The 57,671-nt window shown below is 72.7% G+C and carries 45 protein-coding genes and 1 pseudogene (1 of these 46 cut by a window edge); 17 read left to right on the top strand and 29 right to left on the bottom strand.

Annotated features, from left to right (window positions below; genetic code table 11):
- From ACFWVV_RS14335 to ACFWVV_RS14345, 3 genes are all read right to left on the bottom strand, one after another.
- A protein-coding gene (locus tag ACFWVV_RS14335) for a UvrD-helicase domain-containing protein (RefSeq protein ID WP_384346147.1) crosses the window boundary here: on the bottom strand, positions 1–3,366 show its 5' portion. 576 nt of this gene lie to the left of the window's left edge; 3,366 of the gene's 3,942 nt are visible here — the first part of the coding sequence; its start codon is at positions 3,364–3,366; its stop codon lies beyond the left edge, outside the window.
- 144 nt (positions 3,367–3,510) lie between these two features.
- Positions 3,511–7,023, bottom strand: a complete 3,513-nt coding sequence (locus tag ACFWVV_RS14340; RefSeq protein ID WP_384346462.1) for an ATP-dependent helicase — start codon at positions 7,021–7,023, stop codon at positions 3,511–3,513.
- 545 nt (positions 7,024–7,568) lie between these two features.
- Entirely contained in the window at positions 7,569–8,012 is a 444-nt protein-coding gene (locus ACFWVV_RS14345) for an MGMT family protein (RefSeq protein ID WP_384346150.1), read from the bottom strand.
- 173 nt (positions 8,013–8,185) lie between these two features.
- Between ACFWVV_RS14345 and ACFWVV_RS14350 the strand changes: the two genes are divergently transcribed.
- The 3 genes from ACFWVV_RS14350 (at position 8,186) to ACFWVV_RS14360 (ending at position 14,406) form a co-directional block, all read left to right on the top strand.
- Positions 8,186–10,996, top strand: coding sequence for a flippase-like domain-containing protein (locus ACFWVV_RS14350; RefSeq protein WP_384346153.1), 2,811 nt, complete (start codon positions 8,186–8,188; stop codon positions 10,994–10,996).
- Positions 10,997–11,112: 116 nt separating this feature from the next.
- On the top strand, positions 11,113–12,678 hold the full coding sequence (locus ACFWVV_RS14355; RefSeq protein WP_384346155.1) for an alpha/beta hydrolase: 1,566 nt from the start codon (positions 11,113–11,115) through the stop codon (positions 12,676–12,678).
- Between the two features lie 111 nt (positions 12,679–12,789).
- Positions 12,790–14,406: an alpha/beta hydrolase gene (locus ACFWVV_RS14360; protein WP_384346158.1), complete on the top strand. Its 1,617-nt coding sequence runs from the start codon at positions 12,790–12,792 to the stop codon at positions 14,404–14,406.
- 85 nt (positions 14,407–14,491) lie between these two features.
- On the opposite strand, the gene moeZ is transcribed toward ACFWVV_RS14360, so the two are convergent.
- From moeZ to ACFWVV_RS14420, 12 genes and pseudogenes are all read right to left on the bottom strand, one after another.
- Positions 14,492–15,670: an adenylyltransferase/sulfurtransferase MoeZ gene (gene moeZ, locus ACFWVV_RS14365; RefSeq protein ID WP_384346161.1), complete on the bottom strand. Its 1,179-nt coding sequence runs from the start codon at positions 15,668–15,670 to the stop codon at positions 14,492–14,494.
- A gap of 78 nt (positions 15,671–15,748) precedes the next feature.
- Positions 15,749–16,561: a spherulation-specific family 4 protein gene (locus tag ACFWVV_RS14370; protein WP_384346164.1), complete on the bottom strand. Its 813-nt coding sequence runs from the start codon at positions 16,559–16,561 to the stop codon at positions 15,749–15,751.
- Positions 16,549–17,556, bottom strand: a complete 1,008-nt coding sequence (locus ACFWVV_RS14375; protein ID WP_384346167.1) for an NAD-dependent epimerase/dehydratase family protein — start codon at positions 17,554–17,556, stop codon at positions 16,549–16,551. Before ACFWVV_RS14375 ends, ACFWVV_RS14370 begins: the two co-directional genes overlap by 13 nt.
- Positions 17,557–17,780: 224 nt before the next feature.
- The gene (locus ACFWVV_RS14380; protein WP_384346170.1) at positions 17,781–19,067 is read right to left on the bottom strand and encodes a hypothetical protein; all 1,287 of its coding nucleotides are present in this window, start codon (positions 19,065–19,067) and stop codon (positions 17,781–17,783) included.
- A gap of 494 nt (positions 19,068–19,561) precedes the next feature.
- Positions 19,562–21,277: pseudogene (locus ACFWVV_RS14385) on the bottom strand (DUF3492 domain-containing protein); the annotation flags it as partial.
- Positions 21,278–21,501: 224 nt separating this feature from the next.
- Positions 21,502–23,235 (bottom strand): dipeptide ABC transporter ATP-binding protein, encoded by a 1,734-nt coding sequence (locus tag ACFWVV_RS14390; RefSeq protein WP_384346173.1) that lies wholly within the window; start codon positions 23,233–23,235, stop codon positions 21,502–21,504.
- Complete coding sequence (locus ACFWVV_RS14395) at positions 23,232–24,221, bottom strand: ABC transporter permease (protein WP_384346175.1); 990 nt, start codon at positions 24,219–24,221, stop codon at positions 23,232–23,234. Before ACFWVV_RS14395 ends, ACFWVV_RS14390 begins: the two co-directional genes overlap by 4 nt.
- On the bottom strand, positions 24,218–25,225 hold the full coding sequence (locus ACFWVV_RS14400; protein ID WP_384346178.1) for an ABC transporter permease: 1,008 nt from the start codon (positions 25,223–25,225) through the stop codon (positions 24,218–24,220). Before ACFWVV_RS14400 ends, ACFWVV_RS14395 begins: the two co-directional genes overlap by 4 nt.
- 2 nt (positions 25,226–25,227) lie before the next feature.
- Complete coding sequence (locus tag ACFWVV_RS14405) at positions 25,228–26,940, bottom strand: ABC transporter substrate-binding protein (RefSeq protein ID WP_384346181.1); 1,713 nt, start codon at positions 26,938–26,940, stop codon at positions 25,228–25,230.
- Positions 26,941–27,132: 192 nt separating this feature from the next.
- Positions 27,133–27,231 (bottom strand): Ms4533A family Cys-rich leader peptide, encoded by a 99-nt coding sequence (locus ACFWVV_RS14410; RefSeq protein ID WP_384346184.1) that lies wholly within the window; start codon positions 27,229–27,231, stop codon positions 27,133–27,135.
- A gap of 89 nt (positions 27,232–27,320) precedes the next feature.
- A complete protein-coding gene (locus ACFWVV_RS14415; protein ID WP_384346187.1) occupies positions 27,321–28,340 on the bottom strand; it encodes a DUF3152 domain-containing protein in 1,020 nt (339 codons plus the stop codon).
- Between the two features lie 560 nt (positions 28,341–28,900).
- The gene (locus ACFWVV_RS14420; RefSeq protein WP_384346190.1) at positions 28,901–29,977 is read right to left on the bottom strand and encodes an alpha/beta fold hydrolase; all 1,077 of its coding nucleotides are present in this window, start codon (positions 29,975–29,977) and stop codon (positions 28,901–28,903) included.
- Between the two features lie 293 nt (positions 29,978–30,270).
- On the opposite strand from ACFWVV_RS14420, the gene ACFWVV_RS14425 reads away from it, so the two are divergent.
- From ACFWVV_RS14425 to ACFWVV_RS14440, 4 genes are all read left to right on the top strand, one after another.
- Positions 30,271–30,498, top strand: a complete 228-nt coding sequence (locus ACFWVV_RS14425) for a hypothetical protein (protein WP_384346193.1) — start codon at positions 30,271–30,273, stop codon at positions 30,496–30,498.
- Positions 30,499–30,682: 184 nt separating this feature from the next.
- Positions 30,683–31,324 (top strand): TetR/AcrR family transcriptional regulator, encoded by a 642-nt coding sequence (locus ACFWVV_RS14430; protein WP_384346196.1) that lies wholly within the window; start codon positions 30,683–30,685, stop codon positions 31,322–31,324.
- Positions 31,325–31,521: 197 nt separating this feature from the next.
- Positions 31,522–31,749, top strand: coding sequence for a DUF3107 domain-containing protein (locus tag ACFWVV_RS14435; RefSeq protein WP_384346198.1), 228 nt, complete (start codon positions 31,522–31,524; stop codon positions 31,747–31,749).
- A gap of 400 nt (positions 31,750–32,149) precedes the next feature.
- Complete coding sequence (locus ACFWVV_RS14440; RefSeq protein WP_384346201.1) at positions 32,150–32,419, top strand: hypothetical protein; 270 nt, start codon at positions 32,150–32,152, stop codon at positions 32,417–32,419.
- A 31-nt stretch (positions 32,420–32,450) separates the two neighbouring features.
- Here ACFWVV_RS14440 and ACFWVV_RS14445 read toward each other — a convergent pair whose 3' ends face one another.
- The gene (locus tag ACFWVV_RS14445; protein ID WP_384346204.1) at positions 32,451–33,209 is read right to left on the bottom strand and encodes a ferritin-like fold-containing protein; all 759 of its coding nucleotides are present in this window, start codon (positions 33,207–33,209) and stop codon (positions 32,451–32,453) included.
- 516 nt (positions 33,210–33,725) lie between these two features.
- On the opposite strand from ACFWVV_RS14445, the gene ACFWVV_RS14450 reads away from it, so the two are divergent.
- Both ACFWVV_RS14450 and ACFWVV_RS14455 read left to right on the top strand, forming a co-directional pair.
- Positions 33,726–35,789 carry a DEAD/DEAH box helicase gene (locus tag ACFWVV_RS14450; RefSeq protein WP_384346207.1) on the top strand — a complete coding sequence of 688 codons (2,064 nt, stop codon included), beginning with the start codon at positions 33,726–33,728 and terminating at the stop codon, positions 35,787–35,789.
- A gap of 219 nt (positions 35,790–36,008) precedes the next feature.
- Positions 36,009–36,890, top strand: coding sequence for an alpha/beta fold hydrolase (locus ACFWVV_RS14455; protein WP_384346210.1), 882 nt, complete (start codon positions 36,009–36,011; stop codon positions 36,888–36,890).
- Positions 36,891–36,947: 57 nt separating this feature from the next.
- Here the strand turns inward: ACFWVV_RS14455 and ACFWVV_RS14460 are convergent, their stop codons facing one another.
- Positions 36,948–37,907, bottom strand: coding sequence for an NYN domain-containing protein (locus ACFWVV_RS14460; RefSeq protein WP_384346212.1), 960 nt, complete (start codon positions 37,905–37,907; stop codon positions 36,948–36,950).
- 210 nt (positions 37,908–38,117) lie between these two features.
- On the opposite strand from ACFWVV_RS14460, the gene ACFWVV_RS14465 reads away from it, so the two are divergent.
- Positions 38,118–38,270 (top strand): hypothetical protein, encoded by a 153-nt coding sequence (locus ACFWVV_RS14465; protein WP_344270335.1) that lies wholly within the window; start codon positions 38,118–38,120, stop codon positions 38,268–38,270.
- Positions 38,271–38,467: 197 nt separating this feature from the next.
- On the opposite strand, the gene ACFWVV_RS14470 is transcribed toward ACFWVV_RS14465, so the two are convergent.
- From ACFWVV_RS14470 to ACFWVV_RS14485, 4 genes are all read right to left on the bottom strand, one after another.
- Positions 38,468–39,073, bottom strand: a complete 606-nt coding sequence (locus tag ACFWVV_RS14470) for a MarC family protein (protein ID WP_384346215.1) — start codon at positions 39,071–39,073, stop codon at positions 38,468–38,470.
- Positions 39,074–39,317: 244 nt separating this feature from the next.
- Complete coding sequence (locus ACFWVV_RS14475; protein ID WP_384346218.1) at positions 39,318–40,184, bottom strand: PHP domain-containing protein; 867 nt, start codon at positions 40,182–40,184, stop codon at positions 39,318–39,320.
- A 248-nt stretch (positions 40,185–40,432) separates the two neighbouring features.
- Entirely contained in the window at positions 40,433–41,071 is a 639-nt protein-coding gene (locus tag ACFWVV_RS14480) for a DUF6758 family protein (RefSeq protein WP_384346221.1), read from the bottom strand.
- 326 nt (positions 41,072–41,397) lie between these two features.
- Positions 41,398–41,982 (bottom strand): suppressor of fused domain protein, encoded by a 585-nt coding sequence (locus ACFWVV_RS14485; protein ID WP_384346224.1) that lies wholly within the window; start codon positions 41,980–41,982, stop codon positions 41,398–41,400.
- 495 nt (positions 41,983–42,477) lie between these two features.
- Here ACFWVV_RS14485 and ACFWVV_RS14490 point away from each other — a divergent pair, with 495 nt between their 5' ends.
- On the top strand, positions 42,478–43,587 hold the full coding sequence (locus ACFWVV_RS14490; protein ID WP_384346227.1) for a magnesium and cobalt transport protein CorA: 1,110 nt from the start codon (positions 42,478–42,480) through the stop codon (positions 43,585–43,587).
- A gap of 178 nt (positions 43,588–43,765) precedes the next feature.
- Entirely contained in the window at positions 43,766–44,284 is a 519-nt protein-coding gene (locus tag ACFWVV_RS14495; protein ID WP_384346230.1) for a hypothetical protein, read from the top strand.
- Between the two features lie 19 nt (positions 44,285–44,303).
- On the opposite strand, the gene ACFWVV_RS14500 is transcribed toward ACFWVV_RS14495, so the two are convergent.
- On the bottom strand, positions 44,304–45,071 hold the full coding sequence (locus tag ACFWVV_RS14500; protein WP_384346232.1) for a hypothetical protein: 768 nt from the start codon (positions 45,069–45,071) through the stop codon (positions 44,304–44,306).
- 219 nt (positions 45,072–45,290) lie between these two features.
- Here ACFWVV_RS14500 and ACFWVV_RS14505 point away from each other — a divergent pair, with 219 nt between their 5' ends.
- Genes ACFWVV_RS14505 through ACFWVV_RS14515 form a run of 3 tightly spaced genes read left to right on the top strand, consistent with a single transcriptional unit; the run spans position 45,291 to position 48,317 of the window.
- Positions 45,291–46,562 (top strand): magnesium transporter MgtE N-terminal domain-containing protein, encoded by a 1,272-nt coding sequence (locus ACFWVV_RS14505; RefSeq protein ID WP_384346235.1) that lies wholly within the window; start codon positions 45,291–45,293, stop codon positions 46,560–46,562.
- Positions 46,552–47,139: a DUF1003 domain-containing protein gene (locus tag ACFWVV_RS14510; RefSeq protein ID WP_384346238.1), complete on the top strand. Its 588-nt coding sequence runs from the start codon at positions 46,552–46,554 to the stop codon at positions 47,137–47,139. Before ACFWVV_RS14505 ends, ACFWVV_RS14510 begins: the two co-directional genes overlap by 11 nt.
- 44 nt (positions 47,140–47,183) lie before the next feature.
- On the top strand, positions 47,184–48,317 hold the full coding sequence (locus ACFWVV_RS14515) for an Mrp/NBP35 family ATP-binding protein (protein WP_384346240.1): 1,134 nt from the start codon (positions 47,184–47,186) through the stop codon (positions 48,315–48,317).
- A 115-nt stretch (positions 48,318–48,432) separates the two neighbouring features.
- Here ACFWVV_RS14515 and ACFWVV_RS14520 read toward each other — a convergent pair whose 3' ends face one another.
- The 5 genes from ACFWVV_RS14520 to sigE all read right to left on the bottom strand — a co-directional run bounded on the left by ACFWVV_RS14520 (position 48,433) and on the right by sigE (position 54,122).
- Entirely contained in the window at positions 48,433–49,107 is a 675-nt protein-coding gene (locus ACFWVV_RS14520; RefSeq protein ID WP_384346243.1) for a hypothetical protein, read from the bottom strand.
- A gap of 173 nt (positions 49,108–49,280) precedes the next feature.
- Positions 49,281–49,781 (bottom strand): sec-independent translocase, encoded by a 501-nt coding sequence (locus ACFWVV_RS14525; RefSeq protein ID WP_384346245.1) that lies wholly within the window; start codon positions 49,779–49,781, stop codon positions 49,281–49,283.
- Positions 49,782–50,060: 279 nt separating this feature from the next.
- Entirely contained in the window at positions 50,061–52,238 is a 2,178-nt protein-coding gene (locus ACFWVV_RS14530; protein ID WP_384346248.1) for a trypsin-like peptidase domain-containing protein, read from the bottom strand.
- 79 nt (positions 52,239–52,317) lie between these two features.
- Positions 52,318–53,343 (bottom strand): zf-HC2 domain-containing protein, encoded by a 1,026-nt coding sequence (locus tag ACFWVV_RS14535; protein WP_384346251.1) that lies wholly within the window; start codon positions 53,341–53,343, stop codon positions 52,318–52,320.
- Positions 53,340–54,122 (bottom strand): RNA polymerase sigma factor SigE, encoded by a 783-nt coding sequence (sigE, locus tag ACFWVV_RS14540; RefSeq protein ID WP_384346254.1) that lies wholly within the window; start codon positions 54,120–54,122, stop codon positions 53,340–53,342. Before sigE ends, ACFWVV_RS14535 begins: the two co-directional genes overlap by 4 nt.
- Before the next feature lie 152 nt (positions 54,123–54,274).
- Here sigE and ACFWVV_RS14545 point away from each other — a divergent pair, with 152 nt between their 5' ends.
- Positions 54,275–54,940, top strand: coding sequence for an O-methyltransferase (locus ACFWVV_RS14545; protein WP_384346257.1), 666 nt, complete (start codon positions 54,275–54,277; stop codon positions 54,938–54,940).
- A 186-nt stretch (positions 54,941–55,126) separates the two neighbouring features.
- On the opposite strand, the gene ACFWVV_RS14550 is transcribed toward ACFWVV_RS14545, so the two are convergent.
- Positions 55,127–55,294, bottom strand: a complete 168-nt coding sequence (locus ACFWVV_RS14550; protein WP_003966491.1) for a DUF3117 domain-containing protein — start codon at positions 55,292–55,294, stop codon at positions 55,127–55,129.
- Positions 55,295–55,608: 314 nt separating this feature from the next.
- On the opposite strand from ACFWVV_RS14550, the gene ACFWVV_RS14555 reads away from it, so the two are divergent.
- Positions 55,609–56,409 carry an enoyl-CoA hydratase/isomerase family protein gene (locus ACFWVV_RS14555; RefSeq protein WP_384346260.1) on the top strand — a complete coding sequence of 267 codons (801 nt, stop codon included), beginning with the start codon at positions 55,609–55,611 and terminating at the stop codon, positions 56,407–56,409.
- Positions 56,410–56,630: 221 nt separating this feature from the next.
- Here ACFWVV_RS14555 and ACFWVV_RS14560 read toward each other — a convergent pair whose 3' ends face one another.
- Positions 56,631–57,230 (bottom strand): DNA-3-methyladenine glycosylase I, encoded by a 600-nt coding sequence (locus tag ACFWVV_RS14560; RefSeq protein WP_384346263.1) that lies wholly within the window; start codon positions 57,228–57,230, stop codon positions 56,631–56,633.
- Between the last annotated feature and the right edge of the window lie 441 nt (positions 57,231–57,671).

Consider the following 57,671-nt stretch of genomic DNA (forward strand, 5'->3'; position numbering starts at 1 on the left):
GGGCTGCGGCGGCCTGGGCATGGGACGGGCCAGTTCCTGGGCGAAACCGTCGGGGTCTGCGGCCAGCCGCATGAGCTGGGTGGCGGACAGCGCGGGCGGCACGGGTACGTCCCGGGTGCCGGCCCTGGCCCTGCGGAGCTCGCCGGCGAGGGCGTCGAAGTCCCGGTCCCAGGAGTCGACGGCGCGGGCCTCCTCGGGGGTGAGCGCCATGGAGGCCCGCCCTTGGGACGCGGGGTCACCGGACGCACCGCCCTGCGCGGGGACGAAGTCCGCGAGGTGCGGAACCTCTTCCAGGAGACTCAGGGCTTCGTTCCGGTGGGGTGCTGGCTCGTTCCGGTGGGGTGCGTGCTCGTCGTGGTGGGGTGCTGGCTCGTTCCGGTGGGGGCCGTGCTCGTCGTGGTGGGGTGCGGGCTCGGCCCGGTGGGGTGCGGGAGCGTCGGGGTGGGGTGCGGGCTCGGCCCGGTGGGGTGCGGGAGCGTCGGGGTGGGGTGCGGGCTCGGCCCGGTGGGGTGCGGGAGCGTCGGGGTGGGGCGGGGCCTCTTCCGGGTGCGGTCGGGCGGCTGCGGGGCCGTGGCCAGTCGCGTCGGGGACAGCCGTGTGGGGTGGCGGTGGCACGTCCCTCCCGGCCTCCTCCCACGAGGGCTCGGCCCCCGCGCCCTGCCCCTTCGCGGCTGTGGCGCCCGCGGGGCGCGGGCGTTCCGTCAGCAGGGTGTCCCACTCGGCGGGGTCCGGGGCCTCGTCCTGGGCTGCCCACTGCGCCGGGTCCTCGTGGCCGGGGGCCTCGGGGTCCTCCTGCGGTTCCTCGTCGGGGGCCCACTCCTCCCAGGCCGCCGGTTCGGCTGCGGCCTCCGGCTCCGGAGGCGGCTGCGGTGTGCCGCGCAGCGAGTCGAGGTGCGTCAGCACCTGTGCGGCGGCGCGGCGGCGACGGCGCAGCGCCCGGTCGTCGAGCGGGAGCGGCCAGGCCCGGTCGGTGCCGGTCTCCGCAAGGGCGGGGTTGTCCTCGTCGGGTGCCGGCTCGTCCGCCCAGACCTCGATCTCGCCGTGCCCCGCCGCGCAGTGCTCGTAGAGCGCCGTGAGGAACTCGGACGGGCCGCGCGGCTTCTTCTGATTCGGCCCCCACCAGTGGCCGGAGCCGAGCAGCAGGTCGCGGGGGCGGGTGAAGGTGACGTACCCGAGGCGGAGTTCCTCCGTGTGCTGGTGGGCCTTCATCCGCTCCTTGAAGAGCTTGATGCCCTTGGCGTCCCACTCCTCGATCCGCGGCAGCGTGGATGCGTCGCCGCGCAGGGCGTGCGGCAGGACCTTGGCCTGGGAGGTCCAGGACTCGCGGGTGCGTTCGCTCGGGAAGGTGCCCTTGACCAGGCCGGGGGCGGCGACCACCTTCCACTCCAGGCCCTTGGACTTGTGCGCGGTGAGGACCTTGACGGTGTTCTCGCCGCCGGGCAGCGCGTTGTCCAGGCCCTTCTCGTACTGGGCGGCGGTGCGCAGGAAGCCGAGGAAGGCGAGCAGGGTGGCCTCGCCGTCGAGGGAGGCGAACCCGGCCGCGATGTCGAGGAAGTTGTTGAGGGTCTCGCGGCGCCGGGCGGCCAGCGCCTGCGGGGACGCGGACAGTTCGACTTCGAGCCCGGTGGTGTTCAGCACGCGGTGCAGGACGTCCATGAGCGGGTCGGCCAGCGAGCGGCGCAGCTCGCGCAGTTCCCGGGCCAGGCGGGCGAACCGTACCCGTGCCTCGGTTGAGAACGGCAGGCCGTCGTCCGCTCCCCCGGCCGATTCGAGGAAGGTGTCCAGGGCGTCCGCGAGCGATATCACCTCGGACGGGTCGACCCCCTCGACGGCCTCCGCCAGCCTGCGGTCGGGGTCCTCGTCCGTGCCGCTGCCCCGGTGGACCAGGAGCCGCGCCCTGCGGCCGAGCAGGGCCAGGTCACGGGGGCCGATGCGCCAGCGGGGGCCGGTGAGCAGCCGGACCAGGGAGGCGTTGGCGCCGGGGTCCTGGAGTACTTCGCAGACCGCGACCAGGTCGGCGACCTCGGGCAGGTGCAGCAGTCCGGCCAGGCCGACGACCTCGACGGGGATGTCGCGGGCCACCAGGGCCCCCTGGATCTCGGGGAAGTCGCCGGCGGTACGGCACAGGACGGCGATGTCGCCGGGCGCCGTGCCGGTGCGCACCAGGTGGGCGAGGGAGTCGGCGACCCACTCGATCTCCTCGGTGTACGTACGGAGCAGGGCGCAGCGGACGGTGCCCTCGCGCTCCGCGCCGGGGGCGGGGCGCAGTGCTTCGACGCCGCGGTGCATGGCGCGCAGCGGGGTGGCGAGGCCGTTGGCGAGGTCGAGGAGGCGTCCGCCGCTGCGGCGGTTCTCGCTGAGCGCGTAACGGTCGGCGGGGCGGCCGTCGGCGTGCGGGAAGTGTTCGGGGAAGTCGTCGAGGTTGGCGACGGAGGCGCCGCGCCAGCCGTAAATGGCCTGGCAGGGGTCGCCGACCGCGGTCACCGCGTGCCCCGTGCCGCCGCCGAACAGGCCGGAGAGCAGCAGCCGCTGGGCCACCGAGGTGTCCTGGTACTCGTCGAGCAGCACCACCTGGAACTCGCCGCGCAGTGCCTCGCTCACCTCGGGCAGGGCGGCGAGGCGTGCGGAGAGCGCGATCTGGTCGCCGAAGTCGAGGAGGTCCCGGGTCCGCTTCTGCTCCTGGTAGCGGACGGTCAGTTCCAGGAGTTCGCGGCGGGCTTCCGCTGCTTCGGGGACCTTGCGCAGGTCGGGGTTGGTGAGCTTGAGGCCCTCCAGGGTGCGCAGCAGTTCCGTGTCGTACGAGCGGAGGGTCTGCGGGCTCACCAGGTGTTCGGCGAGCTCCGCGTCGAGCGCGAGGAGGTCGCTGACCAGGGTGGCGAAGGACCGGGTGAGAGCGGGGTAGGGGCCGGGGGCCTCGCGCAGGACGCGGGCGGCGAGCTGGTGGCGGGTGGCGTCGGCGAGCAGCCGGGCGGAGGGCTCCAGGCCGATGCGCAGGCCGTGGTCGGTGAGGAGCTGGCCGGCGAAGGCGTGGTAAGTGGAGATGCGGGGTTCGCCGGGAGGGTTGTCGGGGTCGAGGGTGTCGGGGTCGGTGATGCCGGCGGCGACCAGCGCCTTGCGGACGCGCTCGGCGAGTTCGCCGGCCGCCTTGTTGGTGAACGTCAGGCCGAGCACCTGCTCGGGGGCGACCCTCCCGGTGCCCACCAGCCACACCACCCGTGCGGCCATCACCGTCGTCTTGCCCGATCCGGCTCCGGCCACGATGACCTGCGGGGCGGTGGGTGCGGTGATGCACGCCAGCTGCTCCGGGGTGAACGGGATGCCGAGGAGCCGCTTGAGCTGCTCGGGGTCGGTGATTCTGGTGGTCACCCCGAAAAGGCTAACGGCACCCACTGACAACGCCCGCCGCACGCCTTCGACCAGGCACTTTGTCCTTACGGGAGTCCGGCGGGGGCGGCCGTCAGCACACCGCCCGCACGGCGCCCCCTGCACCCCCGGCGCTCCGGCGCCCCGTCAGTCCACCACCTGCCGGCCCTCCGGCTGCGCACTGCACGAGGCGCGGAACGTGCAGTGCGTGCACTGCGTCCCCGTGCTCGGTGCGAACCGTTCGTCGAGCACCCGTCCGGCCGCCGTGGCCAGCAGGTCCCCGACCCATTCCCCGGCCAGCGGCTCCTGCGCCTGGATCTTGGGCAGGGTGTCCCCGCCGTCCTTCTTCGCCGCGCTCTGCCGCAGCTGGACGAGTTCGGCACCGCCGGGATCGGGGCGTCGGCCGAACACGTCGTCCACGGCCCCCTCCCGTACCGCCAGCTGGTAGACGGCCAGCTGCGGGTGCTGGGCCACCTCGTCCCTGGTCGGGGCCGACTTGCCGGTCTTGAAGTCGACGACGTACGCCCGCCCCTGCGCGTCCGTCTCGACCCGGTCCATCGATCCCCGGATGCGCACCTCGTACTCGCCGCCCGCCTCCAGCGTCACGTCGAAGTCGTGCTCGGTGGCGACGGCGGTCCGCCCGCCCCGGTCCGTCACGTGCCACTGCAGGAACCGCTCCAGCGCCACGCGCGCGTGCTCCTTCTCCTGCCGGGACTTCCAGGGCGCGTCGAAGGCCAGCGCGTCCCACACCGAGTCCAGCCGCTCCATGAGGACGGCCAGGTCGGCCGGGGTGCGCCCGGAGGCGACCTCGTCCGCCAGCACGTGCACCACGTTGCCGAAGCCCTGGGCCGCGGTGGCCGGGGCGTCCGCCTTGACCTCGCGGCCCAGGAACCACTGGAGCGAGCAGGTGTTCGCGAGCTGGGCGAGCGCGCTGCCGGAGAGGACGACGGGCTGGTCGCGGTCGCGCAGCGGCACCGCGCTGTGCGTCGGCTCGTTGAGGCCCCACCAGTGGTCGGGGTGGGCTGCCGGCACCATCGGCTGCCCGTTGTCGTCGCTGAGCGCCGCCAATCTGGCGAGACGGCGGGCCGCGGCGTCCCGCAGCGCCTCGGAGGCGTCCGGGTCGACGGTGGTGGCACGGAGTTCGGCGACCAGCGCGGAGACCGCGAGCGGGCGGCGGGGGCGCCCGGTCACGTCGCGCGGCTCGACACCGAGTTCGGTGAGGAAGCGGGACGGCTGGTCGCCGTCGTCGGCGGGGGCCCGCACGGCGGTGACGACGAGGCGCTCGCGCGCACGGGTGGCGGCCACGTAGAAGAGTCGGCGCTCCTCGGCGAGGAGGGCGCCGGGGGTGAGCGGTTCGGCGAGGCCGTCGCGGCCGATGCGGTCGGCCTCCAGGAGGGAGCCCCGGCGGCGCAGGTCGGGCCACAGGCCCTCCTGCACCCCGGTGACGACGACCAGCCGCCATTCCAGCCCCTTGGAGCGGTGCGCGGTCATCAGCCGTACCGCATCGGCGCGCACGGTGCGCCTGCTGAGGGTGTCGGCGGCGATGTCCTGGGCGTCCAGCTCCTCCAGGAAGTTGAGCGCGCCGCGCCCCCCGGAGCGCTCCTCCGCGCGCGCAGCGGTGTCGAACAGCGCGCACACCGCGTCCAGGTCGCGGTCGGCGTTGCGGCCGGCCGGGCCGCCTCGCAGCGCGGACCGCTCCAGCCGGTCCGGCCAGCCGGTGCCGTCCCACAGCGCCCACAGTGCGTCCTCGGCGGTACCGCCGCCGGCCAGGAGCTCGCGGGCCTTGCGCAGCAGGGTGCCCAGGATCTGCGCCCCGCGCGCGTACGCCGGGTCGTGCGCGGCGAGCCGCTCGGGTTCGGCGAGAGCCTGGGCGAGCAAAAGGTCGGAGGGCGGCGGCACCGGGTTGCCCGCGGCCCGCTCCTCGTCGCGCAGTGCCCGCCCGAGGCGGCGCAGGTCGGCGGCGTCCATGCCGCCGAGGGGCGAGGAGAGCAGCTCGACGGCCGTCTCGGTGCCGAGCCAGCCGGGCACCCGCACGGCGGACGCCGCCCCGGCCCCGGCCGCCTGCACGCGCGCGTGGGCGTGGTCGGCGTCTCCGTCCGCGCGCTCGGGGACGTGGTCGGCGTCTCCGTCCACACGCGCGTGGTCGGCGTCTCCGTCGCCCGCGCCCCGCGCGTGGCTCTCCTCCGCCGCGGCGCCCTCCGGCTCCGCCCGGAACGGCGTCCGCGGCGCCTGTTCCAGTGCCGCCGTGGCGACCGCCCGCAGCGCCGTCAGCAGTGGTGTCACCGCCGGCTCGTGGCGCAGCGGCAGGTCGTCGCCGTCGATCTCCAGCGGTACGCCGGCGGAGGTCAGCGCGCGGCGCACCGAGGGGATGGTGCGCCCGCCCGCCCTGACCAGGACCGCCATCTCGCTCCACGGGACGCCGTCCTCCAGGTGCGCCCTGCGCAGGATGTCCGCCACGTTGTCCAGTTCGGCGCCCGCCGTGGGGTAGGTGCAGACCTCGACCCGGCCGCCCTCGCGCACGGCGGACAGCTCCCGGTGGGCCCTTACGGCCGCGGCGGGCAGCCGGGTCAGCGGCATGCGGCGGGTGAGCAGGCGGGTGGCGGCGAGCAGGTCCGCGCCGGAGCGGCGGGAGGTGGTGAGGACTTCGACGCGGGCGGGTCCGCCGTCGGCGCGGCGGAAGGTCTGCGGGAAGTCGAGGATGCCGCCGACGTCGGCGCCCCGGAACGCGTAGATCGACTGGTCGGGGTCGCCGAAGGCCACCAGGGTGCGGCCCGCGCCGGCCAGCGCGTGCAGCAGCCGTACCTGGGCGGGGTCGGTGTCCTGGTACTCGTCGACGAACACCGCGTCGTAGGAGGCGGCGAGCCGCCCTGTCGCCGCCTCGCGCTCGGCGAGCAGCACCGCCCGGTGCACGAGTTCCGCGTAGTCGAGGACGCCCTGCATGTCGAGGACGTCGAGGTATTCGGCGAGGAAGGTCGCGGCGGCCTTCCAGTCGGGGCGCCCCAGCCGCTCGGCGAAGTCGCGCAGGGCGCCGGGGCCCAGGCCCAGCTCGCGGCTGCGGGCCAGCACCGCGCGCACCTCGTCGGCGAACCCGCGGGTGGTGAGGCAGGCACGCAGTTCGTCGGGCCAGCTGACGTGGGCGAGCCCGGCCTTCTCCAGGTCGATCTCACCGGCCAGCAGCTCCCGTACCGCCACGTCCTGTTCGGGGCCCGACAGCAGCCGCAGCGGTTCGCTGAACAGGTCGCTGTCCTGGTGGGCGCGGACCAGGGCGTAGCAGTACGAGTGGAAGGTGGTGGCCTGCGGGGCCTGCCGGGAGCCCAGGCGCAGGGCCATGCGGTCGCGGAGTTCGACGGCGGCCTTGCGGCTGAAGGTCAGGACGAGGAGCCGCTCGGGGCGGGCCCCGGCCGCGATCCTGGCGGCGACCGCCTCCACCAGGGTGGTCGTTTTCCCGGTGCCGGGTCCGGCGAGCACGAGCAGCGGTCCCCGGACGTGGTCAACCACCGCGCGCTGGTGTGCGTCCAGCAGAGGGGGGTCCGTCCTCCCCGGGGCCGTGCGGACCAGCCGGTACGCGCCCGGGGTCCCCTGCCGCTTCCGCCGGTGGGGCCGGGGGGAGACCCCCGGGGAACCCGTGGGGCCCGAGGAGATGGAGGTGCTCACGTGGATCGCCGGTCCTGGTGGGTGGTGTGCTGGTTGCCTTGCGGCCGTGGAGGATGACTGTGCTGTACGGGGTCCGGGGGGCCGCTGTGGGATGCGTGCCGGACGTACCGCGTGCGGTCGACGCTACGCCAGGAGACGTACTGGACGCAGCGGCTCCGCACGCGCGCCCGCCCCGCGGGTGCCCGCGGCAGTCTCTGCTCCCCCGGTGGCCGCGCCGCCGGACTCCGTCACGCCGGAGCAGGTCACGCACGTGCGTGGCCCCGCAGCCCTGCGACACCACGCCCTGTCCCCCGTACGGTCCTCGGACAGCCCCGGCAGGCCCGCGATGGCGGAAGCTGGACCGTGTGAGCCGTACCACTCGCCGTTTCCGCGCACACGCGCCCCGGGCACTGAGGACCGCACGCGTGCTTGGAGCGCGGAAAGCCGCAGGCGTGCTCGAGGCACGTAAAGCCGCAGGCGTGCTCGGGGCGCAGAAGGCCGCAGGTGTGCCCCCGGCGCGGAAAGCCGCACACGCGCCCCCGGCGCGTGGAGCCGCAGGCGCTCCCGGCGCCTCACGAGCCGCCCGTCCGGCCTCCGCCTCCGCCTCCGCCGGAGTCGGTGCCGCCGTCCCAACGTGCCCGCCGCATGTCCAGGCGCGGCAGATGCCCCTCGGTGCTGCGGCCCGCCGTGCGCAGCGGGGTGCCCTCGGCCCGGTACCGCTCCAGTGCGCGCAGCTCGTGGCCGGGCAGCAGATGGCCGTCCGAGCGGACCACCCGCCACCAGGGGACGGCGCCCCCGTACAGCGACATCGCCCGGCCGACCTGCCGGGGGCCGCCGCCCGCCGGGCGTTCACCGCTGCTCCCGTCGCCGGGGTCCGCCTCCTGGTTCAGCCACTCGGCCACGTCCCCGTACGTCATCACCCGGCCGGGCGGAATCAGTTCCGCGACGGCAAGGACCCGTTCCGCGTACTCCGGGAGCGTCTCGCTCACGGCAGGCGTCTCGCTCATCCGGCCCATCCTGCACCACCCCACCGACAGCGCGGCGACCGCTCTACGCGCGCGTGCGACGCGCGGGGCAATTGCGGGCACAGCACCCTGACAGCTCCCCCGGGCATCCGGTCATGCCACCATCATCCGGGCAATGACTGGTGAGACGAGACCCAGAAGAGACGACGACGAAGGAGCAGGACGTGCAGCCTCAACCGGCGGCAGGCGCTCCTGACGCCGTCCCACGCCCGGACCCGGACGCCCCGCGGGCGAACGAGACGCGGCAGGACCCGGACCCGGACGTCCCCCGCGAAGGGTCCTCCCCGGCGGGTTCCGCGCAGCCGGAAGCCCCTCGGACGGGCGCCACCCTGGTGGTCCCCGGAATGACGGCCGCCGATGCCGCCGAGCTGACCGGCGAGGGGCACGTGGAGCGCGTCTCGGGTGACGAGCCGCTGCTCGCCGCCCGGGTGCACCGCCCCGCCGACCTGGTGCGGCTGCTGTCCGGTGTACTCGGCATCATCTGTGTGATCGCGATGGCCGCGTTCGCCCACGGGACGGCGTCCGGCCTGGAGAAGGACATCCTGGAGGGCACGAAGCAGACTCCGGTCGTCATCGTCCGGCTGGCGGGGCTGATCTCCAGCATCGCCGTGCTGATCCTCCCCGTCGGTTTCGCGATCGAGCGGCTCATCAAGCGCGACGGGCTGCGGATCGCCGACGGCGTCCTGGCGGCCGTCCTCGCGCACGGGGTGGCCCTCGCCACCGACCTGTGGGTCTCCGGCCCCGCTCCGGAGAGCATCCGTGAGGCCCTCACCCGGATCTCCAGCGACGGCACCGGGCAGCTCACGGATCCGGTGCACGGCTACCTCGCCCCGGTCATCGCGTACATGACAGCCGTCGGGATGGCCCGGCGGCCGCGCTGGCGGGTGGCCCTGTGGGCGGTGCTGCTGCTGAACGCGTTCGCGGTGCTCGTCGGCGGCCAGACCACCCCGCTGTCGATCGTGGTGACGGTCCTGATCGGCTGGACGGTGGCGTACGCGACGCTCTACGCGGTGGGCTCCCCCAATGTGCGGCCCACCGGCCAGACCCTCCTCGCCGGACTGCGGCACGTGGGCTTCCGGCCGGTGACCGCGATGCGCGCCGAGGAGCCGATCGACCTGAGCGACCAGGGCGACCGGGGGCGGCGCTACATCGTCACCCTGGAGGACGGCCCACCGCTCGACATCACGGTCGTGGACCGGGAGCAGCAGGCACACGGCTTCTTCTACCGGGTGTGGCGCAGGCTGACCCTGCGTGGCATCACCCAGCGCCGCTCCATCCAGTCGCTGCGCCAGGCGCTGGAGCAGGAGGCGCTGCTGGCGTACGCGGCGATCGCGGCCGGTGCGAACGCCCCGAAGCTGATCGCCACCTCCGAGCTGGGCCCGGACGCGGTGATGCTCGTGTACGAGCACCTGGGCGGGCGCACCTTGGACTCGCTGCCGGACGAGGAGATCACCGACGAGTTGCTGCAGGACGCCTGGCGCCAGGTGAAGGCACTCCAGTCACGGCGCATCGCGCACCGCAGGCTGGCCGGTGACGCGATTCTGGTGGATCGTTCCGGCACGGTGATCCTGACCGACCTGCGCGGCGGTGAGATCGCCGCGGGCGATGTCGTCCTGCGGATGGACGTGGCTCAGCTGCTGACGACGCTGGGGCTGCGCACCGGGGCCGAACGGGCGGTGGCCGCCGCGCTGGAGGTACTGGGCCCGGACACGGTCGCCGACAGCCTTCCGCTGCTGCAGCCGATCGCGCTCTCCCGCTCCACGCGCGCGACGCTGCGCCGGCTGGGTCGCGAGCGCTCGCAGCGGGAGCGGGACGCCGTCATCGAGGCGTCGAAGGCATCGAAGGAGGCGCGGGCCCGCGAGAAGGGCGCGGAGGCCGCCGCTCCGGACGGACGCAAGGCCGTACGGGCGGAGAAGAAGGCCGAGAAGGAGGCCATCGACGAGGCGGTGGAGGGCGCCAGGGAGGAGGATCTGCTGACGCAGATCCGCCACCAGGTGCTGCTGATCCGCCCGCAGGCCCCGGTCGAGGCGGCCCGGCTGGAGCGCGTCAAGCCGCGCACTCTGATCAGCATGCTGGCGGGCGCCTTCGCCGCGTACATCCTGATCTCGTACCTGCTGAAGAACCCGATCACCGACGCGTTCGCCACGATGAAGTGGGGCTGGGTCGCCGTGGCGGCGCTGTTCTCCGCGCTCAGTTACGTGGCGGCGGCGATGAGCCTGCTGGGCTTCGTGCCCGAGAAGGTGTCGTTCTGGCAGACCGTCAAGGCGCAGGTCGCCGGGTCCTTCGTGAAACTGGTGGCGCCGGCCGCGATCGGCGGCGTGGCACTCAACACCCGCTTCCTGCAGAAGGCCGGCGTACGTCCGGGCCTGGCGGTGGCGAGCGTGGGCGCTTCACAGCTGTTCGGTCTGGCGAGCCACATCGGACTGCTGATGATCTTCGGTTATGTGACCGGAACCGAGCGGACCTCCTGGGAGAACCCGTCCCGGACGGTGATCGCCGGCCTGCTGACGGCGGCGGTGCTGGCGATGATCGTGACAGCCGTACCGTTCCTGCGGAAGTTCGTCGTCACACGCGTGCGTTCGCTGTTCGCCGGTGTGGTGCCGCGGCTGCTCGACGTGCTGCAGCGGCCGAAGAAGCTGGCGACCGGCATCGGCGGCATGGTGCTGCTGACGGTGGTGTTCGTGATGTGTCTGGACGCGTCGATCCGCGCGTTCGGACAGGGCGAAGGCGACCATCTCAGTTACGCCACCGTCGCCGTGGTGTTCCTGACGGCGAACGCGGTGGGCTCCGCGGTGCCGACGCCCGGTGGTGTCGGCGCGGTGGAGGGCGCGCTGATCGGCGCGCTGAGCGTCGCCGGGCTGCCGGCCTCCATCGCGACGCCCGCGGTGCTGCTGTACCGGCTGCTGACGTTCTGGCTGCCGGTGCTGCCGGGCTGGCTGTGCTTCAACCGGCTCACGCGCAAGGGGGCGCTGTAGGGCGCGGGTACCGGGCCACGAGCAGGGTGCGTCGCGCAGGGACGGGCCGCTGCCTGCGGCACCCGCTTGGCCCCCGGCGCGCGCGGCCCGGAGTGGTACCAAGCACGATGGGGGGCATGTCTACCCCTTCCGCACTGCGCGCCCCGGCACTGGCCGCCTCCGTCGCCGTACTGCTGTCCCTCGCCGGATGTTCCGACGGCGGCGGCAAGAACAGGAGCGACGGCGACAAGAAGCAGGACCTCGCCGCCCAGGAACTCGACTGGGCGGACTGTCCGGCGCCCAGCGCCGCGCAGGGGGAAGGTGCGAAGCCGTCACCGCTGCCCGGCGGCACGGCCTGGCAGTGCGCCACGATGAAGGTGCCGCGCGACTACGCCGAGCCGGACGGCGAGCGCATCGAACTGGCCCTGATCCGGGCCGAGGCCGCCGACCGGAAGAACCGCATCGGCTCGCTGATCTTCAACTTCGGCGGCCCCGGCGGCTCCGGGGTGACCGGTCTGCCGGGCTTCGGCAAGGACTACGAGAAGCTGCGCTCCCGGTACGACCTGGTGAGCTTCGACCCCCGGGGTGTGGGCGGCAGCGCGCCGGTGGAGTGCCAGGACGCCAAGGCCCTCGACGCGTACTACGCCGAGGACATGACGCCCGACGACGCGGCCGAGGAGCGGGCGTATGCCGAGGGCCTCAAGAGGTACTCCGACGCCTGCGAGAAGAACTCCGGGGCGGTGCTGCCGCACGTCGGCACCACCAACGCGGCCAAGGACCTCGACCTGATGCGCCAGGTGCTCGGCGACGACAAGCTGCACTACTTCGGCATCTCGTACGGCACCGAGCTGGGCGGTGTCTACGCCCATCTGTTCCCCAAGCGGGTCGGCCGGGCGGTCTTCGACGCGGTCGTGGACCCCACGCAGACCTCCGAACAGGGCTCGCTGGGCCAGGCCAAGGGCTTCCAGCTGGCCCTGACCAACTTCGCCAAGGACTGTGTGGCGCGCGGTGACGACTGCAAGCTGGAGGGCAGTTCGCCCGCCGAGATCGAGGCCGGCGTCGTCGCGCTCCTCCAGCGTCTCGACAAGAAGCCGGTCCCGGCCGGCGGCGGCCGGCAGCTGACTCAGAGCCAGGCCACCAACGGCATTGTCCAGACGCTCTACTCGAAGGACTTCTGGCCGTACCTGGAGCAGGGTCTCGACGAGGCGGACGGTGGCGACGGCTCCCTGCTGCTGGTCCTCGCCGACGCCATGAACGGCCGCAACCAGGACGGTACGTACAGCAACATCGGTGCCGCCAACGCCGCCATCAACTGCGTGGACTCCAAGGAGCGTTACGGCCTCGCCCACGCCAAGTCGAAGGTCACCGAGTTCCGCAGGGCGTCCCCCGTCTTCGGCGACTTCCTGGCCTGGGGCCTGTCCGGCTGCTCGTCGTGGCCGGTGCCCGGGCAGTGGGTGACGCCGGACGTGAGCGCCCCGGGCGCGGCGCCGATCGTGGTCATCGGCAACACCGGTGACCCCGCGACCCCTTACGAGGGGGCGCGGAAGATGGCGCAGAAGCTCGGCAAGGGCGTCGGCATCGAGCTGACGTACAAGGGCGAGGGTCACGGCGCGTACAACAGCGGAAGCGCGTGCGTGAAGACGGCCGTGGACGACTACCTGCTGGCCGGGAAGGTTCCGGCGGCGGGCCGGGTCTGCGAGTAGCGGCCGGGCCCCGCAAGGGATTTCGGTCACTGTCAGTGGTCGCCCCTAGGATATTGGTACTCGCTTTCGATCACGGGGCGGGTACGGGGAGCGGAGCGACGGGGGTCTGCCATGGCACGGCGCGGAAAACGGTACGTACGGGCGGGGTCGGTGCTGGCGGCGGTGGCGGCGACCGCGGTCGCCGCCGCGGCGTGCTCCCCGGGGCAGGGCGCCGCACCGGCCCCGACGCGCGAGGGCGGTCCGGCAGTTGGAGGGCGGGCGTCCTCCGAGCCGTCGGCCGCGCCGGACGCTGCGTCCGCCCTGCCGGCCTCGATCACCGGCCAGAAGCTGGCCTGGAAGGCCTGCGCGGCCCCGGTGAAGGCGAACGGCAGCGACGCGGTGGCGCCCGGCGCGGAGTGGCAGTGCGCCACCGCCAAGGTCCCCCTGGACTACGCGAAGCCGGCGGGCGAGACCCTGGGCATCGCCCTGATCCGCTCCCGCGCCAGGAACGGCGGCGACCGGATCGGTTCGCTCCTGTTCAACTTCGGTGGCCCCGGCGGCTCCGGAGTGGCCGCGCTCCCCGGCATGAGCGAGCTGTTCAGCACCCTGCACGGGCGGTACGACCTGGTCGGCTTTGACCCCCGGGGCGTGGCGGAGAGTTCCGAGGTGGTCTGCCGGGACGACCGGGCCACGGAGGCCTCCCTCGCCCTGGACTCCACCCCGGACACCCCCGCCGAGGAGAAGGCGTACTTCGCCGACGCCAAGGCCTTCGGAGCGGGCTGCGCACAGCGCTCCGGCAAGATCCTGCCGCACGTCGGCACCACCGGGGCGGCCCGCGACCTCGATGTGCTCCGCCAGGCGCTCGGCGACCCGAAGCTGCACTACTTCGGCTTCTCCTACGGCACCGAACTGGGCGGTGTCTACGCCCACTTGTTCCCCGGCAAAGTGGGGCGGCTCACCCTGGACGCGGTCGTGGACCCGGCCGCCGACGTCGTCGGCCACTCCCGCAACCAGGCCCTCGGCTTCCAGCGGGCCCTGGACAACTACTTCCGCGACGGGGGTACGCCGCCCAAGGACGGCACCGCGCGCGTGGTGCGGCTCCTCGACCGCCTGGACCGGGCGCCGCTGCCCACCGGTGCGGCGGGCGGCGGGCGCGAGCTCACCCAGAGCCTCGCGCTCACCGGCATCATCGCCCCGCTCTACAGCCGGCAGAGCTGGCCCACGCTCACCCGGGCGCTGTCGGCGGCGGAGCAGGGCGACGGAGCCCCCCTGCTGCGGCTCGCCGACTCGTACAACAACCGTGACGCACGCGGCCACTACAGCACCGCGAACCACTCGCAGCGTGCCATCTCCTGTGCCGACGCCAAGGGCCGGGTGACCGCCGACGAGGTCCGCGCGCGGCACCTGGCGGACTTCCGCAAGGTGTCCCCCGCCTTCGGCCCCTACCTGGCCTGGGACCTGGCGGGGTGGTGCGCCTCCTGGCCGGTGCCCGGCGCGCACGAGACGCCGGAGGTGTCGGCCCCCGGGGCCGCGCCGATCCTGGTCGTCGGCGGCACGGGGGACCCGGCGACACCGTTCGAGGGCTCGCTGAAGATGGCGCGGGAACTGGGCAAGGGGGTCGGTGTGCACCTGACGTTCAAGGGTGAGGGGCACGGCGCGTACCCGTCCGGCGACGCGTGCGTGGCGCGGGCGGTGAACGCGTACTTCCTGGACGGAAAAATACCGGCGTCGGGAACGGTCTGCGGATAGCCGGCCCGCGGCAGGAGGGGCGGAAAGCCGAAGGGGCCGGGCGGCCTCTTCGGCCGCCCGGCCCCCGGTCAGGAGCGCGTCGGGTCTAGTAGACCGGCTTCTCCGGCTCGATCTGGTGGACCCAGCCGATCACGCCGCCACCGACGTGCACCGCGTCGCTGAAGCCCGCGGACTTCAGGACCGCGAGGACTTCCGCACTGCGGACGCCCGTCTTGCAGTGCAGGACGATCTTCTTGTCCTGCGGCAGGCTCTCCAGAGCGGTGCCCATCAGGAACTCGTTCTTGGGGATCAGCTTGGCGCCCGGGATCGAGACGATCTCGTACTCGTTCGGCTCGCGGACGTCGATGATCTCGATCTTCTCGTCGGCGTCGATCCACTCCTTGAGCTGCTTGGGAGTGATCGTGGAACCGGCCGCCGCCTGCTGGGCCTCCTCGGAGACGACGCCGCAGAAGGCCTCGTAGTCGATGAGCTCGGTGACGGTCGGGTTCTCGCCGCAGACGGCGCAGTCGGGGTCCTTGCGGACCTTGACCTGGCGGTACTGCATCTCCAGGGCGTCGTAGATCATCAGGCGGCCGACCAGCGCGTCGCCCACACCGGTCAGGACCTTGATGGCCTCGGTGACCTGGATGGAGCCGATGGACGCGCAGAGCACACCGAGGACGCCGCCCTCGGCGCAGCTGGGAACCATGCCCGGCGGCGGGGGCTCCGGGTAGAGGCAGCGGTAGCAGGGGCCGTGCTCGGACCAGAAGACGGAGGCCTGGCCGTCGAAGCGGTAGATCGAGCCCCAGACGTACGGCTTGTTCAGCAGCACGCACGCGTCGTTCACCAGGTAGCGGGTGGCGAAGTTGTCGGTGCCGTCGACGATGAGGTCGTACTGGGAGAAGATCTCCATCACGTTCTCGGCTTCGAGCCGCTCTTCGTGCAGGACGACGTTCACATACGGGTTGATGCCGAGGACCGAGTCCTTGGCGGACTCGGCCTTGGAACGGCCGATGTCGGCCTGGCTGTGAATGATCTGGCGCTGCAGGTTCGATTCGTCGACCTCGTCGAACTCGACGATGCCGAGCGTGCCGACTCCGGCGGCGGCCAGGTACATCAGAGCGGGAGACCCGAGGCCGCCGGCGCCCACGGCGAGCACCTTGGCGTTCTTCAGGCGCTTCTGCCCGTCCATCCCGACGTCCGGGATGATCAGGTGGCGGGAGTACCGACGGACCTCGTCAACGGTGAGCTCGGCAGCCGGCTCGACCAGGGGTGGCAGCGACACGAAAACTCCAGGGTCATCCCCGCTCGTGCGGGGGCTTCAAGAGGCTGGTTATGTCTCGTAACACTGCCACGCCCCTTCTCATTCCGAGACACCAGGTCCGATCCGCGAGACGATTTCGTCCCAGTAGCCGGGCAGCCCCTCCCAGGGACTGCCTGCCTGGTCACCCGCCCTGTCCCGGTCCGTCCGGTCCGTGAACCAGATCGTCCCTGCGCCCTGCCAGCGGGCGGTCCGCAGCGCTTCCTCCAGGTGCGTGCGCGGCACCCCGTGCACCAGGTGGCAGAACCGCGAGGCCGGGTACGCGGCCGTCCACGGGGCCGCCTGGGACCAGCGGTAGTCCGTCCACGGTCCTGCGAAGGTCACCAGCTGGTCGGCGGTCTCCGCGTATCCGGCGTACGGATGGGTGCCGTGCCCCAGGACGAGCCGGCCGCCGTCGAGGGCGTCGGTGCCGTGGAGCATCGTCCGCAGGGTCTCGGTGAGCCGCCGGGTCTCCGGCAGCTCCGTCCGCTCGACGGGGCAGCGGTCCAGGTAGAAGCCGTCGACCCGGTACCAGTCCAGGAAGTGCCGGGCATCCGTGATCAGCTCGCCGAACTCCCGGAATCCGTAGGTGAGATCGAGATGCCCGAGCACCCTGAGTCCCGCGTTGCGCAGCCGTCCCACGGCTTCCAGGCAGTGCGGGTCGGGGCGCGCGCCGGGCCCGTCGGCGACGTTGAGCACGGTCCAGTGCAGCGGGGCGGCATGCCCCGGGCCCGTCGCGTACAGCCGGGAGAAGCGCAGCAGTTCGGCCCATTCCGCCGGTGCGAGCAGCGGGTGCGCGTAGCCGGGGGCACCGAGCCCGAGCCGGTCCGCCCCCAGGGCGGGGCGGACGGCGCCGGAGGTGGTCAGATGCGGCACGCCGCCTCCATCCAGATGTCGGCGAGGGATTCCTCCAGGTTGATCCGGGGCCGCCAGCCGAGCCGGTCGCGGGCGGTGCGCACATCGGCCTGCTGCCAGCTGCCGCACCCGTCCGGGTACGGGTAGGGGGTCGCCCCGAGGTGTTCGGTCAGGGAGTCCGGGGAGCGGGGGGCACCGATGGTCGGCACTCCGCCGTTGCGCATCGCCGCGCTGGCGGCGGCGGAGCCGGCGTAGCCGCTGGGGGCGTCCAGCTCGTGCAGTGCGCCGCCGTATCCGGCGACCCGGGCGAGGACGGCGGCCGCGTCGCGCAGCCGCACCGCGCGTCCGGTGCCGATGTTGACGACGCCCTGCGCGGCCGACAGCGAGGCGGCGTGCACGGCGCGGGCCACGTCCCGTACGTCCACGAAGTCGCGCTGCACTCCCAGACCGCTGAGCTTGAGCTCCCCGTCGCCGGACTGCATGGCGCGGCGCATCGCCTCGGCGAGCCGGCCGAGCGGGGAACCGGCGGGAGTGCCGGGCCCGACCGGTGAGAACACCCGCAGGACGACCGCGTCCAGGCCCGAGCCGAGGACGAGTTCGGTGGCCGCCAGCTTGCTGACGCCGTACGGGCCGCCGGGGCGCGGCACCGCGTCCTCGGCGGTCGAGGAGCCCGGCTGCGAGGGGCCGTACTCGGCGGCGCAGCCGAGCTGGACGAGCCTGGCTCCGCAGCCGCTGCGCCGGAGCGCCTCGCAGACGGTGGCGACGGCGACGGTGTTGTGCCGGGTGAGGTCGCGGGCGCCGCCCCGGGTGGCCCCGGCGCAGTTGACGACGACTCCGGGGTGCACGGCGTCCAGGAAGCGGGTCAGCGCTCCCGGGCTGCCGGTGGCCAGGTCGAACCGTACGTCCGCGTCGTCGCCCCTTCCGAGGGCGGTGAGCTGGACGGCGGGGTCGGCGAGGAGGCGGTCCGCGACGAAGCGGCCGAGGTATCCGTTGGCGCCGAGCAGCAGAACCCTCATCGTGCGTCCCCCCGGTACCGGCGGACGCGCGCGGACTGCACGGAGAGAGGGGGTTGGGGGGTCATGTGACGTTCTCCTTGGGGGTGTTGTACGGGTACTGCGTGCTGCGGGTACCGCGTGTGCCGCTGAGGGGTGGGCTGGGTGCGCAAGGACGGGGTGTGTCCGAGGAGCGGTGCGCCGGGGTGCGGGCGGGCCCGGTCCGCGCGGGCGCGGTTTCGGGCGGGTCAGTCGCGCCGCCCCGCGTGGGCGGAGGCCCGCGACAGGGCGACCGCCGCATGGCCGAGGAGCCCCAGTGCGGCGGCCCCGCAGGCGAGGGCGGGCACGGCGCCCGCGCCCCACTCCCGCACCAGGGTGCGCACCGGCCCTGCCAGTGCCTCGCAGCCCGGCAGCCGGGCTGCCAGCAGGGAGCCGAGTACGGTCACCTCGGCGGCGCAGGCGAAGGTGAGCCCGGTGGATCCCGCCCCGGGCAGGCCGTGCACGGCGAGCAGTCGGGCCAGGAAGAGCAGTGCCCCGACGGCGAGGGCGGACAGTGCGAAGTCCCCGCCGAAGCCGAGCCTGGCGGCCCCGTACAGCAGCACGGTCAGGGCCAGGGCGTAGAGCCCGAACACGCCGAAAAGCAGCGGCCTGACGGCTGCCCCGAAGTCCTCGGTGCCGCGGCTCACGGCGAGCCTGCGGTGCGCCTGTACGGTCAGCAGCCGCGCACACCACGCGGCGGGGGCCACTGCCGCGGTGAGCCCGACGAGCACGGCGGGTGCGGGCGCCCAGAGCGGGCCCTCGCCGAGCAGCCGGGTCACCACGCCGTCGCCGAGGACCGCGTACAGCAGCAGCCAGCCGGTGCGGGTCCACGGTGCGTACCCTTCGGCGCGCAGCGGCCCGTGGTGCAGGCACAGCAGGAGGGCCGCGGCGGTGGCGAGCGTGCCGAGGACGAGGACCGCCATCCGCATGCCGTCCGATGCGTGCCCGGCACCCAGCAGAGTGAGGGCGCACAGGGCGCCCGGCAGGAGCGCGTACGCCGCCCAGGCGGTCGGCAGTGCGCCGTCGTTGTCGGCGGGCTCCGGCGCGTGCGCCGGGGTGTCGTCCTCGTCCGCCCGGGGCACGCGCGCGTAGAGCTCCTCGGCGAGCGAGAAGACGTCCCGGTGCCGGAAGCGGGCGGCGGTGCGGTCGGTGACGCCGTGCGCCTCGAGGCCTGCGGCGATCTCCAGGGGGTCGACGGCCCGTTCGCACAGCTCGCGGTGGCGGTGCATGAGCACCCGGACGGGGTCGGCGGGACCGGTACGGACGGGCCCGGCGAGGGCGCCCCGGACGGAACCGCTGCCGGCCCACCCGGCCCCGGACTGCCCGGCCCCGGACTGCCCTGCCCCCGCGCCGGTCCGCCCCGCTCGGGCGGAGCCCGCTCCCACGGCCCCTGACCCGGAGGGGTCCGAGGTCCGGGTGCGGTCGGCGACCGTCGTCCGGGTGCCGTGGGCCGGGGTCTCCGCCATGCCCGTCGGGTCTGCTGTCTGCGTGGTCATGGACGTGCCTCCCGTACTGCATCCGTTTCGTCGGCGGGCGCCGAGCGGGGGGCGGCCGCGATCCCGGCCGCCGTGCGGTCCTCGAAACCGGACAGCCTCCTGTCCAGCCCGGACACCTGCGTGTCCAGCCCCGACACCCTCGTGTCCAGCCCGGCCATCCGCGTGTCCAGCCCCGACAGCCGCTCACCCAGGCCCGCGACCTGCCGCTCCAGGCCGGTCATCCGCTCTCCCGGGCCGGACAGGTGCTCCGGCCGCGGAAGTGGGGGCTCGCGGTCGACCAGCACCGTGAGGGTGCCGACCGCCTCGCTCCGGACGTGCGCCTCGTGCTCGTGATCGGCCGCGTACGCCGCCCAGGTCGGCACCCGCTCGACGGCGGGCGGCCCCACGACCTCGGGCAGCTCAGGCACCTCGGGCGCCTCCGACACCTCGGGCACCGCAGGCACCGCGAGCACCGCGAGCACCTCAGGCACCGCAGGCACCGCAGGCACCGCAGGTACCTCAGGAACCCCAGACACCGCGAGCGCCTCAGAAACGGCAGACACCGCAGGCACCTCCGCGGCCTCGCCCGCCACCGCCCCCCTCCAAGCCCCCGGCACACAGGCCTCCGCCGCCAGTTCGAACGGCAGCGGGTCCCCGTCCACCGCCTCGCGCCGCACGGGGCAGTGCGAAACCAGCTCCAGGTAGATGCCGCGGAATGCCGCGAGGTTCTGCTCCACCGTGAAGAGTTCGAGCGCCCGCGCACGCCCCGCGGCACCCAGCCGCGCCCTGCGCTCCGGGTCGCGCAGCAGCGACAGACAGGCGTCGGCGAGCGCGCGCGGATTGCGCGGCGGGACCACCAGGCCCGTACCGCCGATCACTTCGACCACCGCGCCCACATCGGTCGACACGGTCGCCCGCCCGCAGAACATCGCCTCGACCAGTCCGATCGGGAAGCCCTCGACGACGCTGGAGAGCACGACGATGGAGCCCGCCGCGTACGCGTCCGGCAGTGCGGGTGCACCGGGTCCGCCGATCTCCTCGAAGCCGACCGGGCACTCCCCCGTCCCGTACGCCCCGCGCGCCTCGTCCGGGAACAGCTGGGCGGCCAGGGCCCGGCAGTGCGCGAGGTAGCCGGCCGCCACCTCGTCCCCGTCGGCGACCGGCGCGGCGATGATCCGCAGCCGGGTGTCGGGCTCGGCCCTGTGCACTGCCGCGAAGGCGTGCAGCAGCGCGACCAGGTCCTTGGCGGGCTCCACCCGGCCGACCCACACCAGGGTGCCGTCCGCGCCCGCCCCGCCCCGCTCGCCGACCTCGGTGAACCGCGTGGACTCCATCCCCGGGTACACGGTGCGCAGCTTGGCCCGGTCGGCGCCGCAGCGCTCCTGCCAGCGGCGGGCGTGCCCGTTGCCGGGGGTGATCACGGCGGCCTGGGCGTACACCTCGGCGGCCAGCAGTCCCTGGAAGGCGGCCAGGAGCGTGCGCACGGGTGCGTTCAGCTCGGCTTCCTGGGCCGCGAGGTAGTGCGCCCGCAGCTGTACGCCGTACTCGGTGACCAGCAGGGGTACGCCGAAGAACCGCTTGGCCAGCAGGCCGGGCAGGGCGGCCGCGCCCCCGGACGCCGCGTGGCAGAGGTCGACGGCACCGAGGCCGCCCTCGCCCGCGTCGTACCAGTCGAGGGAGAGCGGACGCAGGGTGCGTTCCAGGAGGTCGGCGAAGACCAGGTAGTCGTTGACCTTCGCGGTCTGTACGACACGCGGGGCGCCGGGGGCGCGGCAGGCGCGCTCCAGGGCGCGCACGGCACACTCGGAGCGCAGGGCGGTGTGCAGTCCGCCCTTTTCGCGGGCGAGTTCGGCGAGCCCGTACAGGCCGGTGCAGAAACGCTCCGCCGCCGCCGCGCCGGGACGGCTTCCCTCGCTGCCGCAGACGGCGCCGGCCAGGTCCGCGAAGTGGGCGTCGAACCGGCGCCGGTCGCGCCGTCCGTAGCCCCGTCCGCCGAGCCGTCCGTGCGCGGTCCTGAACTCCGTCTCCGAGGACCACAGTGACGCCGTCCGCACCCGCTGGACCTGCGGGGGCAGCGCCAGCCAGCCCTGTTCCTCCTGGTCCGCGCTGCGGCTCAGGGCGTAGAGGTGGAAGTCGTGCCGCGCGAGGCCGCGCACGAGCCGGTCGCACCAGAATCTGGATTCACCGGTCGCATACGGGTAGCCACCCTCCGTGAGCAGTGCGATCCGCACGTGTGCACCCCCGATCTCCCTTGTGGACAGCCGCCGTTGAACCGGCGACTCGCAGCGGGACCGACCGTATGCGGACATGCCGGTGGTGCGACGGACGGTTGTCCATCGCACCACCGGAAGGGGTGAACAGTCGTAACTTTCGCGCGTGGCCCGCGTTCTCTCGCGCTAGAGAGGTACGCGCGCGTGCGCGGGCCCCGTACCGGACGGGCCCCGCGGCACGGACGTCAGGCGTGCGTCAACTCCTCGCGGGCCGTTCTGCGGGCCGCCGCCCGCACCGGGTCGAGCGTGGGCACGGCGGCCAGCAGCTGCTGGGTGTACGCCTCGGTGGGCGAGCCGTAGACCTGGCCGACGTCGCCCTGTTCGACGATCCTGCCGTCCTTCATGACGACGATCCGGTCGCTCACCTGCCGTACGACGGCGAGGTCGTGCGCGACGAAGACCAGCGAGAGCCCCAGGTCCCGCTGCAACTCCGCGAGCAGTGCGATCACTTGTGCCTGGGTGGTGACGTCCAGCGCGGAGACCGGTTCGTCGCAGACCACCAGCTGGGGCGAGGGGGCCAGCGCGCGGGCGATGCCGACGCGCTGACGCTGGCCGCCGCTGAACTCGTGCGGGTAGCGGTCGTAGCGGTCGGGGTCGAGTCCGACCCGCTCCAGCAGCTCCCGCACGCGCGCGTGGAGCACCCTCTCGTCGCGCTCGCCGGCCGCGCGCAGCGGGTCCGCGATGGACTCGCCGATGCTGCGGCGCGGGTTGAGGGACGCCACCGGGTCCTGGAACACCATCTGCACACCGAAACCGCCCGGAGCACCGCGCGAGCCCGGAGCACCCAGCGAGCCCGAGGCACCCCGCGAGCCCGGCGCACCCCGCGTGCCCCGCACACCGCGCATGCCCCGGGTGCCGGACGCCCGCCCCGGGCTGCTCTCCCTACCCCCGTAAAGGAGGCGGCCCGAGGTGGGCTCCAGCAGACGCACGAGCATCCGCCCGAGCGTGGTCTTTCCGCTGCCGCTCTCGCCGACGATGCCGAGGGTCTCGCCACGGTGCACGGTCAGCGACACGTCGTCGACGGCCGTCACGGCTCTCCCGCGCCGCCCGAACTCGCGCCGCAGTGCGACGGCTTCGAGCAGTGGTTCGCCGGCCGCCGGGCCCGTGGAGTCCTTCAGCGGGCCGTCCAGGCGCGGCACCGCCGCCAGGAGCGCCTTCGTGTACGTGTCCCGGGGCGCGGACAGCAGATCCCGTACGGGGCCGCGCTCGACCGCCCGCCCTTCGCGCATCACCAGGACGTCGTCTGCGCTCTCGGCCGCCACTCCCACGTCGTGGGTGACCAGCAGCAGCCCCATGCCCTCCTCGCGCCGCAGCCCGTGCAGCAGGTCCAGGATCTGGGCCTGCACGGTGACGTCGAGGGCGGTGGTGGGTTCGTCGGCGATGAGCAGTTCGGGTGCGCAGGCGAGCGCCATGGCGATCAGTGCGCGCTGCCGCATGCCGCCGCTGAATTCGTGCGGCCGCGCGCGGGACCTGCGTGCGGCGTCCGCGATGCCCACCCGCTCCAGTACTCGCACGGCACGCGCGCGTGCGTCCCGCCGGGACACCTTGCGGTGTACGCGCAGGACCTCGGCGATCTGGTCGCCGACGGCGTAGTTCGGGTCCAGTGAGGACAGCGGGTCCTGGAAGACCATGGCGGCCTTCGCCCCGCGCAGCGCCCGCAGTTCGGCCTCCGAGGCCGCTGTCACGTCCACGCCGGCGACCCGCACCAGGCCCTCGACCCGGGCGCCTGTCCCCCGGTGCAGCCCGAGCAGGGCGGAGGCGGTGGCGCTCTTGCCGGATCCGGACTCGCCGACCAGGGCGAGCGCGCCGCCCTTGGCCAGGGTGAAGGACAGGTCCCGTACGGCGGCGACCGGATCCGAGGCCCCGTCGCCGGGGAAGGTCACCGAGAGGTCCGACACCTCGACGAGGAACTCGCTCATGCCAGTACCACCCGTCGGTCGGCCACCACGTGCAGCACGTCCGCGAGGGCGCCTGCGAGCACCACGAAGAATCCCGTCACCAGTACCATCCCGACCACCACCGGCAGGTCGACGACCTTCACCGCTTCGACCAGTTCCCGCCCGATTCCGGGCAGTCCGAACAGCGACTCGGTGAGCACCGCGCCGCCGAACATCGTTCCGACGTCCATCGCGCTCAGTGTGATCACGGGTGCCAGCGCGCCGCGCAGCGCGTGCCGCCCGACGAGCGCGCGCTCGCTCACGCCGTAGGCGCGGAAGGTCCGCACATGGTCCTCGGCAAGTGTCTCCAGCATGGAACTCCTGGTCAGCCGCGCGTATTTGGCGGACTCGATGGCGGCCAGCGACACCCACGGCAGCAGCAGGTTCCAGGCCCACTGCTCGGGGTCCTCGGCGAAGGGGACGTAACTCGGGAAGGGCAGCCACTGGAGCGTCGAGCAGAACGCGATGATCAGCAGCAGTCCGATCACGAAGACCGGGGTGGCCGTCCCCGCGAGGGTGAGCCAGGTCAGCACCCGCTCGGTAGGCCGCCCGCGCCGCCACACCGACAGCACGCCGGTGCCGACGCCGAGCAGCAGCCACAGCACCAGGGCGCCCACGACCAGCGAACCGGTGACCGGGAGCCTGGTCAGGATGAGCTGGGTGACCTGCTGGTCGCTCTGGTACGAGAGCCCCAGGCACGGCGCGTCGCAGTGCAGCACGCCCGTTCCCGAGGAGAAGTCGCGGCCGGCGATCACGCCTTCCACGAAGTGGCCGTACTGCACCCACAGGGGGTCGCCGAGCCGCAGTTGGTCGTGCACCTGCGCCACCTGGACGGGTGAGCAGCGCGGACCACAGGCGATCTGTGCGACATCGCCGGGGGCGACGTAGAAGACCAGGTAGAGCAGCACGCTCAGCGCCCAGAGCACGAAGAACGCCCCGCCGAGCCTGCGCAGCAGGAAGCCGGTCATCGCACACCTGCCCCTCTGCGGCGGAACACTCCACGCGCGCGTGCGGCGGATCCCAGCCGGGACCGCGACCTCGGGTCGAGTGCCGTCCGTACGCCTTCGCCCAGCACCGTCATCGCGAGCACCGTCACGAACAGGAGCGCCGCCGGGACGAGCAGATAGGTGGGCGCCGCCTGGTACCAGATGTCGGCGTCCGTGAGCATCTGTCCCCAGGAGGGCGTCGGCGGCTTGATACCGATGCCGAGGAAGGACAGGGCGGCCTCCACGACGATGTTCTGCGGCAGCAGCAGGGCGGTGTACGTGAGGACGGGCGCGGCCAGCGCGGGCAGCAGCTCGCGCCGGGCGATCCGCCAGGTGCCCCAGCCGCTGAGGCGGGCGGCGGACACGTAGTCCAGCGTCTTGAGCATCAGTGTCTGCGCCCTGACGAGTTTGGAGGTGCCTGCCCAGCCGAGCACGCCGACGACCAGCGCGATCAGCACCGGCCGGGGGAAGCCGGCGGGGACGATCGCGAGCAGCGCGAGGGCGATCACCATCAGCGGCATGGCCACGTTGACGTCGGTGAGCCGGCTGAGCACCTGGTCGACGGTGCGGCTGCCGAGTCCCGCGGCGAGTCCGATGAGGACCCCGAGGAGCACCTGGAGCACGGTCGCGGCGAGGGCGACCCCGAGGGAGACCCGCGCCCCGTACACGACCCTGGCGAACAGGTCGCGGCCGGTCTGCGGCTCCACGCCGAGCCAGTGCTCGGCGCTGATCCCGCCGAACGGGCCGAGCGGTGCGCCGCCCGCCGCCGAGTCGACGAGCGCGGGGTGGAAGGTGTTCGGGTCCTGCCCCTCCAGCGCGGTGAGCAGCGGCGCGGCGAGCGCCACCAGCACGAGGAGTCCGACCACAACGGCTGCGGCCACGGCGGCCCGCTGCGCGCGCAGCCGCCGCCAGAACTGACGGGCCCCCGAGGCGGGGACGACGGCCGGCGCCGCCCCCACCTCCTGGGCCAACAATGCCTCGCTCATGATTACTTGACCGCGACCTGCGAGACGTCCAGCACACCGGTCCAGTCGCTGATGACGATGTTCTTGACGTCCTTGCCGAACAGCCGCTTGTAGACGGGGTGGAACAGCGGCACGGTGAGCGCCTGCTCGCCGATCTTCTTGTCGAGGGCGCCCCAGCGGGCGGCGGCGGCCGACAGGTCGGTCAGCTTGTTGATCTCGTCGATCTCCTTGTTGACGGCCGGGTCGTCGAGCTGCGCGCTGTTGTAGTTGGAGCCGTCCTTGACGATCTGGCGGCCGTCGAAGAGCGGGGCGAGGAACGGCCCGCCGGACGGCCAGTCGGCGCCCCAGTGTGCGAGGAAGAGACCGGGCTGCTTCTTCACGCTGTGCACGGTGTCGCTGTAGTCGTTCTCCTCGAGTCCCTTGAGTTCCAGGGTGATCCCGGCCTTCTTCAGGGCGTCCTGGAGCGCCGTGGCGATCTCCGGGCTGGTCTCGCGGTCCTTGGCGTTGGAGTGCGTCAGCGTGAGGGTGAGGCCATTGGCATACCCCGCCTCCTTGAGGAGTTCCTTCGCCTTGGCCGCGTTGCCCGTGGCGCCCGCCGGGAAGTGGTCGTACGTGACGTGGCCAAAGGACTTCTGCGGGGGGAGGTTCGTCGTCGCGGGCAGGGCGAGGGAGGAGCCGCCGGCCGCGTTGATCACGGACGAACGGTCGACCGCGTACGCGACCGCCTGGCGCACCTTCGCATTGTCGAAGGGCTTCACCTTGGGGTTGAAGGCGAGGTAGTTGGTGTAGCCGAAGTGGCCGGTGCCCACGCGGGCGGCGAGGTTCTTGTCCCCGGCGACCTTGGCGAGTTCGGCGGGCCCCAGGTTGTTGTCGGTGGTCACGGCCGCGGAGTCGGCGCCCGCGCTCGCGGACAGCCGCTGGTTGATGACGGAGGGGTCGAGGCCGGAGCGCACGTCGATCCGGTCCGGGTGGGCCTTGCGCTCCTGGTCCGTCTTCGCGTCCCAGTGCGGGTTGCGCTCCAGGACGAGGCGCTCGCCGTCGTTCTCGTTCCTGACGACCTTGTACGGGCCCGAGGCGAGCGGGTGCTCCTCGTACTTGGTGCCGGTGTCCTTGGCCTTCGGCACGGGTGTGGTCTGCGTCTGGGTGGCGAGGTAGGGGAACTCGCCCTCCGGCTTGTTGAGCTTGAAGACGATCGTCCGCGCGTCGGGCACCTCGATCGAGTCGAGCCCCTTCTTCGCCTTGTAGGGACCCTGGTACGTGGCCCCGCCGATCAGCCAGTCCCGCAGGTACGGTGCGCCGCCGGACAGTTCGGCCGCGAAGGAGCGCTCGATGCCGTACTTGATGTCGGCGCTGGTGATCGGGGTGCCGTCCTCGTACTTGAGCCCCTCCTTGAGGGTGTACGTCCACACGGTGGCGTTCTTGCTGGGCTTGCCGAGGTCGGTGGCGAGGTCGGGGACGACCTTGGTGCCTTCCGCGCCGTTCTCCCGGTTGCGGGTGGTGAGCGTGCGGAAGACCAGGGAGGGGACGTTGCCGCCGCCGGAGGTGTAGAGCCGGGCGGGGTCGAAGTCGCTCTGCGGCTTCCGGTTGAGGATCTGGAGGGTGCCGCCCTGCTGGGGCGCGCCGGCCTTGCCGCCGGCGGTGGTCGCGGCCCCGCCGTCGCCCTGCGGTCCGGCGCAGGCGGTGGCGAGGGTGGTGAGGGCGAGCCCTGCGGCTATGACGGCTGCTCGTCTGGACATGGCGGATGCACGGAGCACGGCGGAAGTACCTCTCGGAATGCCGGGCACGGCGAACGGCGCACCCGGAACAGGTAAGAAATGAGCACACGCAGGCGCCCGGAATTCCGGGGGAACCCGCGGAGACCCGAGAGGGTTTCCGTACGGTCACAGTGGAAATGCCGCGCCTGCGGACAGAATGCGAAAAGGCAGGCGTCAGCTACAGAGAATGTCGGCGACGCAGTGCGCGGTCACACCGATGAGCGCGAGCTCAATGGCTTCGCGATCGGTGGCGGCTGCGTGACGGTTCGACATGCCTAGAAATATGAACGACCCCGCCACCCCATGTCAATCCTGCCGTGAGACGGCGTCTCACATGCTGATCATCGGGGGCGGGGCGCCTCTCAATTCCCGGGGTGCACCCACGGGTTGGGCCTGCAGGTCCTCGATTTGGTCTGCAGCGTCTTGGTCTGCTGCATCATCACCGGTGCGAGCGCGCCGTCCTTGTCGCAGTACTCGTGATTGCGCCCGAGCCGGTGGCCCACCTCGTGATTGATGAGCATCTGCCGGTACGCGAAGAGCTTGTCGTCGCCGAAGGTCGGCGAGCCGCCGGCCCAGCGGTAGGCGTTGATCATGACGCGTTCGGTGGCGGCGGAATCACAGGAGACATTCAGGTCGAGCGTGTCCAGGTCCGATTTCTGGCACCAGAGATCGGTGGTGACGGGAGTGGCGAGCGTCACGACGAAATCCGGTTCGCCGGTGGAAATCCGCTCGAATGTCATCTCGCCGTTCCCGGCCCAACTCCTTTTGTCGTTCAGGGTCTTCTGGAGGGCGTCGGCGAAGAAGTTCCCGTCGAGCCCCATGTCCTTCTCGACGTCCACCCGGTATTTCCACACCTTTCCCTTGCCAGGCGCCGGGCTTTCTCCGGGAACGGTGTCGAAGGTGTTGGGCCCTTTCTGGTCCGCGGCCATCTTCAGCTTCTCGGACATGCGCTGCTCGTACGTCGCCGGAGCGGCGCGCACCGCCGGAGCCTCGGCGCCGCCCTGCGGCGTGGCCCGCTCCTCGTCGCGCGAGGCACCGTGGGCGAAGCGGCGGTCCCCGATCCCGGGCGCCGCCGCGTCCTTGGCGTCCCCACCGGTGCCGGACTGCTGCCCGGCCACCACGACCGCCAGGGTGGCGGTCACGACGGCAGCGGACACTCCGGCGGCGGTACGGACCCGGTGCCGCTTGGCGCGCGGGGCGCCCGTGCCGGAGGAGTCCGGGCCGTCCGGGTCGTCGAAGTCGCCGCCTGCGGCCGCCGCGTCGTCCCCATCGGTGACGGCGTCGTACGGGTCGCTGGCGGCCGTAGCCTCCGGCGCGGTCGGCCGCACCTCGGGGCGCGGCTCGTCGAACACCGCCACGAAGTCGACCCGGGGCCCGGGCACATGGGGACCCTGGGCGTGCGGACCGGAAACATGCGTGCCGGGAGCATGGGGGCCGGACGCCTGCGATCCCGCAGCGTGCGGACCAGCAGTCTGCGACCCCGCGGTGCGCTGCCCCGGGAGCCGTACCCCGGGGCCGGGCCCGGCCTGCGGCCGGGCCGCGGACGGCGTGCAAGCGGTCTCGCCCCGCGGCGCACCGACCCAGTCGCCGTACCTTCCGCCGCCCGTGTCGCCGACTGCGCCCGTAGGCCTGGTGCCGCCCCAGCCGCCGCCCGGCTCGCGCTGTTCCGGGTGCCCGCCCCGGACCTGCTGCTCCTCCTGCGGGGAGTGCGAAGGGCCGCCCGCCAGATGGTGCGGCTGGAAGCGCGGCAGCGGCCCGGTGGTGTCCTGGACCCGCGGCAGGGCCCCCGTGTCGCCGCGCCGGCGCCGCCCGTTGCCGGGTGTGCCGGACGTCCCGGGCGCGCCGCCCGTACCTCTGGCGTCGCCGCCCCCGGGTATGCCTGGGGTCTCGTCGGCACCCTGCGGTGCGGCACCTCGGCGGCTATGACGTCCCACGCGCCGGATCAGCTCCTAGTTTTCGTCTGCTGCGTATTCTTCTGCTGCGTTTTCGTCTGCTGCGCTGCTGTGCGTACGCCGTTCCGCGCACCTGAAGTCCCGCCCGTGCCACCCGTCGCACGGTTGTCGTCCGTACCACTGTCGCCGATCAGCCCACGAAACGCGTCGGCCACCAGTTCGGGGTACTCCATCATCGCCACATGCCCGGCGTCCGGAAGAGTCAGGAGCCGGGAATCGCGGAACGCGGCCGAGGCGCGGCGCGCCATCCTGAACCCCACGAGCTGGTCCCGCCCGCCGTACACCAGCAGCGTGGGCGCCAGCACCCGTTCGGCCTGCCGCCACAGCCCGTGCTGGCCACCGAGGGTGTAGGCGTCGACGATGCCGCGCGCGGAGCGGGTCATCACGTCCCAGAAGTACGGCAGTTCGAGCCTGCGCTCCATCTCGTCCACGGCCGCCCTGAATCCCTCCGGCGTGACCCGCCCCGGATCGCCGTAACAGAGCCCGGTCACGCCCCGGGTGCGCTGCTCCGCGGTCCAGTCCCTGCTGAGCTTCGCGAACAGCCCGGCCACGCCGGGGATCGCGAGCAGCGCGGTGGGCACCGCCGTCTTCTGCACCCGGAGTTCGGGCAGCGCGGGCGAGATCAGGGTCAGGCTGCGCACCAGGTCGGGGCGTACGGCGGCGACCCGGGTGGACACGGCGCCGCCCATCGAGTTCCCGAACAGGTGGACGGGACCGCGTCCGGCGGCCTCGATGTGGCGGATCACCGCCCGCGCCTGACCGGTGATCGAGTAGTTGCCGTCCGCGGGCGGCGGGGAGTCCCCGAAGCCCGGCAGGTCGATGGCCTCGCTCTCGACGACCTCGTCCAGCAGGGGCATCAGGGCGGACCAGTTCTGCGACGATCCGCCGAGTCCGTGCACGTACAGGGCGGACGGCAGTCCGGAGCGCGCCGGGGGCCGCGACCGCACGGTCAGCGTCAGCCCGGGCAGGGTGACGGACCGCAGCTGTTCCCCCTCCGCGACCTTGACGGCACTGACCAGGGGCAGTGGCGCGACTGCGCCGGCTTCCGGCAGCTCGGTCGAATCCATGGCGCCAATGTTACGAGACGATCACGCAGGGGCTCATGTGTTCGCGGTCACAGGCCGCACCCCGCGCGCCTCCCCGCCCAGGCCGCACCCGGCGCGCCTCCTCCGCCCAGGCCGCACCCCGCGCGCCCCTTCCGCTCAGGCCCCGCCCCGCGCGCCCCCTCCGCCCGGACCGCTCCCCGCGCACGCCCGCGCTCCCCCGCTCGGGCCGCATGGCGCGCGCTCCCCCTCGCTCCTACGCTCGAAAGGAGACGTGCACGCACATGACTCCGTACGCGCCGGAAAGGCGGAACACCATGAGCGACATGGACCCCACCGACCCGGACACCTACGACAGCGAGCAGCCCGCCGAGGGCACCCCGCTCCCCGACGAGGCCCCCGAGGCCGACGCCGCCGAACAGCACACCGCTGTGGTGCCCGACCAGGAGGACCCGCCGCCCTCCTTCGACCCGGCAGCCGCGAACGAGGCGGACGCCGCCGAACAGTCCCGCGTGGTCCCCCTCGACGAGGAGGACTACCGCTGATCCCGTCCGGGCCTCCGCCCGCCGGGGGCCTGCGGCCCTTCCCGCGGTGTCCGCTCCGTGAAATTCTGCGTCCGCACCACGCACACAGGGGTTACTCAAAAGTACGATGGCCCCTGCGGCGCACATCACACGGAACAGCCGTGCGGTGAGAGGTCCGTGAAACAGGAAAGACATGGGAGGCGGCGTGACAGCCACCGAGCAGACAGAGGCGGCACGCCCACGCGGCACCCGCCTGCCACGCCGGGCCCGACGCAACCAGCTGCTGGGCGCGGCGCAGGAAGTCTTCGTCGCACAGGGGTACCACGCGGCGGCGATGGACGACATCGCCGAGCGTGCGGGCGTCAGCAAGCCGGTGCTCTACCAGCACTTCCCCGGCAAGCTGGACCTCTACCTGGCCCTCCTCGACCAGCACTGCGAGTCGCTGCTCCAGGCGGTCCGTACGGCGCTCGCGTCGACCACGGAGAACAAGCTGCGCGTCGCGGCCACCATGGACGCCTACTTCGCGTACGTACAGGACGAGGGCGGCGCGTTCCGCCTGGTCTTCGAGTCGGACCTGACGAACGAGCCGGCCGTGCGCGAGCGCGTGGACCGGGTCTCGCTGCAGTGTGCCGAGGCGATCAGTGAGGTGATCGCCGAGGACACCGGCCTGTCCAAGGACGAGTCGATGCTGCTGGCCGTGGGCCTGGGCGGGGTCTCCCAGGTGGTGGCCCGCTACTGGCTGTCCAGCGGGAGCACCATTCCGCGGGAGACGGCCGTCCAGCTCCTCACCTCGCTGGCCTGGCGGGGCATCGCCGGCTTCCCGCTGCACGGCACCGACCAGCACTGACCGGCGCCCGCACGGGTTCCGGCGGCGGAACCGGCCGCCCAAGACGGTCGCCGGGGCCCGGCGCGGGCCCGGCCGGGGCGCCGTGTTCGCTCCCGGCGTGTCCCTGAGCGCCGATCACGTCCGCTCACCGGGCTAATGTGGCGGGACGTACGGCGCGGGATGACCGCGCCGACCCAGATCGTCGGAGGGACATAGCCGTGGAGGTCAAGATCGGCGTGCAGCACGCACCCCGGGAGATCGTTCTGGAGAGCGGGCAGTCTGCCGAGGAGGTCGAGCGCGCGGTGGCCGACGCGCTGGCCGGCAAGGCACAGCTGCTCAGCCTGAACGACGACAAGGGCCGCAGGGTCCTGGTGCCGGCGGACCGGATCGCCTATGTGGAGATCGGCGAGCCGGCCCAGCGTCGGGTGGGCTTCGGCGCCCTCTAGTACGCGCAGTACGCGGGAGTCTCACGACTGCTCGCACACGCAGAACCGGAAGGCCCGGCGGGATCTCTCCCGCCGGGCCTTCCGCGTGCACGTGGTGAGGGGGTCGGGCGGCTTCCCGCGCCGCCCCGCCTCACGCCGTCCCGCCCGTTCCGTTTCCCGTGCCGCCCCGCCTCACGCCGTCCCGCCCGTTCCGTTTCCCGTACCTGCGCGCCCTTCCGCGTGCACGTGGCCGGGCACGTGTGTCCCTGCACGCCGCGGGCAGGTGTTCTCACGTGCCGTTCGCCTTCTGTGCACAGGCTGTTCGTATGCCTGCACGCCCAGGAAGGATTGCGTTCGGCACCCCCCGGGTAAGACGGGCTACGACCCATTTGCCCACGTTGCCGTGCAGGAGGGAATCGCGTTGATCTGGGAAGCTCTCGGCTCCGTCATCCTTGGCCTCGGCCTCGCCTGGACCGCCGCGTCCCGGCTGCCCGACCGGCTGCCCGCGCGCCCGCACGTGCTGATCGCGGGCCTGCTCGGCGCCGTCTTCGGTGCCTGGCTCACCCACATGGCCGTCGGCCCCGGCCACCCGCTGGTCACGTTGCTCGGCGCTGCCACGGTGGGTGCCGTCACCCTCTCGCTGCTCCTGCGCCCCACCCGCCGTATCCGCCGCAGGTCGGCGGCGGCGTAGCTCCGGCTGCGCCGCCGCACCGGCCTGCGGCTCAGGCGGCCAACCCCAGCGCGGCCATCCGCTTGGTGTGCGCCTCGGTGATGCGGGAGAACATCCGGCCGACCTCCGCGAGGTCGAAGCCGTCCGCCACCCCGCCCACCAGCATCGTGGAGAGCGAGTCGCGCTCGGCGACCACGCGCTGCGCCTGCGAGAGCGCCTCGCCCATCAGCCGCCGCGCCCACAGCGCGAGCCGCCCGCCGACCCGCGGGTCGGCCTCGATGGCGGCACGCACCTTCTCGACGGCGAAGCCGCCGTGCCCGGTGTCGTCGAGGACGGCCAGCACCAGCGAGCGGGTGTCGGTGTCCAGGGCGGCGGCGACCTCGCGGTAGAAGTCACTGGCGATCGAGTCGCCGACGTACGCCTTGACCAGGCCCTCCAGCCAGTCCGATGGGGCGGTCAGGTGGTGGAAGTCGTCCAGGGGCTTCGCGAAGGGCTGCATGGCGGCGGTCGGCTCGGCGTCGATGGCGGAGAGCCGGTCGCGCAGCCGCTCGAAGTGGTGGAACTCGGCGGAGGCCATCTTCGCCAGCGCCGCCTTGTCGCCCAGCGTCGGCGCCAGCTTGGCGTCCTCGGCGAGCCGCTCGAAGGCCGCCAGCTCGCCGTACGCGAGCGCGCCGAGCAGGTCCACGACCGCGGCACGGTAGGTCGGCTCCACGGACGCGGTCGCCCAGTCCTGGGCAGCGATTCCGGTGGGTTCGGGGGCGGTCTCGGCAGGGGTTCCGGCGGGGGTGTCAGGCGTGTCCATAAAGCGCACAATAGCGTTCCGGGCCGGGCGTGCCCGAGGACGGCGGACGGCCGGGGCGCGCCTGCTCAGCGACCGCCCCCTACCCCGCCGCCCCACCATTCCTACGAATTCACCCAACACACATGCGCGAATCCGGGGTACAGTGGTAATGCGCTTGCTGAGCTTTCATGCCTGCGAACCCCGGTTCGTACGCAACTCCGCAGGCCATCCGAATGAGGATGCCCGGTCGGTGGCCCGATCGGCTCCGACCCGACAGCCCTCCTGCGCACGGTGCACACGCATCACCGCGGACGAGGGAACCCTCAGCGACGTGAGCGCTAGAGCAATGGCAGTGGTCCCGCGCCACCCGGTCCTCCCAAGGCCGGATGAACTCCCCAGGCACGGTACGACCCCCGTTGTTCGCCTCAGGTCGCGTCTCACAGAAGAGGCAGCACCCTGACTACGTTCCGAGACCTCGGCATCCTTTCCGAGACGGCCGAAGCCCTTGAGGCGGTCGGCATCACGTCCCCCTTCCCCATCCAGGAGATGACGCTCCCCGTCGCCCTCGCGGGCAGCGACGTCATCGGCCAGGCCAAGACCGGTACGGGCAAGACCCTCGGTTTCGGTCTCCCGCTTCTGGAGTGCGTCACCGTTCCCGCGGACGTCGAGGCGGGCCGGGCCAAGCCCGAGCAGCTGACCGACGCCCCGCAGGCCCTCGTGGTCGTCCCCACCCGCGAGCTGTGCCAGCAGGTCACCAACGACCTGCTCACGGCCGGCAAGGCACGCAATGTGCGCGTCCTGGCGATCTACGGCGGCCGCGCCTACGAGCCGCAGGTCGAGGCGCTCAAGAAGGGCGTCGACATCATCGTCGGCACCCCGGGCCGGCTGCTCGACCTGGCCGGCCAGAAGAAGCTCGACCTGTCCCACATCCGCGCGCTCGTCCTCGACGAGGCCGACGAGATGCTGGACCTGGGCTTCCTGCCCGACGTCGAGAAGATCATGAAGATGCTTCCGCCGAAGCGTCAGACCATGCTGTTCTCCGCGACGATGCCCGGCGCCGTCATCGGTCTGGCCCGCAAGTACATGAGGCAGCCCACGCACATCAGCGCCACCTCGCCGGACGACGACGGCGCGACCGTCAAGAACATCACGCAGCACGTCTTCCGCGCGCACAACATGGACAAGCCGGAGCTGGTCTCGCGCATCCTGCAGGCCGACGGCCGCGGACTCGCGATGATCTTCTGCCGCACCAAGCGCACCGCCGCCGACATCGCCGACCAGCTGGAGAAGCGCGGTTTCGCGTCCGGCGCGGTCCACGGCGACCTCGGCCAGGGCGCCCGCGAGCAGGCGCTGCGCGCCTTCCGCAACGGCAAGGTCGACGTCCTGGTCTGCACCGACGTCGCCGCCCGCGGCATCGACGTCGAGGGCGTCACGCACGTCATCAACTACCAGACGCCCGAGGACGAGAAGACGTACCTGCACCGCGTCGGCCGCACCGGCCGCGCGGGCGCCAAGGGCATCGCCGTCACCCTCGTCGACTGGGACGACATCCCGCGCTGGAAGCTCATCAACAAGGCGCTGGACCTCCCCTTCGACGAGCCCGAGGAGACGTATTCCACGTCCCCCCACCTCTACGAGATCCTCTCCATCCCGACCGGTACCAAGGGCATACTGCCCCGGGCCGACCGCACTCGCGCCGGACTGCGCGCGGAAGAGGTCGAGGACCTGGGCGAGACCGGCGGCCGCGGCCGCAAGGCGCCCGCAGCCGCGGCAGCCGCCGTGGTGACCGAGGAGCGTCCGGCCCGTACGCGTACGCCGCGTCAGCGCCGCCGCACCCGGAGCGGCTCGGACCTCGGGGACACGGCAGAGGCCCCGGCGGCCCCCGCCGTGGACAGCCAGGCCGAGGCCCCTTCCGCCTCCCCGGCCGACGGTACGGAGCCGCGCACGCCCCGTCGCCGCCGCCGGACCCGCCCCGCCGCGGGCACGGCGTCCGCGGGCGTCGCGCTCGCCGAGGCCCCGGACGTGCGGAAGCCGGCACCGGCGGAGGCTGCGGCCGTGCAGGACCCGGCTCCGGCCGAGGCTCCGGCCGCGCCCAGGACCCGTACCCGTACCCGCAAGGCCGCGGCGACGGAGCCGGCCGCCCAGGAGGCCGCGGCTCCGGCCGTCGAGGCGCCTGCCGAGGAGGCCGGGACCGCAGAGGTCAAGGCCACCCGGAGCCGGACCAGGACCGCCAAGGTCCTGGTCGAGGCCGAGGACACCGAGCCGGCCAAGCCGGTCAGGGCGAGGGCGACCCGCAAGGCCGCTCCGGCGAGGGCCGCCAAGGCAGCCGAGGTGTCCGAGGTCGTCGAGGCTCCGGCGCGTCCGCGGCTGAAGCGCCCGGTCCGCGCGCGGGTCTCCGCCGAGCCCGAGGTCGACTTCCAGATGGCGCCCATGGCGGAGCCGGAGCCGACGCAGCCCCGGCGCCGTGCGGCGGCCCCGCGCAAGACCGCCGCCAAGAAGACGGCCGCCCAGGCGTCCACCGCCCGGACCGGCGCGCCCGCCACGGAGCCGGAGGGCGACGCCAAGCCGCGCCGCCGCCGCGCCCCGCGCCGCACCACCACGGAGAGCTGACCCGCTTCCTCCGACGACGGCCCCGTCCCTCCCCCCGCCCGGGGAGCGACGGGGCCGTCGTGTTTCCGCCCGGGGGTGGAACGGGGCCGTCGTCCTTCCGCCCGGGGCGGGCCGGGGCGGCCTTGGCCCCTCCTCGGAGAGACGGCACCGCACCGCGGCCGGGTACGACGCCGCCCATGCCCTCCCTGCACCCGGCCGACTCCCCGGTAACCTCGGGGCATGAGCAGGCCGCCCACCTTCGTCCCGCCCGCCGGCGTTCAGGCCGTCCCCCTCCGCACGGAGCGCGGGACCTTCGCCGCCCTCGATGCCGGGCCCGCTGCCGCTCCCCGCGGCACCGCCCTCCTCCTGCCCGGTTTCACCGGCAGCAAGGAGGACTTCATCGCGATGCTCGCGCCGCTCGCCGGGGCGGGCTATCGTGCCGTCGCCGTGGACGGTCGCGGCCAGTACGAGTCCGAGGGTCCGGCGGACGACGAATCTCCTTACGCCCAGGCCGAGTTGGCCCGGGATGTACTGGCCCAGGCGGCTGCCGTCGGCGGCGCGTCGGCCCCCGTTCACCTGGTGGGCCACTCCCTCGGGGGGCAGATCGCGCGGGCCGCCGCCCTCAGCGACCCCGCTCCCTTCCGCTCCCTCACCCTGATGTCCTCAGGGCCCGCCGAGGTCCATCCCTCCCAGCAGGAGAAGATCGCCCTGCTGACGCAGGCGCTCGCGGTGATGTCGATGGGCGAGGTCTGGGACGCGATGCAGGCGATGGAGACCCCCGTACCGGAGGAGACGGACACCGACGGGCGGACCAGGGAGCACGAGGAGGCTCTCCGCCGCCGCTGGCTTCGCCACAGCCCCGCCCAGCTGACCGCGACCGGACGCCTGCTCAGCACCGAGCCGGACCGCGTCGCCGAACTGCTGGCCCTGCGCCTGCCCGTGCACGTCGTCTCGGGCACGGTCGACGACACCTGGCCGGTCCCGCTGCTCGACGACATGGCCGTACGCCTCGGGGCGCACCGCACCGTGATCAAGGGGGCCGGGCACTCCCCCAACACCGACGGCCCCGCGGAGACCTCCCGGGCGCTGACCGACTTCTGGGACCGCACGGGAGCCCGCTGACCCGTACGGCCCCGCACGCCCGTCCAGTACCGCGACTGCGACTATGACTGCGGGTGTCTAGTACTGCGACTGAAGGTGCTGCCAGAACCCGTCCCGCAGCGAGCGCCGCAGGTCCGAGTGGCCGCGCAGGGACCGCTGGAGCATCCGCTCCGCCTCCACCAGCAGCTCCTGGTCGACCGGGCCCGGCAGATAGGGCCGTCCCGGCAGCAGCTCGCCGAGTTCCTGCCGGCCCCGCTCGGACAGCCACTTCGCGGCGATCTGCGCACCCAGGAAGCGGACGTCCTCGCGCTTGGGCGTCGGGCCGTTCTCCTGCTCGTACGTGGTGACCGGGCGCCGGGTGACGTACGGCTTGCAGAAGTCGAGGTCGAAGGTGCGGGAGCTGTCGACCTCCCAGAGCAGCGGCTCGGCCTGGTTGCGGCCCTCACCGGCCTCGATGCCCCACAGGTGGACGCGCGCGCCGTACCCCTGGGCCGCCTCGACCGCGGACACCAGGTCCTCGTCGCCGCCGACCAGGGCCGCGTCGCTGATCGCGCGGTGTCTGGCGAGGGACTCCAGGTCGGTGCGGATCAGGGAGTCGACGCCCTTCTGCTGGTTGTTGGCGTTGAGGTTGCCGAGGCGGACCTTGACGTCGGGGAGTTCGGCGATGGTCTGCTGCTCGGTGGTGTGGATGCGGCGGCGGGCGCCGTCGTACCAGTACACGCGCAGCAGCCTGCTGTCGGCGAAAATGGTGCGGGCCCTGTCGATGAAGGCCTCGATCATGCCTTCCGCGTCCAGGTCGAAGGAGCGCCGGTCCTCGGTGCCGGTGACCAGCAGACCGGCCGCCGCGTACACATATCCGGCGTCGACGAAGATCGCGTGGGTGGAGGGGGTCTTGGCGACCTCCGCAAGCACGCGGGTGAGCAGCTCGTTGGTGCGGTCCAGTCGGCCGGCGAGTGCGGTGATCCGGTCGCCTTCGGCGGGGATTCCGGCGGAGCCGTGGGACCTGTCGGGGGAGCCCGAAGGCTGTGCGTCGTCCATACGCAGCCCATTGTCCCGGCCGCCGGAGAGCGCGCACAACCGGTGTCTCACCAGCGAGTAGTTAGCCTCGCGAAAATTTTCTTTAGCGTAGGGAATCTTTTTCTGGGGAGGCTCGTTGTACCCGTATGGAACGTGTGGCCGTGGCGCCACTCGTGCCCCTTACATTCACCTCAGTTCTCCAGCAGGAGGATCAGACGAAGGGAGAAGCGCATGCGCTTCGAAATCATGCGACTGGACGATGTGGACGGCTCCGCCGTGGACAGCACCGTCGTGGACGCCGCCTCCGTCAACCGGATCGTGCAGCAGGCCGCTTCCATCGGCCAGCGCATCTACATCCGCCCGGCCGAAACCACGGCCTCGTAACACCGACGACGTACCGAAGACGTGCTCAAGACGTGTGGACGCATTGCAGACGCACCAAAGACGTGACGACGACGTACTGACGTAACGACGAAGAACGGAAAGCGCCCCCGTGCCGCAGGCACGGGGGCGCTTCGCGTATCCGGACCCGTGCCTGTGCGCGGGATCAGCTCCGGGCCCGTGCCGGTGCGCGGGCGGGATCAGCTGCCCTGGACGACCTGTGTGATGCCGTTGATGATCTGCTGCACCGCCAGCGCGGAGAGCATCATGCCGGCGAGCCTGGTCACCAGCACCACACCGCCCTCCTTGATCACCCGGATGATCACCAGCGAGAAGCGCATCACCAGCCACAGCACCACATGCATCGCGATGATCGCGGACCAGACCGAGATCTGGCCGGTCACCGAACCGTTGTGCTGCACGGCGAGGATGACGGAGACGATCGCACCGGGCCCGGCGAGCAGGGGCATGCCGAGCGGGACGAGGGCGACGTTCACGTCCTTGGTCTGGGTCGGCTCCTCGTTCTTGCCGGTGAGCAGGTCGAGCGCGATGAGCAGCAGGAGCAGACCGCCCGCGATCATCAGCGCGGGGATGGAGACGTGCAGATAGTCGAGGATCTGCTGGCCGACGACGCCGAAGACGGCGATCACGCCGAAGGCGACGGCCACCGCCTGCCAGGCCATCCGGCGCTGCACCTTGGCGGGCCGGCCGGAGGTCAGACCGAGGAAGATCGGAGTGATCCCAGGGGGGTCCATAATCACGAAAAGCGTGAGAAAGAGGGATCCGAAGACGGCAAAGTCGAACACAGTGAGGCCTTGCAGGAGAGGGCCGTGCCGGTGCGCGGCGGGCGCACGGTCAGGGCCGGGGTGCGGAACATGGGGGGGGGTTGCCGACTCGTGGGGACGTCGGCTCGGGGGTCGTTGCTCGTACGGCGCCGGAGGTCGTGCGGCCCGGCGCCGGGGCCGGTCCGGCTGCGCGCACGTCGGGCCCGAAGGGCTCGGACGTGCGGTGGGCCGGTCCGGCACAGGCGCGCGGTAGGCCCGAAGGGGCTCAGGCGCGTGGGCGTCCGCCCGCGCCGGGCACGGGGAAGGCACCGCTCGCACGCCGCGTGATCTCGCCGTACACGTCGGGGTGCGTGGTGTACTCCCCGAGCCGTACGGTCTTGCGGCTGCCGTGGTAGTCGCTGGAGCCGGTCACGAGCAGGCCGTGGTCGGCGGCGAAGGCACGCAGCCGGGCGCGGTCGGACTCGTCGTGGTCCATGTGGTCGACCTCGATGCCGTCCAGGCCGACGGCGGCCAGCTCGGCTATGGAGGTCAGGGGGACGGTGTCGCCCCGCTTGGCGGCGCCGGGGTGCGCGAAGACGGTGACCCCGCCGGCGGCCTTGACCAGGCGGATCGCGGTGAAGGGGTTCAGCTCGTGCTTGTCGACGTACGCCCGGCCGTCGTTGGCCAGCCACTCGGCGGTGAAGGCGTCGGAGACCGTCTCGACGACGCCCAGTTCGACGAGGGCCTCGGCGATGTGCGGGCGGCCGAGGGAGGCGTCCCCCGCGATCCGGGCGACCTGGTCCCAGGTGATCGGCACGCCGAGGGCCTGGAGCTTGGCGACCATGCCCCGGGCGCGCGGCACCCGGTCGTCGCGCACCAGCTCGCGCTCGCGGGCGAACTCCGGCTCGTCGGGGTCGAAGAGGTAGGCCAGCATGTGCATGCCGGTGCCGTCCAGCCGGCAGGAGATCTCGGCGCCGGTGACGAGGGTGAGGCCCTCGGGCAGTGCGGCGACGGCTTCCGCGTGGCCGCGCACCGAGTCGTGGTCGGTGAGCGCGACGACGTCGAGGCCGGCAGCGGCGGCGTTGCGCACCAGCTCGGCGGGGGTGTCGGTGCCGTCGGATGCCGTGGAGTGGGTGTGCAGGTCGATGCGCACGACGCGTACTCCAGGGGCAGGGCGGACGGAAGGGACGCGTCAAGGGTAACGGGGATTCGAACATCCCCAGTTCAAGCGGCCGTCTGCAGTTCAAGCGGCGCTCGCGCGGGGCGGGGGCCACCGCCCCGGGCCGCGCCCGCGCCTCCGCAGCGAGCCGTGGTTCCGGGCGCGGTCGCCCCGGGCACTGCGCCGCGCCACATTCCTTCGCAGCGAGCAGGTACCTGGGCGCGGCCGCCCCCCGCGCCGGGTTACGCCAGGATCCGCGGTGAGAGCGCTCCGCAGGGCAGCAGTTCGACCTCCGCGCCCGCGTCCCGCAGATCGGTCAGCACCAGTTCGTCGTACATCAGCAGGCCGGACTGCTCGGGCCAGACGATCGCCCACAGCCACAGTCCGCGCGCCTCGCCCGCGAAGACGGCGCGGTCGGCCGGTGTGCCGGAGACGTGCCACAGGGGGGTGGGACGGCCGGCCGCCAGGACCTTGGTGACCGGGGGTTTCTCCATCGCGATGTGGGTGCCGGGGTCGGGTCCGTCGATGCCCGCGTAGCGTGCGCCGAGGCCGACGCCCAGCTCTTCGGCGACGAGCAGGAGTTCGCCGAATCCGCCGAGTGGGCCCGGGCCCGAGCAGGCGACGGCGGTGGCCCGTCCGCCGCTGCGGTCGTCACCCGCGTACGCGATGCCGCTGAACAGCCAGCCCACCGGCAGCGGCCAAGGCATCCACACCGGCACCTGGGCCCGCTTCACCGCGACCGCGAGGGCCTCGACGCTGGGCGGGAGTACCGGCTGGAGCGGGTGCACGGCCCCGTGCACGGAACACTGCCAGGTCTCGGCAAAGAGACCGGGCGCCCTGACCCGGCCTCCGCACTTCGGGCAACTGGGTTCGCCCCTCATATTGCCCAACAGTCCTCCCCGGTCGACGCCGCGTCAAGGACGATCACCCGTCCGGCGCGCGCCGCTTTCCGGCGCTGCCCGGAAATCTCCCCACCCCTCCCACCGGCCAAAACCAGATGCCACGCACATCCATTGGCTGGCCGCGCCCACCGGCCCCGCCCACCGGCCGCGCGCGGGAACTTCCCCGCCGCGCGCGCCACGCCCCGCGGCATCTCCGCGACGCCCCGCGCCGTCTCCGCCACGCCCCGCGGCATCTCCGACACACTGGCCGAACCCCCGTTCGCAGCACCCCCGGGGGGGGTGGTTTTCAGCCCTCTTCGAGGGGCTCAGTCGAGCCGCGCCCCCACCCGCCCCGGATCCCGCAGGTCCGTTCCCTGGGCGAGCCAGCGCTCCTGCAGCACCTGCGCTCCCTTCACCCGTTTCCACGCCGCCTCGTTGGCCGTCATCGGCAGCAGCGGCAGAAAGCGCACCGGGTCCATCGGAGCGTCGAGCTCCAGGTCCTCGACGAGGCCCCCGCCCTCGGCCACCAGCACCGAGCTGAAGGGCGCCCCCGGCCACAGCGGATCCCCCACCTCCAGCGAGGCGCCGGGAGCCACCACCAACCCTTCCACCTGCGGGGACGCGGCCAGCACGGCCAGCGGCCGCAGCACCTTGTCGGTGTCCGCGAGCCCGGCCCGCACCGAAAGGATCAGCTCGGCGCGCGGCCCCTTCACCGGATCGGCCAGCGCCGCCGTGGGGTCGGTCATCGGGGCCGCGGACATGCCGAGGGTCGCGTACCGGACGATGTCGCCGTCCAGGAACCGCAGCACCTCGACCCGGTCCGTACCGAGGAACGTGACGGCGGCGCGCGCGTCCGGTTCGCCCAGAGTCGTCCGCAGTCGGGCTTCTACCAGCGCAAGTACATCTCCCATGGTCCGCGAGCATAGGCCGCGTATGGAACGGGCAAAGGAGGGGCTTGACGGGGCTTGACACCGGAGCCGGCTGGTAACCTGGGCCGCTGGTCGGGGCGGTCCGCGGGCAACGCGGCAGCGGTACTTTCGAGCCCCGGCGACACGTCGTCCCTCACGGGGGACCGGCCGGAGGAGGTGGGGCTGCGGTGGATCGAAGTCGTCCCGGTAGTACCAACCGCTCTTCCGCGTCACTTCCGCACCTTGTGGCCTGAGGCTTCGTACCCGGCCCTCGGAGCACCGAAACCACTCGGTTCCCGATGCGTCTCGCACGACGGAAGAGCACGTCACCCTCACCTGATTTGCCTGATCCGTGTCTGAGCGAACGCCGTCACCGCGTCCTCGCGGTGCCGCCCGCTTTGCCGACGTGCACCCCGTCACACCGCCGTGGCTCCGCACGTCTCCATTCCGGGCAGTGCCACGCGCCACGCAGACGGCTTCTTTGCGAAGGAGCCCGCCATGTCGATGATCCGTGACCTGCGCGCAGTCGTACGCCCCTCGCTGCGCAGGAGCCCCACCGTCTACGCCAACTACGACGCCACCCGCGACCACTCCGCCTCCAGCGCGGTCGTCGACTGCGCGGTCTACCGCGAGGGCCGGCGGATGAAGGAGTGCACCACCCCGCACGAGGCGATGATCCGCGTACGGGAGTCCGGCGGCTTCGCCTGGATCGGTCTGCACGAGCCGACCGAGGCCGAGTTCGCCGGGATCGCGGCCGAGTTCGGGCTGCACCCGCTCGCCGTGGAGGACGCGGTGCACGCGCACCAGCGGCCGAAGCTGGAGCGCTACGACGACACCCTCTTCACCGTCTTCAAGACCATCCACTACGTGGAGCACACCGAACTGACCGCCACCAGCCAGGTCGTGGAGACCGGCGAGGTCATGTGCTTCACAGGACCGGACTTCGTGATCACCGTCCGGCACGGCGGCAAGGGCTCGCTGCGCACCCTGCGCCACCGCCTCCAGGACGACCCGGAACTCCTCGCCAAGGGCCCCTCCGCGGTCCTGCACTCGATCGCCGACCATGTGGTCGACGGGTACATCGCGGTCGCCTCCGCCGTCCAGGACGACATCGACGAGGTCGAGATCGACGTCTTCTCCGCCCCCGCCAAAGGCAGCTCGCGCGGGGCCGACGCGGGCCGGATCTACCAGCTCAAGCGAGAGGTGCTGGAGTTCAAGCGGGCGGTGGCGCCGCTGCTGCGCCCGATGCAGCAGCTCTCCGAGCGGCCGATGCGCCTCGTCGACCCCGACATCCAGAAGTACTTCCGCGACGTGGCCGACCACCTGGCCCGGGTCCACGAGCAGGTCGTCGGCTTCGACGAGCTCCTCAACTCCATCCTCCAGGCCAACCTCGCCCAGGCGACGGTCACCCAGAACGAGGACATGCGCAAGATCACCTCGTGGGCGGCGATCATCGCCGTCCCGACCATGATCTGCGGGGTGTACGGCATGAACTTCGACCACATGCCGGAGCTGCACTGGAAGTACGGGTACGCGATGGTGCTCGGCGGGATCGCCGTGGTCTGTCTGACCATCCACCGCCTGCTGAAGCGGAACGGCTGGCTCTGAACCCCGGCCCCCGCCCGGCCCGCCGACGGGCACCCGCACGCCCGTCGGCAGGCACCCGCACACCCGTCGGCCGGCACCCCGACGCACCACCGGCGGGCACCCCGACGCACCGCCGGCCGGCACCCGCGCACCCCACCGGCCCGTGCCCGCCCTCGTCCCCACCCCCTACTCTTGCCCCATGTCGCAGACCCCTCTCCTCGACCGGGCCCTCATCGAGGAGGCCACCAAGAAGTCCGGCCTCATCTGGGTCCGGGGCACCGGCCCCTCCCGCGCCCTCTGGCACGTCTGGCTGGACGGCGCCGTCCACCTCGTCGGTGACGGCCCGGGCGAGCAGCCGTTCCCCGGCCTCGCCGACGGTTACGCGGCCGAGGTGACCGTACGCAGCAAGGACAAGGGCGGCCGGCTGGTCGCCTGGACGGCGGTCGTGCGCGAGCTGACGGCGGGCACCGAGGAGTGGGACGCCGCCGTGGGCGAGCTCAAGGGCAAGCGGCTCAACGCCCCCGACGGCGAGCAGATGACCGACCGCTGGGCCCGCGAGTGCCGGGTGCTGCGGCTGACCCCGCAGGGCCCCCTGGGTGCGCTCCCGGAGGACTCCCTGGCCGCCGCGCCCCTGCCGACGACGGCGACCACCCGCCAACCCGCACCGGCCGCCCTGCCCAAGCTGCTGCTGAAGCGCAGGCGCCGGGCCGGCAAGTAACCGTTCCCGGGCCCGCGTCCTACTTGCTGGTCCTCGGCAGCTTGCCGCCGTAGTCGACCGTCATCTCCTTGGGCGGCGCGGAGAGGGGGAAGTCCTTGTCCCAGTCCGTCAGCTGGACCACACCGGCCCGGCCCGCCCTGGCGAGCCGCAGTGGGTACGGCTTCTTCTCCAGGGAGACGTCGAGCGCGCCGCCCTCGCCCTCGGCGCCGCCGACGACCTTGATGGTGCGCATGCCGCCGATCCTCTCCCGCTCGCCCTTGCCGAGCTCGCCGTTGAGGCCGAGCAGTCCGTCGAGCAGGATCTGCTTGTCGGTGAAGCCGCGGAACTGGTCGTACGCCGGGTCGCCCTCGGGGACCTTGACGTAGCGGTCCTCCAGTTTGTCGGCGGCCTCCTCGTCCTCCTTCTCGAAGGAGGCACCGGGTTTCGTGGCATCGTGGCGCCAGAAGTCGGCGCCCGCCTTCATGAACAGCTGGTCGCCCACGCGCAACAACTCGAAGGTGGAGTCCTTGGTGGTGACGGAGCCGGTGCCGCCGGTGTTCTTCAGACGCATGTTCAGCTTGTACGTGCCACCACGGCTGACGAACGTGCCGGTCAGCCGGACCGCGGCCGAGGCCTTCGCGGTGGCCCGCGCCTTGCTCTCGATCTCCGCGGCGGACAGCTTGCCGACCCCGTTCGTCCCCTCGTCCGGGTCCTCGCCACAGCCCGTGGCACCGGCCGCGAGACCTGCGCAGAGGGCACCGGCGAGAACGGCCCTGCGTGCCCTGGCAGCCGGGGGGAAAGCGGTCACGGTAGGCACTGCCTCTCCTGCGGGGGTCCGGGAGGTCCGGCTGGCAGAGGGCAGCGTACCCGGGTCGCCCGCGCCCCAGGGCAGTGAGCCGACCGGACGCCCGCCGGAGCGTCGTTGATCGTCACGGGCTAGCCTGAAGCCGGTATCCGGCCTATTTACAGACAATGAAGCGGTCGCGGAATTCAGCGGCGACGAAAGCCAGCGGAGGAGGCGGTCAGGATGGCGGCAGGCGCACCGCGCGTCTTTGTGTCGCACCTCGCGGGGGTCCCCGTGTTCGACCCCAACGGTGACCAGGTGGGGCGGGTGCGCGATCTCGTGGCGATGCTGCGGGTGGGGCGCAAACCCCCGCGGCTGCTCGGGCTCGTCGTCGAGGTGGTCAGTCGGCGGCGGATCTTCCTGCCGATGACCCGGGTGACGGGCGTGGAGTCCGGCCAGGTCATCACCACCGGCGTGGTCAACATGCGCCGCTTCGAGCAGCGCCCCACCGAGCGCCTGGTGCTGGGCGAGCTGCTGGACCGGCGGGTGCGGCTGGTGGAGGGCGACGAGGAGGTCACCGTGCTCGACGTGGCCATCGCGCAGCTCCCGGCCCGCCGCGACTGGGAGATCGACAAGGTCTTCGTACGGAAGGGCAAGGGCGGTGCGCTGCGGCGCAAGGGGGAGACCCTGACGGTGGAGTGGTCGGCCGTCACCGGTTTCTCGCTGGAGGAGCACGGGCAGGGCGCGGAGAACCTGATCGCCGCGTACGAGCAGCTGCGCCCGACGGACCTGGCGAACGCCCTGCACCACCTGACCCCCAAGCGCCGCGCCGAAGTGGCCTCCGCCCTGGACGACGACCGGCTGGCCGACGTACTGGAGGAGCTGCCGGAGGACGACTCGATCGAGATCCTCGGCAAGCTCAAGGAGGAGCGGGCGGCCGACGTCCTGGAGGCGATGGACCCCGACGACGCCGCCGACCTGCTGTCCGAGCTGCCGGAGGAGGACCAGGAGCGGCTGCTGGCGCTGATGCGGCCCGACGACGCGGCGGACGTGCGGCGGCTGCTGAGTTACGAGGAGCGGACGGCGGGCGGTCTGATGACGACCGAGCCGATCGTGCTGCGGCCCGACGCGACGGTGGCGGACGCGCTCGCCCGGGTGCGGCAGCAGGACCTGTCCCCCGCGCTCGCGGCGCAGGTGTACGTGTGCCGGCCGCCGGACGAGACGCCGACCGGAAAGTACCTGGGAACGGTGCACTTCCAGCGGCTGCTGCGGGAGCCGCCCGGGACCCTGGTGAGCTCGGTGGTGGAATCCGATCTTCCGCCGCTCTCCCCCGGCACCCCGCTGCCCGCCGTGACCAGCTATCTCGCCGCGTACAACATGGTCGCGGCGCCGGTCGTCGACGAGGGCGGGGCGCTGCTGGGCGCCGTGACCGTCGACGACGTCCTCGATCACCTGCTGCCGGACGACTGGCGGGAGACGGAATTCAATCCCGGGGGTGTTGTCGGTGGCCGCTGAGCGGGGTGGTGAAGGCAAGGAGCGTGCGCGGTCCGCGACCGGCGCGGGGGCGGTGCCGCGCGCCTCGCGCGTGCGTCTGGATCAGCCGAAGGCGCCGCGCAAGCGCCTGCTGCCGGAGTGGGATCCGGAGGCGTTCGGCCGGGTCTCGGAGCGGATCGCGCGTTTCCTGGGCACGGGGCGGTTCATCGTCTGGATGACGGCGGTGATCATCCTGTGGGTGCTGTGGAACATCTTCGCGCCCAAGGACCTGCGGTTCGACGAATTCCCTTTCATCTTCCTCACCTTGGCGCTGTCGTTGCAGGCCTCGTACGCCGCGCCGCTGATCCTGCTCGCACAGAACAGGCAGGACGACCGGGACCGGGTCACGCACGAGCAGGACCGCAAGCAGAACGAGCGGTTCATCGCCGACACCGAATACCTCACACGCGAGGTCGCGGCGCTGCGGATGGGCCTGGGCGAGGTCGCCACCCGTGACTGGATCCGCTCCGAACTCCAGGACCTGGTCAAGGAGTTGGAGGAGCGGGGGACCGTATTCCCGGCCCCGCCGCCGAACAGGAGTGACGAAGGCGACCGCTGACCGCCCTTTCCGGCAGCCTCCCGTACCGCCGTAGTATCGGAACCATGGCTATGGAAGACGCGGTGCGTGAAGCACTGGCGACGGTGAACGACCCCGAGATCCACCGACCGATCACAGAGCTCGGCATGGTCAAATCCGTCGAGATCGGGGCGGACGGCGCGGTCGCGGTCGCGGTCTATCTGACCGTCTCCGGCTGCCCGATGCGCGAGACGATCACCAGCAACGTGCGCGAGGCCGTGGAGCGCGTCGAAGGCGTCACCAGCGTCTCGGTCGAGCTGGACGTGATGAGCGACGAGCAGCGCAAGGAGCTCGCGGGCGCGCTGCGCGGCGGCACCGCCGAGCGCGAGGTGCCCTTCGCCCAGCCGGGTTCGCTGACCCGGGTGTACGCGGTGGCCTCCGGCAAGGGCGGTGTCGGCAAGTCCTCGGTGACGGTCAACCTGGCCGCGGCGATGGCGGCCGACGGCCTGAAGGTGGGCGTCGTCGACGCGGACATCTACGGTCACAGCGTGCCGCGCATGCTGGGCGTGGAGGGCAAGCCCACCCAGGTCGAGAACATGATCATGCCGCCGTCGGCGAACGGTGTGAAGGTCATCTCCATCGGCATGTTCACCCCGGGCAACGCGCCCGTGGTGTGGCGCGGCCCGATGCTGCACCGCGCCCTCCAGCAGTTCCTGGCGGACGTGTACTGGGGCGACCTGGACGTGCTGCTGCTCGACCTGCCGCCGGGCACCGGCGACATCGCGATCTCGGTGGCCCAGCTGGTGCCGAACGCGGAGATCCTGGTCGTCACCACCCCGCAGCAGGCCGCGGCCGAGGTCGCCGAGCGGGCCGGTTCCATCGCGGTCCAGACCCATCAGAAGATCGTCGGCGTCGTCGAGAACATGTCCGGCATGCCGTGCCCGCACTGCGACGAGGTCGTCGACGTGTTCGGCACGGGCGGTGGCGAGCGGGTCGCCGAAGGCCTGACGAAGACGACGGGCGCGACCGTGCCCGTGCTGGGTTCCATCCCCATCGACGTGCGACTGCGCGAGGGCGGCGACGACGGCCGTCCGGTCGTGCTGACCGACCCCCAGTCCCCCGCCGGGTCCGCGCTGCGGGCCATCGCGGGCAAGCTGGGCGGACGGGCCCGCGGGCTCTCCGGGATGTCGCTGGGCATCACCCCGCGCAACAAGTTCTGAGCACTTCGCGCGGGTGGGTCCTGGGTGAGGACCACCGCGCATGAGTAAGGGGCGCCCTCCGTGGAGGGCGCCCCTTACACTCATGCGGCCGGCCGGGCCGCCGTCACGCGGTCGGTCAGACGTACGTGGTGAGGTCCTTGACCATCGAGAAGCCCAGCCCGTAGGCGCTCATGCCGCGGCCGTACGCACCGAGGTGGACGCCGGAACCGGTGGATCCGGCGAGCACCCAGCCGTACTCCGACTCGCGGTAGTGGAAGGGCGTCGGCACCCCGTCGACCGGCAGCGACAGCGCCGACCAGTCGGGGCCTTCGAGGTCGTCGGCCAGCTCGAAGCACACCTCGGTCTGCTGGTCCAGCCAGTCGTCCCGCAGCGAGTGGTCGAGTTGTGCGGGCCAGGTCTGCGACAGCAGTCCGGAGCCCGCGAGCCAGGCGGCGGAGGACACCGAGGTGGCCTCCAGCGTCCCGGTGCCGTCGCCACTGCGGCGTACCGGATGGGCGGCGACCGTGACCACGACCGCGAACCGCTCCTTGTCGACACCGTCGTCGGCGGCGGTCCGTATCGACGGCTCGTCGCCGTGCCCGAGCGCACCGTGCTGCACGGTGCCGTCCGCGCCGTCGGTGACCTGCATCAGCCGGCGCGGTCCGGTGAACGCCTCATCGAGGCCGTACCAGGGGAACGGTGCGCGCAGATAGCCGTCGACCGTACGCCGGGCTGCCGGCACCCCTTCCGCGGTGGACCCACCGGGCGCACCGGAATCCTCTTGCGCCCCTGCCCGACTCGTGGTCTCCATCTGCCCGGCCGCCTCCTCTGATCGTCGAGGTCCGGAGCGGCCCGCCCCCCTCGGGCGTCCTGCATGCCGGACAGATGGAGGATAGCCACCCCGGTCCTGGACGGCCGCCACGGCCGCAGCACGACATAGGTGTTTCCCGGCCGGACCGGTGCGAACCGGTCATGCCCGCAGGGTCAGGTGGCGTCCGGGTCGAAGGCCGGGCGATCGTCCTTGCGCAGATTGGCGGCCGGGGCCTGGGGCTTCTTCAGCAGGTCGGGGCCCGCGGAGGTGTCGGCCTTGGTCAGGTCGGCGCGGGCGCCGGTGGTGCCGGGCGTGTCCGAGGGGGTGCGGGAGGCCGGCTGGGAACGGCCGTTCACCACGTCCGTGACCTCGGAGAGCTCGCCGCGCAGGTCGAAGCTCTCGCGGATCTCCTTGAGACCGAGGTCGTCACCGCCGTGCTCCGCCAGCTGCTTGCGGACGAAGTTCTTCGGGTTGAGGTCCTCGAACTCGAAGTCCTTGAAGTCCGGGCCGAGCTCACTGCGGATGTCGTTCTTCGCGCTGTCCGAGAACTCCCGGATCTTGCGGAGGGTCCGGGTGGCGTCCTGGATCATCTTCGGCAGCTTGTCCGGGCCGAAGATGAGCACGGCGAGGACCGCGAGCGTCAAAAGCTCCAGTCCGCCTATGTCTGTGAACACCTTGCAGCTCCTTGGATTCTCCGGGCTCACTCCACGGTACCCGCCCCAGCTGTCCGGACGGTACCTTCAGGTGACACTCGCCGGGCGCCCGTGAGGCCGTTGGGAGTACGGCGGATGTCCTGGACCGGACCGCCCGGGGGTCATTGCCGGGCGCGGCTGCTGGAGGCGTCCCCGCCCCGGCCCCCCGCGAGGTCGCTGCCGTCCGTCCCTGGTGGGGGCCCCGCCGCGGCACGGAACGGGCTCCCCCACGGCGTGCGGCGGGCTGCGGTACCGGTCCCGTCAGGAGTCTCCGGCCGAGCCGAGTTCGAGGGACACCTCACGTTCCTGGCCGCCGCGCAGCAGGGTCAGCCGCAGCAGCTCTCCAGGCTTGCGCGAGCGGATCTTGACGATCAGCTCCTCGCCGCTGTGCACCCGCTGGCCGTCGACCCGGGTGATGACGTCGCCCGGCTTGATGCCGGCCTTCGCGCCGGGGCCGCCGGGGGTGACCGACGGAGAGTTGTCCGCCCCCTTGGCGCCGACCTGCGCGCCGTCGCCCGCGTACTTCATGTCGAGCGAGACCCCGATCACCGGGTGGGTGGCCTTCCCGGTGTTGATGATCTCCTCGGCGACCCGCTTGGCCTGGTTGACCGGGATCGCGAAGCCGAGGCCGATGCTGCCGCCCTGGCCGCCTTCGAGCCCCGACCCGCCGTCGGGCCCGCGGATGGCACTGTTCACACCGATCACCCGCGCCTGGCCGTCGACCAGCGGCCCGCCGGAGTTGCCGGGGTTGATCGGGGCGTCGGTCTGCAGGGCGTCGACATAGCTGACGTCGCTGCCGTCGCCCTTCTCGCCGCCCGCGGTGATCGGCCGCTGCTTGGCGCTGATGATGCCCGCGGTCACCGTGTTCTGCAGGTCGAACGGCGCGCCGATCGCCACCACGGGGTCGCCGACCCGGACGTTGTCGGAGTTGCCGAGCGGCAGTGGCTTGAGGCCGGAGACGCCGACGACCTTGACGACGGCGAGGTCGTAGCCGCTGTCCTTGCCGACGAGCCTGGCCTTGGCGCTCTCGCCGCTGCTGAAGGTGAGGGAGATGACGCCCGAGGTACCGGCCGGCTCCACGACGTGGTGGTTGGTGAGGATGTGGCCCTGGTTGTCCAGGACGAAGCCGGTGCCGGTGCCTTTGCCGCCGGTGCCGCTGACGTGGAAGGTGACGACGCTGGGCAGGGCGCTGGCGGCGATGCCCGCGACGGTCTCCGGGGCGCGGTCGCGCGGGGCCTTGTCCGCCTGAGGGAGCTCGACGGGGCTGGTGAGCCCGTTGTTCCGCTCGATGTACGCGCCCACCCCGCCGCCGACTCCTCCGGCGAGCAGGGCGATCAGGAGCGCCCCGACGAGCAGTCCGCCGCGTCTCCGCTTCTTGAGGGGCTCCCCCGCGTAGGTCAGCGGCTGCTGCGGTGCGGCACCCCACGGGTCGTAACTCAGCCACTGCGAAGGCGGATACGGCGACGCGGCATGAGCCTGCTGCGGCGCGCTGTGGGTGAGGGGCGGCTGGGGGTGCGGGGGTGACGGGTGCGGGGCTGACAGGTGTGGGTGCGGTTGATGCGGTGCCTCGTGGGGGGACTGCTGGTGCGGGGGTGGCTGGTGCAGAGGGGTCTGGGGCGCGGACTGCTGGTACGGGTGCGACGGGTGCGACTGCGGGTGCGGGTTCGGTGCGACGTACTGCAGGGGTGTGTCGGTGCCCTGGCCCGGGGTGGGCGGCTGCGGTGGTATCCGGGTGCCGTGGGCAGGGGTCGGCCGCTGCACCGGCGGTGCGGGGGCCCAGGGGCCTGGGCCTCCGTAGGGCGGCGTCCCGTACGGGTCGGGGTCGTGCAGGGGCTTGGGCCGCGGCTCCGCGGGCGTGCCGGCGGCGTGCGCGGCGCCGATGCCGTCGGTGCGGTCGGTGCTGCCCGGCCCGCCGGTGCCGCTCGGCTCGCCGGTGCCCGCGGTCCTGCGAATGCTGTCCCGCTCGCCGGTGCCGGGGCCGCCCCCCGCTGGGGCGGGGCTGCCGTCGGCCAGGGCAGGGCTGTCACCGGCCAGGGCAAGGCTGTCCGGTGCGTCGGCACTGGCGCCGCCGTGTCGGTCCCCAGGCTCGGGATCGGGGTTCGGCCCCGCGTGAGAGACCGAGCCGCCGTCCTCGCCCGCCGCGCGGGCGGCCGGCGTCCCGGGCCGGGGAGTGGAGTCCCGTGCCGCGTCGCTCGGTTCGTCGTACGGCCGGTCCGCCGGGACGGCCACAGCCGGCGGGCCCTCCCCGGCCGTCGGCGTCACGTCGGCCGTCGGCGTCACGTCGGCCGTCGGCGTCACGTCGGCCGTCGGCGTCACGTCGGCCGGGGCAGGGGTCTTCCCCGTCGCGGGACGGCTCCACCACTTCGCCCGTGGTCCGGCGGGCTTGCCCTCGTCCATGTTCTCCCCGCAACTGCCCTCGGTCCGTGCGGAAATCCGCACGGAACCAGTCTCCGCGCCCGTGGCGGGCACCCCTTCCCTGGATTCAACCAGGTTTGCGATTGCGCGCGCAGAGGGCCTGTCAGCGGCCGGGGGAAATAGCGAGTCCGGGCGTCGCGGGAACGGCCAGGTGGCTGGGCGCCGGCGGTGCCGTGACGGGCGGCTGGGCCGGCGCCGGGGGTATCAGCGAAGGGACGGCGGAACCGCCCCCCAGGTACGCCTGGAACTGCCGCACCCCGCTGTTCGGCCGCCATGGACCGTGCCCGCCGCCCGGTGGTGCCTGGTGCTGCGGCAGCGCGATCGGGAAGACCCGCAGCCCGCTGCCGTACGGGGCGGGCGGAGCCGTGGGTGCGCCCGTGTTGGTGGTCCTGTCGGTCCCCGTGGTCGTGGCAAGCAGGGTCATGTCCCCGCCCGCGCCGACGGGACTTCCGGTACTGGTGACGCCACTGCTCACGCTGGCCGCGCCTCCCTGACGGCGGCTGTCGCCGCCGCTCGCCGGGGTCGCGGTCCTGGCCGGGGAGATCCCGCCGGTGCGCTCGCCCCTGGCGGTGGGGCCGCTCGTGCTGTCCAGCGGGAGGGCGCCGCCGAGCGCGATCGCCGCCATCGAGACGGCGCTCGCCGCGGCGAAGGCGAACCTGCGCTGCCTGCGCGCACCCGAGCGCTCGTCCTCCGGGCGGCGGACCTCGTGAATACGGAAGCCCCGGTTACCGGAACCGGCGGGAAACCTCTCCCGGTGGGCGCTCGGCGCCTCGTACTCGATCCGGCCGCCGAATCCCAGTTCGTCGTCGGTCGCGAAGGCTCCGAGGGCGCCGCCCCCGGATCTTCCCCGCCCGAACGGACCTCCGCGGTCCCCGTCGCCCTCGTCCCCCGCTCCGCCGGGCAGCCCCTGAAGGCGCGCCAGGAAGCCCTCGGAGGGGCCGGGGGGTGCGGTGTGCGCGAAGACGTCCTTCAGCCTGCGCTGGGCGTCGGCCTCGGCCTTGCACTTGGCGCAGGTCGCCAGATGGGCCAGGACCCGCTCCCGCGAGTCGTGGTTCAACTCGCCGTCCACCAGCGCGGCGAGACGGTCCCCGAGGTGCTGTTCCGCCGGGGTGGGTCGTGATCCGCTCACCCTAGTCCGCCCTCTCCGACCGCCGCCGGGAAGACGTCTCCCGTGCCGGTGCCGACGGAGGCCATCGCGCGCTGCTCGGCGCGGGCCTCGGGAGAACGGTGCTTGAGCGCCTTGCGCAGGTGCGAGCGGCCGCGGTGGATGCGGCTGCGCACGGTCCCGAGCTTGACGCCGAGCGTGGCGGCGATCTCCTCGTACGAGAGACCCTCGATGTCACAGAGCACGACGGCGGCACGGAACTCGGGCGCCAGGGTGTCCAGCGCCTGCTGCACGTCCGCGTCGAAGTGGGTGTCCTGGAAGGCCTGCTGGGGCGACGGGTCACGGCTGGGCAGCCGCTCGGCCGCGTCGTCGCCGAGCGAGTCGAAACGGATGCGCTGCTTGCGGCGCACCATGTCCAGGAAGAGATTGGTCGTGATCCGGTGCAGCCAGCCCTCGAAGGTGCCGGGCGTGTACGTCGACAGCGAACGGAAGACCCGGACGAAGACTTCCTGGGTCAGATCCTCGGCGTCGTGCTGATTGCCGGTGAGGCGGTACGCCAGGCGGTAGACACGGGTGCTGTGCGTGCTGACGATCTCCTCCCAGGTGGGAGGGGTCCACGCCTCTTCGGCGTCCGAGAACTCTGCGAAGGTCGCCGTGGTGGAGGCGGAACGGTCAGCGGTGTCGGTCACGGATTTCGGCTCGCCCGCAGACCTGAGAAAGCGCCGGAGCACTCCTCCCCGATCACCGGCCGCAGCCGCACCTCCCCTGTCGGCTCTGGTGGTGTCCAGTGGAGCCCCTACCATAACCACCTCGCCCGTTAGCTCCGGATAAGAGTCTTTGCGTGAATTTTGGGTCCGTTGCCGGTCCCGGTACCCGTCATCCATCGGTCCCCCCTGTCCCGTCATAACGACCGGTCCCATCTGCGAGTTCCCGACTCCAGCGGATACAGTCACCGTTGCGCCAACTACGGGGACAGGAGAGGGTCATTACCGCCAACCGGCAGACGAGCTGGGCGTTCGCCGACGCCTACGTCGCCGAGGACGACACTCTGCACTGGGCCCGGGAACGGGCCCGGGACGCGGGCGTGCCCTCGGTGTCCCCGGGCACCGGTGCCGCGCTGCGGCTGCTGGCCGGGACGGCGGACGCCAAGGCCGTCGCCGAAATCGGTACGGGCACGGGCGTGTCCGGCATCTACTTGCTGCACGGCATGCGGCCCGACGGCGTACTGACCACCGTGGACATGGAGCCGGAGCGGCAGACCTTCGCCAAGCAGGCGTTCCGTTCGGCCGGCTTCGCCGGGAACCGGGCCCGCTTCATCCCCGGCCGCGCCCTGGACGTACTGCCCCGCCTCGCGGACGGCGGATACGACCTGGTCTTCTGCGACGGCGACCGGCTGGAGTCGCTGGACTACCTCGCTGAATCGTTGCGGCTGCTGCGGCCCGGCGGTCTGGTCTGCTTCGAGGGCGTCTTCGCGGACGGCCGCACCGTCGATTCCGCCGCCCAGCCGCCCGAGGTGCTGCGGCTGCGCGAGCTGCTGCGCACCGTGCGGGAGTCCACCGAGCTGGTCTCCTCGCTGCTGCCGGTGGGCGACGGGCTGTTGTGCGCGGTGCGGCGCGGCTGAGGGGTCGTACGGTACGGAACGGATCTGCGGACCCGCGGACCCTGCGGACCGGCCCGCGGATTCCGCGAGCGGCGTGCGGCGTGCGGCGTGCGGCATTCGGAACAAAGGAAGAAACACCACTGCCCCGGTCACGCTCGCGCGTGGCCGGGGCAGTGGAGAGATAAGAGCGCTATCCGCCTTCAGGCGTTAACCGACGACCTTCTTCAGGGCGTCGCCGAGTGCATCGGCCTCGTCCGGAGTCAGCTCGACGACAAGTCGACCGCCGCCTTCGAGCGGAACGCGCATGACGATACCCCGCCCCTCCTTGGTCACCTCGAGCGGGCCGTCGCCCGTCCGCGGCTTCATGGCCGCCATGCTCGTTCCCCTTCCTGAAACCAGCTCACGCAGCCGACAACCCAGGTGTCACCGGCATCGAACACATTGCTTCCCGGCCATTATCCCGCATCGTTGGACCCAATGACCAACATCGGCGGGCATCGCTTCGGCAACGCGCAGCCACAAAACCACCCAATTCGGCGATCAGCCTGGGATACTTCGCCGCTTCGCACCCGTCGCGGGGGTCGGATTGTTTGACGCAGGTCACATGGGCAGCGTCCAGGATCTCCGCCATGCTGGCCTGTGCATGCCCTCCGGCATGCCGATTCCGGATGTGCTGAGGGGAAACCACGATGGCCGACACCGTGCTCTACGAGGTGACCGACGGGCTCGCGACGATCACGATCAATCGTCCCGACGCCATGAACGCGATGAACACCGAGGCCAAGGTCGCCTTCCGGGAGGCAGTGCAGGCCGCGGCCGTGGACACGGCCGTCCGGGCGGTGTTGCTCACGGCGACCGGCCGGGCCTTCTGCGTGGGCCAGGACCTCAAGGAGCACATCGAGTCGCTCGCCGCCGACCGGGCGGCCGGCACCGGACAGACGATGAGCACGGTGCGCGAGCACTACAACCCGGCGGTACGGGCGCTGACCGAGATGCCCAAGCCGGTGGTCGCCGGGATCAACGGTGTCGCAGCCGGTGCGGGTTTCGGGTTCGCGCTCGCCGCCGACTACCGGATTGTCGCCGACACCGCCTCTTTCAACACTTCTTTCGCCGGGGTCGCACTGACCGCGGACTCGGGCGTGTCCTGGACGCTGCCGCGGCTTGTCGGCCACGGCAGGGCGACCGATCTGCTGTTCTTCCCGCGCAAGATTTCCGCGCAGGAGGCGTTCGAGCTGGGCATCGCCAACCGCGTCGTCCCGGCCGCCGCCCTGGCCGCGGAGGCGACGGCGGTCGCCCGCGCCCTGGCGGAGGGCCCGACGGTGGCCTACTCGGCGCTGAAGGCGTCGCTGGCGTACGGGGCCTCTCACGACCTGGACGAGACCCTGGAGAAGGAGGACGAGCTCCAGGCCCTGGCGGGCGCGTCGGAGGACCACGCGATCGCGGTGCAGGCGTTCATCGAGAAGGTGCAGCCGAGGTATCTGGGGCGCTGAGGGGTGTTTCGGAGGAGGGCGGTCCGGGGGCGGGCGGACCGGTCTCTGCGGCGCAGGCGGGGCCGGCTGATCGGCTTGGCGTGTCCCGCCCAGCATGCCCCGCCTGGCATGTCCCCCGGCGTGCCCCCCTGCCGGGCCGGGTTGCCGGCCACCTGTCGGGTGCGGTGCAGCCCTGCCCTGCCCTGCCCTGCCTTGCCGTGCCTCGGCTCGGGCCGGCTGCCCTAGGCCTTAATGCCGCCCCGGGCCACGCAGTCGGCGAGATGGTCGTCGACCAGGCCGCAGGCCTGCATCAGGGCGTACGCCGTGGTCGGGCCGACGAAGCGGATGCCGCGCTTCTTGAGGTCCTTGGCGAGGGCGGTCGACTCCGGGGTCACTGCGGGCACGTCCGCGAGGGTGCGCGGCACCGGGCGGCCCTCGCCCTCGGGGGCGTACGACCAGATCAGCCGGTCCAGTTCGCCCTCCGGCCAGCCCGCGACGACCCTGGCGTTGGCGAGGGTCGCCGCGATCTTGGCGCGGTTGCGGATGATGCCCGGGTCGGCGAGGAGGCGGGCCGCGTCGGCGTCGGTGAACTCCGCCACCCGGGCGATCCGGAATCCCGCGAAGGCGGTACGGAATCCCTCGCGGCGGCGCAGGATCGTCAGCCAGGAGAGGCCGGACTGAAAGGCCTCCAGACACAGGCGTTCGTAGAGCGCGTCGTCACCGTGGACCGGACGCCCCCACTCCGTGTCGTGGTACGCCGTGTAGTCCTCGGTGGCCAGTCCCCAGGGGCACCGCGGAGCACCGTCGGGACCGGGGACTGCGGAACCGTCGGGCGAGGTCACGACGTGGGCTCTTCACGCGACGAGGCACCCTTGGCCCGCTGACCGGCCCCCGCCGCACCGGACGGGGTGCCCGGGACTGACGGGGAGACGTCCCGCGCGGCCGCGTCCGCGTCCGGGCCGGGGGCACGGCCGGGACTCGGGTCAGTGGCTCGGGTGGGGCTCGGCCCGGTGTCCTGGGCGGAGCTTGGGTCGGTGTCCTGGGCGGAGCTTGGGTCGGCGTCCTGGGTGGGGCCGATGGTACGGGTGGGGGCCTCGTCCGGGCCGTCACCCGGGGCCTGGCCGGCGCTCGGGGCCTGGCCGGCGCTCGGGGCCTGGTCCGTGGCCGGAGTGGTGCTCAGTTCCGGGGCCGGGGGCGGGGTGGGATCGATGGCCCGGGTGGGGGCCGGAGCGGCGGATGCCGAATCCGTGGTGGCGGCCGGGTCCTGGGCGGGGCTCGGGGCT

Origin of the sequence: Streptomyces sp. NPDC058663, from assembly GCF_042716745.1 — a bacterium.
In the GTDB taxonomy this organism is placed as follows: domain Bacteria; phylum Actinomycetota; class Actinomycetes; order Streptomycetales; family Streptomycetaceae; genus Streptomyces.

Excerpts from the sequence above, each read along its gene's own strand:
- ACFWVV_RS14345 (WP_384346150.1), bottom strand. The coding sequence starts at position 8,012 with ATGGGCCGGATGAGCGAGACGCCTGCCGTGAGCGAGACGCTCCCGGAG.
- ACFWVV_RS14355 (WP_384346155.1), top strand. The coding sequence starts at position 11,113 with ATGTCTACCCCTTCCGCACTGCGCGCCCCGGCACTGGCCGCCTCCGTC.
- ACFWVV_RS14360 (WP_384346158.1), top strand. The coding sequence starts at position 12,790 with ATGGCACGGCGCGGAAAACGGTACGTACGGGCGGGGTCGGTGCTGGCG.
- ACFWVV_RS14375 (WP_384346167.1), bottom strand. The coding sequence starts at position 17,556 with ATGAGGGTTCTGCTGCTCGGCGCCAACGGATACCTCGGCCGCTTCGTC.
- ACFWVV_RS14380 (WP_384346170.1), bottom strand. The coding sequence starts at position 19,067 with ATGACCACGCAGACAGCAGACCCGACGGGCATGGCGGAGACCCCGGCC.
- ACFWVV_RS14390 (WP_384346173.1), bottom strand. The coding sequence starts at position 23,235 with ATGAGCGAGTTCCTCGTCGAGGTGTCGGACCTCTCGGTGACCTTCCCC.
- ACFWVV_RS14395 (WP_384346175.1), bottom strand. The coding sequence starts at position 24,221 with ATGACCGGCTTCCTGCTGCGCAGGCTCGGCGGGGCGTTCTTCGTGCTC.
- ACFWVV_RS14400 (WP_384346178.1), bottom strand. The coding sequence starts at position 25,225 with ATGAGCGAGGCATTGTTGGCCCAGGAGGTGGGGGCGGCGCCGGCCGTC.
- ACFWVV_RS14405 (WP_384346181.1), bottom strand. The coding sequence starts at position 26,940 with ATGTCCAGACGAGCAGCCGTCATAGCCGCAGGGCTCGCCCTCACCACC.
- ACFWVV_RS14410 (WP_384346184.1), bottom strand. The coding sequence starts at position 27,231 with ATGTCGAACCGTCACGCAGCCGCCACCGATCGCGAAGCCATTGAGCTC.
- ACFWVV_RS14420 (WP_384346190.1), bottom strand. The coding sequence starts at position 29,977 with ATGGATTCGACCGAGCTGCCGGAAGCCGGCGCAGTCGCGCCACTGCCC.
- ACFWVV_RS14425 (WP_384346193.1), top strand. The coding sequence starts at position 30,271 with ATGAGCGACATGGACCCCACCGACCCGGACACCTACGACAGCGAGCAG.
- ACFWVV_RS14450 (WP_384346207.1), top strand. The coding sequence starts at position 33,726 with ATGACGCTCCCCGTCGCCCTCGCGGGCAGCGACGTCATCGGCCAGGCC.
- ACFWVV_RS14455 (WP_384346210.1), top strand. The coding sequence starts at position 36,009 with ATGAGCAGGCCGCCCACCTTCGTCCCGCCCGCCGGCGTTCAGGCCGTC.
- ACFWVV_RS14460 (WP_384346212.1), bottom strand. The coding sequence starts at position 37,907 with ATGGACGACGCACAGCCTTCGGGCTCCCCCGACAGGTCCCACGGCTCC.
- ACFWVV_RS14465 (WP_344270335.1), top strand. The coding sequence starts at position 38,118 with ATGCGCTTCGAAATCATGCGACTGGACGATGTGGACGGCTCCGCCGTG.
- ACFWVV_RS14480 (WP_384346221.1), bottom strand. The coding sequence starts at position 41,071 with ATGAGGGGCGAACCCAGTTGCCCGAAGTGCGGAGGCCGGGTCAGGGCG.
- ACFWVV_RS14485 (WP_384346224.1), bottom strand. The coding sequence starts at position 41,982 with ATGGGAGATGTACTTGCGCTGGTAGAAGCCCGACTGCGGACGACTCTG.
- ACFWVV_RS14490 (WP_384346227.1), top strand. The coding sequence starts at position 42,478 with ATGTCGATGATCCGTGACCTGCGCGCAGTCGTACGCCCCTCGCTGCGC.
- ACFWVV_RS14495 (WP_384346230.1), top strand. The coding sequence starts at position 43,766 with ATGTCGCAGACCCCTCTCCTCGACCGGGCCCTCATCGAGGAGGCCACC.
- ACFWVV_RS14505 (WP_384346235.1), top strand. The coding sequence starts at position 45,291 with ATGGCGGCAGGCGCACCGCGCGTCTTTGTGTCGCACCTCGCGGGGGTC.
- ACFWVV_RS14515 (WP_384346240.1), top strand. The coding sequence starts at position 47,184 with ATGGCTATGGAAGACGCGGTGCGTGAAGCACTGGCGACGGTGAACGAC.
- ACFWVV_RS14520 (WP_384346243.1), bottom strand. The coding sequence starts at position 49,107 with ATGGAGACCACGAGTCGGGCAGGGGCGCAAGAGGATTCCGGTGCGCCC.
- sigE (WP_384346254.1), bottom strand. The coding sequence starts at position 54,122 with ATGGTAGGGGCTCCACTGGACACCACCAGAGCCGACAGGGGAGGTGCG.
- ACFWVV_RS14550 (WP_003966491.1), bottom strand. The coding sequence starts at position 55,294 with ATGGCGGCCATGAAGCCGCGGACGGGCGACGGCCCGCTCGAGGTGACC.
- ACFWVV_RS14555 (WP_384346260.1), top strand. The coding sequence starts at position 55,609 with ATGGCCGACACCGTGCTCTACGAGGTGACCGACGGGCTCGCGACGATC.